The sequence below is a fragment of the Enterobacter sp. Lyrl_3 genome (assembly GCF_051948675.1).
Lineage (GTDB): Bacteria > Pseudomonadota > Gammaproteobacteria > Enterobacterales > Enterobacteriaceae > Enterobacter > Enterobacter cloacae.
In genome coordinates, this window is record NZ_JAYJLI010000010.1 from 113,950 (window position 1) to 157,021 (window position 43,072).

Consider the following 43,072-nt stretch of genomic DNA (forward strand, 5'->3'; position numbering starts at 1 on the left):
GGTTTCCCGCGTGAGCCGCTTCAATTGCCGCATTCAGTGCCAGAATGTTGGTCTGAAACGCGACGCTGTCGATCATGGCCACGATCCCCCGCATCTCTGAGGATCGGTCGACGATCGCCTGCATCGACGCATTGACGGTCGACATCATCTGATCCCCTCCCGCCGCGGCCTGGCGCGCCTCATCCGCCCGCGAGCTGGCAAGCTTCGCATAGCCCGTGTTGCCTTCCACGTGGGTTTCCAGGGTCGCGATATGCGCCGTCACGTCTTCCAGCTCTTTGGCCTGACGCGCCGACTGGTGATACAGCTTTTGATTGCCCTGCGCCAGTGCGCCAATGTTTTCCACCATGGCGGTGGTCGCATCGCTGACCTGGGTCACCAGCTGCTGTAGCCCGTTCTGCATGGTGGCAATACTGTCGCTGAGCTGTGCAATTTCACGGTTAAAACGCATCACGCCAGGAGGGGTCCCGGAGAGATCGCCCGCGGCCAGCCGGTTGATATGCGCAATCAAGCGCCGCAACGGGGTAATCACCCACCGGGACATCCCGAACCAGACGGCAACCGCAATAGCGAGCAACAGAACAGGCGCAAGCAGAAACAGCGTTTGCAGACCGGAGAGCTGCGCAATCAACGACTGACGCCCTTTAAGCGCCTGCTTCTCGCTTGCTTGCTGATAGCGGGCATAGTTGTCATTAAAGTCGGTCTGAAACGCCTGCGCCGGCACGGCAAAAAACGCATCGATGGTGTTGGTTTTCACCAGCCCTTCCGCCTGCTCTTTTATCGCGCCGTAAAAAAGCTGATAGCTGTTCACCAGGGCGTCATCTTTTGGCGGATTAAGCGCCAGCCAGGCATTCCACGCCTGCTGCGAAACGGCCAGCGCCTTTTGCGCGTCGTCCATCAGGCTGTGCCAGCTGCCCTCGGAGCCGGTCTCTTGATCCTGCATAAACCAGACGCCGGAGCGGTTAAGCAGATCGCTTGCGGCCAGCAGGGAAACGCGAGCCAGATCCAGCTTGCTCTGCTGCTGGTACGCCAGCAGGTTTTGCTGCTCGTTGCGTTGCGCTTCCTTAAGGGAGGCATTGAGCAGGAACGACGAGGAGAGTTGCAGGGCGGAAAAGAGGCCGATAATACAAAAGATACCGGTCAGCAGGCCAAACTGGCGGGGAATAATGCGCTGCGCAATACGACGATAAATTTGCGTTAGGTTCATAATTTTCTTCAGTAACAAGACGTTAGACGCGTGCGAGTCTACGAAACGAAAATGACAGAACCATTGCAGAGAAATGACAGAGGCCCTCGTCGTCAGGGCCTCTGTAAGGATGGCGGTTACACTCTGTTCTTCCACACCGTCTGCACGTTACAAAACTCGTGCAAACCAAAGTGGGAAAGCTCACGGCCAAAACCACTTTTCTTCACGCCGCCAAAGGCCACGCGCGCGTCACTGGCGCTAAAGCCATTGATAAACACCCCGCCGCACTCCAGCTCGCGGGCGAATTTTCCGGCCAGCGCTTCGTTGGCGGTAAACACCGTGGCAGAGAGACCAAAGTCGCTGTCGTTGGCAAGCTGCAGGGCATGTTCCGCATCCTTCGCCACCGTAATCGCCGCAACCGGACCAAACAGCTCCTGACGGAAGGCGGTCATTGTCGGGGTGACATGGCTCAGCACGGTTGGCGCGTAATAGTTGCCCTCCCCGCTGATTTTCTCGCCGCCCAGCAGCAGCGTGGCCCCTTCCGCGAGCGTGGCCTGCACCTGCTGATGCAGTTCGTCACGCAGATCGAAACGCGCCATCGGGCCAATATCATTCTCTTCCCGATCCGGTGCTCCCATCTTCAGCGCCGTAACCGCCGCAACAAAACGCCGGGTAAAGTCATCGGCAATACCCTCTTCGATAATAAAGCGCTTTGCCGCCGCGCAAACCTGCCCGGTGTTCTGATAACGTCCCGTGACGGCCGCGCGAACGGCCAGATCCAGATCGGCATCATTCAGCACGATAAACGGATCGGAGCCGCCCAGCTCCAGAACGCATTTTTTCAGCGCCGCTCCCGCCTGAGCCCCTATCGCCGCACCTGCACGCACGCTACCGGTGACGGTTACAGCTGCGATACGACGATCGTTGATCGCCTGGCTCACGCCATCATTGGTGGCATTCACCCAGCCAAAGACGCCTTGCGCAATACCGGCGTCAGCAAAGATTTGCCCAATCAGCGCAGCAGAACCAAGGACGTTCGGTGCGTGTTTGAGCAGATAGCTGTTACCTGCCAGCAGGATCGGCACCGCACCGCGCAGTACCTGCCAGAGCGGGAAGTTCCACGGCATCACCGCAAGAATCGGCCCCAGCGGACGGTATTCAATGACCGCGTTTTTGTTTTCCACCAGCGTGGGCTCCGCACGCAGCATCGCCGGGCCATGTTCCGCATACCAGTCGCACAGACCCGCAGATTTGGCCACTTCCGCCCGCGCCTGCACAATCGGCTTGCCCATTTCCCGGGAGATCATTTGCGCCATCTCTTCCCCACGCTGGCGCAGTGCTGCCCCCAGGTCGCGCAGCTTTTGTGCCCGGTGAGAGACGCTTTCTCCTCGCCACTGGCGAAAACCGGCATCAGCCAGGGTGATTGCCTGTTCGACCTCTTCGGATGTGGCCCAGGGATAGGCGGCCAGCGTCTCGCCTGTCGCCGGGTTAACAGAGAGGGCATGCGTAGCAGATGAATAAGTCATGATGTTCTCCACGTAATATCGGTTGATTGATTGTGGCCCACTCTGCTATTTCTTAAAAATGAATAATACTAACCACCTTATTCACAAATCGAGAATGCTATGGATTTAACTCAGCTTGAAATGTTTAACGCCGTTGCCCTGACCGGCAGCATTACCCAGGCGGCGCAGAAAGTGCATCGCGTTCCGTCTAACCTCACCACCCGCATCCGCCAGCTTGAGGCCGATCTCGGCGTTGAGTTGTTTATCCGGGAGAGCCAGCGTTTGCGCTTATCTCCCGCCGGGCACAACTTTCTGCGCTACAGCAAGCAGATCCTGGCGCTGGTTGACGAGGCGCGCATGGTCGTCGCCGGTGATGAGCCGCAGGGGTTATTTGCCCTTGGCGCCCTGGAGAGCACTGCCGCCGTGCGGATCCCGGAAAGTCTGGCGGCGTTTAACCAGCGCTATCCGCGCATTCAGTTCGCGCTCTCTACCGGCCCGTCCGGAACGATGATTGACGGCGTTCTGGAAGGCACCTTAAGCGCGGCGTTTGTCGACGGGCCACTTTCACACCCGGAGCTGGAAGGCATGCCGGTCTATCGGGAAGAGATGATGCTGGTCACCCCCGCCGGACATGCGGAGGTGACGCGCGCCGCGCAGGTAAGCGGCAGCGACGTCTACGCGTTTCGCGCAAACTGTTCGTATCGACGTCATCTGGAAAGCTGGTTTCACGCAGACCGCGCCACGCCCGGGCGGATCCATGAGATGGAGTCGTATCACGGTATGCTCGCCTGCGTGATTGCAGGGGCGGGTATTGCGCTAATGCCCCGCTCCATGCTGGAGAGCATGCCGGGGCATCATCAGGTAGAGGCGTGGCCGCTGGCGGAGAACTGGCGCTGGCTGACCACCTGGCTGGTGTGGCGTCGTGGGGCGATGACCCGCCAGCTCGAAGCGTTTATAGCGCTGCTAAACGAACGTCGACAACCAGAGCCTTCTCCATAAACAGGCTCAGCGGATCGTCGACATACGGCGCAAACGCCGGACGGCGTTCATATCCGCACTGTTCATACAGGCGAATGGCGGCGTGTTGCTTGATCCCTGTCTCCAGGCGCACGGTGTGGCAGTGACGACTCAGGGCTTCATCCTCAAGGGCAGCAAGCAGCTTCTCGCCCAGATGTTGCCCGCGATGGGTCGGATCGATATAGACCCGTTTCATCTCCCCGGTACCGTCGCCATTAAGCACCACGGCGCCACATCCAACGGCCTGCAGTTGCGGGTCGCGAATGATCATCAGGATAAGCGAGGCTTCAGGCAGCGCAGCCAGATCGAGCAGATGATTGCTTTCAGCGGGATAGAGTTCGCTCTGATAACGGTCAAGCGCCGCGATCAGCTTGAGGATGTCCGGATGACGGGCAGATTCAGAGGTAATGGAATACATGGCAGGCTCCTTGCTTTTTTTGTGAGGCCAGGCTTCAACATAGCGTCTGCCATCTGTTCGGACTTCATAGTTTTAACTTATGTCATGACGCCAGCGTCAGGCGGGTCTCAAGCTGTTCCAGCTGGGTCCGGGCCGCTTCATCCAGCCTGCTGTCGGTGACGATATCCGTCAGGGTGTTCAGGTGCGCCACATTAAACAGCGACCAGGCACCGTATTTAGAGCTGTCTGCCAGCAGCACCCGGCGTTTTGCATTGGCTATTAAATCCCGCTTCAGCGCGGCCTTCTCTTCCGTAGGCGACGTGATACCGCGGGTAATATCCCAGCCATTACAGCTGACGAACGCCACATCAGGCCAGACATTCTGCAACAGCCGACGCCCGTGCTCACCAATACAGGACTGGCTCGAATCATCGATACGGCCGCCAATGATCGTCACTTCAATCTGTTTAAACTCAGAGAGAAACAGCGCAATGTGCAGATCGCTGGTGATGACGCGAAGCGGCAAATGCGTGAGCTGACGCGCGAGTTCAATCATTGTGGTACCGGCGTCCAGCACAATGGCATCCCCCGCTTTCACAAAGCTCGCGGCCGCGCTGGCGATGGCATGTTTTTCTGCCAGGCTGCGCTGCATTTTTTCGGACGTGGTCGGCTGGGAAGGAATAAACCGGTTAAGAGTAACGCCACCGTGGGTTCGGCTGATGACGCCCTCCTGGTCAAGCTTAATCAGGTCGCGGCGGATCGTCGCCGGCGAGGCATCGGTGATCGCCACCAGCTGATCCACCGTGACCAGGTTGTGCCCTTTGAGGTAATCCATTATCTGCTCTAACCGGTTATATCCCTTCATATTATTCCCGTGTAATTTGCATAGCCAACTGAATAGACACCGTCATGCTCTCCGACCTGGCTTTACCGGTCCATGCAATATCGAACGCGGTTCCGTGGTCTGCAGAGGTGCGGATAAACGGCAATCCGGCGGTGATATTCACCCCGTCGTAAAAGCCGAGCAATTTTAGCGGAATATGCCCCTGATCGTGATACATCGCAACGACCATGTCATACATTCCTTCGTGGCATTGCATAAATACCGTATCCGGCGGGCACGGTCCGGTGACGTTGACCCCCTGCGCCTTCATCGCTGCAACGGCCGGGCCAACAATCGTGATCTCTTCATCGCCAAACAGGCCATTTTCTCCCGCATGCGGGTTCACGCCCGCGACCGCAATACGAGGTGCGCTAAAGCCCACCCGTTTCAGGAAGGTATCCGCAATGCCGATGACGGTTTTTACCCGATCCTGATTGAGCGTATCAAGGAATTTACGCAGCGCAATATGGGTCGTGATATGAATGACCTTCAGCCGATCGGTGTACAGCACCATAGCGTAGTCTTTGCTGTGCGTCAGATGGGCCAGCAGCTCGGTATGCCCGGGGTAGTGATGTCCGGCCAGATGCAGCGCTTCTTTATTCAGTGGCGCCGTGGCAACCGCTTTTACGTCCCCCGCCATCGCCAGTTCCGTCGCGCGCTTCACGCAGCGATAGGCTAAATCCCCCGCCTGAGCCTGGACTACGCCGGGCTTCAGGGCATCAGGCTCGGCCAGCGGTTCGTCCAGCACGTTAATCACGTTGGGGGCGAAACGGGCCTCGCTGACCTGCCTGATGATATGGATGTCAGCCTGCCCCACAATCCCATCATCCAGCACCCGCCTGAGCGTGCGGGCACAGCCCACCACGACAACCGGGGCTCCCGTTAATTCGCTCCCGGTGAGGGATTTGATAATGATCTCCGGGCCAATGCCCGCCGGGTCACCCATGGTTACAGCAATAATGTTAGTCACTCAGTCTCTCCTCGATAAAATGCAACACCTCAAGCAGCGTCTCTTCTTTTCCGAAGCCCCCTGCTTTGGTCATTACCGGCTGGTGCCAGGCACAACCCAGAAATTTGCCGTAAGGGACGCATCCTGCGACGCGCCCTGTAATTTCAAATCCTTGCGCATCAAGCGCACTGGCGACGGCCATTGCCACATCGCCGCCTGAGACATACAACGCATCCGGCGGACATGCCGTCAGTGCCTCTCGGGTAATCTCTCCCAGGAAGGCGCAGATCGTTTCACCCAGTTCGGTCCGGGTCATTTGATACTGCGCGCAAAGCCGTTCAACCTGATGTCGCGCCTCATGGTCCGGGCAGGTATGAACGATGCAGTGACGGCCCGCCTTCAGGGCCTGCGTGATACGCATGAGTGCGTTCGCCGTCTCCCCCTTCAGCACATCATTAACATCAATAAATACCGACGAAACCGCAGGCTCTGCAGCGGCCAGCGCAATCTGGCGCTGAGCGATCTCACTCATTGATCCCACCACCGCCAGCAACTGCTGACGCGTCATGGGGGCGAGATGGCGTGCCAGCGCATCACATAACCCGGCCGACCCGACCAGCAGCGGTGTCTGCGGGCAGGTCAGCGCGGCGGCAATAATGGCGTCCAGATCCTCGTCACACTGGGCATCGACGATGAGCCACTCCGTTCCCTGCGCCAGTTCGGCTGCCAGCGTGTTTACCGTTACGGATTGACAACTCACGTCGGTAAACAGGTCAGCAATCGTGGCAGACGGGACGGGCGTTTTCGGATCGCTGGCGAATTCGGTTTCATCCACCGGAATGCCGTTCACCAGACACCTGCCGTGACGTGTGATCCGCCCTGCCGCGGGATACGCTGGCGCCACAATCACCTGCCGTTTGCCGCTTACTGCCTTAAGGACGCCTGTTTCTGCCCCTACATTGCCGCGCAGCGTGGAATCAATCTTTTTGATGAGCCAGTGCGCATCCGCAAGATCCGCCCCCAGTACGGCCACTTTTTCGGCCGCCTCTGCTGCCCGCAGTGCACGGGAATCGGTATTAATGACCAGTGCATCCACCGGCTGGGTAAAGGGGGTGTGGAATGCCACGCTGACCTTCTTACCGCTCAGCGCCAGGCTGACACCCGCATCGTTTGCCCCGGTAAAGTCATCTGCAACGACAACGACGTCTCTGAACAGGTTGTTTTCTTTCATTCCCACTCCGGGCTCGCTTTTCCTGTTAATGATTATATTCAATCATGATTGATTATATGTGAGCAAGATCAAGTTAATCAGTTTGCGAATAAATTATAAATTTAGCCACACGATGACCATGAAGCGTCTTAATTGAGCGAATTTAATCATGGACACAAAGACAGGAGAAAAGCGTGGTAACTCTCAACAGCACCATTATTAGCGGCGCAAATGCGCTCGCCGCCATCAGGCCATTACTCACCGATAACGCGCAGCTCTTGCTGGTTACGGACGGCAACATTGCGCGTCTGGAGGCGGCAAAACAGATCCGTTCAATTCTTGAAGAGGGCAACCGCCGCGTCACGGTGATTGACACGGTGCCGCCTGAACCCTCCCACCACGATGTCAGCCAGTTGCTCGCGGGGTTAAACAGCGGATCGTTTGATGTCGTGGTCGGGATCGGCGGCGGCAGCGTACTGGATGTGGCGAAACTGCTCTCCGTGCTTTGTCACCCGCTGTCACCGGGGCTGGACAGCCTGCTGGCAGGGGTAAAACCGGTGGCACGCATTTCCTCACTTCTGATCCCCGCCACCGCCGGAACCGGGTCAGAAGCCACGCCGAACGCTATCCTGGCGATACCGGAGCAAAACACGAAGGTCGGTATTATCTCTCCGGTCCTGCTGCCCGATTACGTCGCCCTGCTGCCGGAACTGACCACCAGCATGCCCGCGCATATTGCCTCCTCCACCGGAATCGATGCCCTGTGCCATCTTATTGAGTGCTTCACCGCCACGGTCGCCAACCCGGTCAGCGATAACGCGGCGTTGACCGGGCTCGCTAAGCTGCTGAAGAACATCGAAACGGCCTGCGCTGAGCCGGGCAACCTGCTGGCAAAGCTGGAAATGCTGTGGGCCTCTTATTACGGCGGGGTCGCGATTGCGCATGCCGGCACACACCTGGTTCACGCCCTGTCTTATCCGCTTGGCGGGAAATATCACCTGCCGCACGGCGTGGCCAACGCCATTCTTCTGGCGCCCTGCATGAGGGTGGTTCGTCCCCACTGCGTGACAAAATTTGCGCAGGTGTGGGATCTCGTGCCAGGCACGGACAGCAGCCTGTCCGATGACGAAAAATCTCACGCGCTGGTGGAGTACTTTGCCGCGCTGGTTCGTCGGCTCAACCTGCCGGACAACCTTGAGTCCCTGGGCGTGCCGCGCGAAGACATCGCTTCCCTGAGCGATGCCGCCCTGAACGTTAAACGGTTAATGAACAATGCCCCCTGTCAGGTGAATCACGACGAGGTGCAGGCGATTTACCGGACACTGTTTCCTGAACATGCATAGTCAAGGAGTAAGAAATGCGTAACAACATCAAGGGCGTGCTGACGGCCATCGTCACCCCCTTTGACGCGGCAGGCGAACTCAACCTTCCCGGCTTAACGCGGCAGGTCGCCCGGCAGCTGGACGCCGGAAACGGCATTTTTTGCGGCGGAACCAACGGCGAGTTCTTTGTCCTGAACGAAGCGGAAAAAATCGCGGTCACCCGGACCTGTGTGGAAACCGTCGCCGGACGCGCGCCCGTCGTGGCGCATATTGGCGAAATCTCCACCCGCGACACCATCCGGCTGGGAAAACAGATCGCCGCGCTGGGTGTGGATGCGGTTTCCGTCATCACCCCTTACTTCGTGCCGCTGAAACAGTCTGAGCTCATCGCACACTACACCGCCGTCGCTGACGCGCTAACCGTACCGGTCTTTCTGTACAACATTCCGGCGCGGACCGGCAACACCCTTGAGCCCGCCACGGTACGGGCGCTGGCCGAACACCCCAACATTTCAGGTATTAAAGACAGTGCCGGGAGCTATGAAAGCCTGCGCGGTTTCCTCAACGCGGTAAGCGACATTGACGGGTTCGACGTGCTGAACGGACCAGATTCACTGATCCATCAGGGCTTCGTCGAGGGATGTTCAGCCTGTATTTCCGGGCTGGCAAACGTGGCGCCAGCGGCGATCAACGCCATCTGGTCACGCTTTAACGCGGGTGATGTTGAAGGTTCCCGGCAGGCGCAGGAGCGCGTTACCCGGCTCCGCACCGAGCTGTACAGCGTGGCGTTTTCCCCTGCCGCTGTTAAAAAGGCCCTGCAAATCATGGGCGAGGATGTCGGAGAGAGTCGCTATGCCGTGGCGTTTAGCGAGCAGCAGTGCCAACAGATTCGCCAGATAGTGACAACGTCACTTAGCTAAACGGCGTTGGTTTCGTCAATAAGAATACCGGGTACCTGAGGTGCCCAGGATTCACTCGCCCTGAAGAGAGGCAAAGATGAATAATTTTACCGCTGAAGATACCCTGATCATTGTGGGCATAGTCATTGCCTACATCCTGTTCACCACCTGGCTGACCTTCCGGATCCGCAGTAAAAACTCCGGAGACTTTATGGAAGGCTCCCGCGCGATGCCGGCGTTTATTGTCGGGATCCTGCTGATGTCTGAGTATATCGGCGCTAAATCCACCATCGGCACCGCGCAGGCGGCGTTCGAGGACGGGTTTGCTGCGTCATGGTCCGTCATCGGGGCCGCAATTGGTTTCCCGCTTTTTGGCCTGTTGCTGGTAAAACGCATATACAACACCGGGAAAATCACCATCTCGGGTGCGATTGCTGAAAAGTACGGTAACAGCACCAAAAACATTATCTCCCTCATCATGATCTACGCCCTGCTGCTGGTTAATGTGGGGAATTACGTCAGCGGCGCAGCAGCCATTTCTACCGTACTGAAAGTCAATCTGCCCGTTGCCGCTTTCATTACGGCTATCGTCAGTACCTTCTATTTCGCCTTCGGCGGCATGAAAGGCGTGGCGTGGGTAACTGTGCTGCACAGTGCGCTGAAATACTTCGGCATTCTGGCCATCATGGGTTTTGCGTTATCCAAAACCGGCGGTTTCACGCCGATGATCGAAAACATGCCGGACTTCTACTGGACCTGGGATGGCAACATCGGCGCGTCGACCATTTTCGCGTGGCTTATCGGCACCATTGGCTCCATCTTCTGCACCCAGTTTGTGATCCAGGCCATCTCCTCCACTAAAGATGTTAAATCGGCCAAACGCTCCACCTGGGTCGCGTTCTTCTTCTGCCTGCCGATCGCGCTGGCCATTGCGGTGATTGGCGTGGCGGCAAAATACCTGCATCCGGAGATCGACAGCCTGTATGCGATGCCGATTTTCCTGCAGGATATGAACCCGTGGCTGGCCGGTCTGGTCACCACCTCTCTGGTGGCGTCCATCTTCGTCAGCGTCAGTACCGTGGCGCTCGCCATTGCCTCCCTGGTGGTCAAAGATTTCTACGTGCCGATGCGCAACCCGACCCCCGAGCAGGAGTTTAAAGCTACCCGCTGGATCTCCCTGCTGATTGGTTTCCTGCCGCTGATTTTTGTTCTGCTGGTGCCTGAAGTGCTAAAGCTGTCGTTCTTTACCCGCGCCATTCGTCTGTCGATTTCCGTCGTGGCGGTCATCGCGTTCTACGCCCCGTTCTTCCGCAGTACTCGCGGAGCCAATGCTGGGCTGATCGGCGCCTGCGTCGTGACCTCTGTCTGGTATCTGCTGGGCGATCCGTTTGGCATTAACAATATGTACATCGCCCTGCTGACCCCTGCGGTCATCATGGTCATCGACCGTCTCATTCCGGGAAAGGCACAGGGTAAAGCGCCAACCCCCGTTGAAAACAATGGAGTCTGATATGTCTGTAACCGTAACCCGCGACGGGATTATTCGCCCACAACAGGATACGCGCGTGGAGGCGGCCATGCTGCCTTCCGCCTGCCCACAAAACCACGCGGCAAATCTGCTGCCGCTGCCGGATGGTTCGCTGATGTGCGTCTGGTTTGGCGGTACCCAGGAGGGTATTGCGGATATCTCTGTGTGGGGTTCGCGCCTGTCACCGGGAAGCCAGCAGTGGAGTGAGGCAGAAAAACTGTCGGATGATGCCACGCGCTCCGAACAGAACCCGGTTCTGTTCCTGGCACCCGATAACGTGCTGTGGCTGCTGTGGACCGCGCAAATTTCCGGCAACCAGGACACCGCTATTGTGCGCTATCGCCAGTCCCGGGATCTGGGTAAAACCTGGGGGGACATCGCGACCCTGCTCGATAAACCCGGCACCTTTATTCGTCAGCCGATTGTCGTGCTGGAGAACGGGAACTGGCTGCTGCCGGTGTTTTACTGCCGCACCCGGCCGGGTGAGAAATGGGTCGGTAACGATGACATCAGCGCGGTGAAAATCTCCGAAGACGGGGGCAAAACCTGGCGTGATGTCGAGGTGCCGGACAGCCTGGGCTGCGTCCATATGAATATCACCCCGCTGCGCAATGGCACCCTGGTTGCCCTGTTCCGCAGCCGCTGGGCGGATAACATTTATTACAGCCAGTCAACGGACAACGGCGAAAGCTGGTCCGTGCCGGAACCCACGGTATTACCTAACAACAACTCCTCTATCCAGGTGACAACGCTTGCCAGTGGCGAGCTGGCGCTGGTGTTTAACCTCATGAGCGCCGCCGGGGCGCAGGAGCGTCGCGCCTCTCTGTACGATGAAATTGACGATGGCGATGGCCGTAAAGAGCCGGTTGTGACCCACGGTCGAACCGCCTTCTGGGGTGCCCCGCGTGCGCCGATGACCGTCGCCATTTCGCCGGACGGAGGCAAAAGCTGGCCGTGGCAACGGCATCTGGACGAGGGAGACGGCTACTGCATGACTAACAACTCTCTGGAGAAACTGAACCGTGAGTTTTCCTATCCGAGCATTAAGCAGAGCCCGGATGGCAGCCTGCATATCGCCTACACCTACTTTCGTCAGGCCATAAAATACGTGCGGGTGACGCCCGAGTGGGTCAAGGAGTCAGCATGATTATTGGACATCTCGACGCCCTGCCGCTGGCAGGGTTACCGCCGGTGTTGTATGCCCTGCTGTCCCGCCCGGACTGCACGCTGCAGGCGCTTAGCGAACGCGATGACGGCCGCTGGCAGCCGGACAATGCCCCCTGGTTTTGCCAGATTGGTCCGGCGCAGACGCAGCCGCGCGCGGAGCGGCATACAGAGTACCATCATCAGTGGGCGGATATTCAGGTTGTGCTGGCGGGAGAAGAACTCATCTATGCCGGCGCGCGCCCTGTTGGCAAGCCGGATGACGAAGAGCGTAAAGCGGACCTGTTCATTGCCAGCTCATCGGCACACAGTGTCCGGATCCGCCTTGGCGCGGGTGACTTTGTGGTCTTTTCTCCCGGAGAACCACACCAGGCGCTGTGCGCCAGCGGCGCGCCGATGACCGTGCGCAAAGCGGTGTTTAAAGTTCCTCGTTCAATGCTGGAGGTCTGACATGCGTCACGCCGTCGTGACCGGAGCCAGCTCCGGAATTGGTGAGGCCATCGTTAAGCGTTTACTGGCGGAAGGCTGGCAGGTCACCGGACTCAGCCGCCGCGCCGTGATGCCGGATACCCCTGGCTTTACGGGGTTACGCGTGGATATCACCGACCCTGATGCACTGAACAGCGCCCTGCACGCCATCGCGACACCGCAGGCGGTGATCCACGCCGCCGGGATGATGGCCGCCGCCCCACTGGGGCAACTGGAAAGCAGGGTTAGCGCGTCACTGTGGCAACTGCACGTCCAGGCCTGCGAAGCCCTGTTTAACCATTTCGCGCCCGCTATGACCGCCGGTGGACGATTTGTGGCGATTGGCAGCAGAACCTCCCGCGGGGCGGCAGGTCGCTCGCAGTATGTTGCCACCAAGGCGGCGATGACAGGGATGGTCAGAAGCTGGGCGGCGGAACTGGCCCCGCGTGGGATCACCGCAAACGTGGTCGCGCCGGGCGCCACCCAAACGCCGATGCTCAACGCACCGGGGCGAGAAAGCTCACCGCCTACCTGTCCGCCCATCGGCCGTCTTATCACGCCAGAAGAGGTCGCGGGACTGGTGAATTTCTTGCTCAGCGATGAAGCGGCCGCCATCACGGGCCAGGAGATGGTGATATGCGGCGGCGCCTCGCTCAGCTAGCGCAGGAAGATACGCCCTTTCAGATAGAGCGTCGCCTGGCCGCCAATCAGCACACGGTCGCCCTTCAGTTCGCAGCGCAGATCCCCGCCACGGTATGAAACCTGGCGGGCGTTCATCGACGTTTTGCCCAGCTTCTCGCTCCAGTACGGTATCAGCATGCTGTGCGCGGATCCGGTGACCGGGTCTTCCGGTACCCCTTCGCCCGGGCAGAAGAAGCGGCTGACGAAGTCATACTCCTCTCCCGGTGCCGTCACGCAGACCATTTTCCCGAGCGGCGCCATCGCTGCAATATCCGGGGTTAAGGCCTCTACCTGTTGCTGGCTCTCCAGTACCACCATGTAATCCCGTCCGACGCGGACCTCTTTAGCCTGGGCTATCCCCAGCGCGCTGAACAGGCCCGGCGGGGGATTGTCGACCACCTCGGTCGACCAGGCAGGGAAATTGAGCGTCAGCCAGTCGCCGTTGCGTTTCACCGTCAACTCACCCACGAAGCGCGTGGTGAAGGTGATTTCGGTATGCGGATAATCGAGGTATTCGAAAATCACGTGGGAGGCTGCCAGCGTCGCGTGGCCGCAGAGGTTGATTTCATGCAGCGTGGTAAACCAGCGCAGCTCGAACCCGGTGTCGGTGCGTACGAAAAACGCCGTCTCAGACTGGTTATGCTGTTGCGCCATTTTGAGCAGCGTCTCATCCGAAAGCCACTCCTCCAGCGGGCATACCGCCGCTGCATTGCCGCCAAACGCCCTGTCGCTGAAGGCATCCACCAGATAAAAATCAATTTCCTGCATTGTCTTTTCCTCTGTTGTTATAGGTATCTAGCGCAGAAAAACTGTGCCTTTCAAATAGCATGACGCCTGTCCGCTCATCAGCACGCGCGAGCCTTTTAGCTCGCACCGCACGTCGCCGCCCCGCGCGGAAACCTGACGGGCAAACATCGTCGTTTTACCCAATTTTTCGCTCCAGTAAGGAATGAGCATGGTATGTGCAGAGCCGGTCACCGGATCTTCCCAGACGGCAACGCCGGGGGAGAAAAAGCGGCTGACGAAATCGTAATCCCCGTCGCCCCGCGCCGTAACGGCAACCTTATGTTCGCCAGGCGTCATGGCTGAAATTGTCGGTGCGAGTGCTTCAACCTGCTGGCGATCTTCCAGCACCACCACCCATGCGCGGCCTTTGCAGGCTTCAACGTAGCGGCGGATACCGAGCGCCGCGAGCATCTCCGGCGGGGGCGTCTCTTCATGCGTTGGACATGCCGGGAAATCCAGCGTCAGCCACTCCCCCTCCCTGCTCACCGTCAGGCGGCCAGAGGCCGTTTCGAAGTGGATCCGCGAGTCAGGATAGTCCAGCTCATTGAACAGAACGTACGCCGCAGCAAGCGTGGCGTGACCGCAAAGATTAACTTCGGCCAGCGTGGTAAACCAGCGTAGCTCAATGCCCCCTTTCGTACAGACGAAAAATGCGGTTTCCGACTGATTATGCTGTTGCGCCATTTTCAGTAACGTTTCGTCCGGCAGCCACGCCTTGAGCGGGCAAACGGCAGCCGGATTTCCGCCAAATGACACATTGCTAAACGCATCGACCAGATAAAAATCAATCTCCTGCACTGTCTTACCGCCTGTTTTTGTTGGAGTGTTCTTTTATATTCAATGAAAACCCTGCCTCCGGCTACCGCTTTCATAAGGTAAATATTGAGATCTGCATCACATAATGGTTGAGTTTTCGCCGTGCAAGGCTTTAAGATCGTCTCCTCTTCTTTTGCAACGAATCTCCGACATCCCTATGACAACGAACACAGTTTCCCGCAGGGTTGCGTGGCTACGCGTGGTCACGCTGGCTATTGCCGCGTTTATTTTCAACACCACAGAATTTGTTCCGGTTGGGCTGTTGTCTGACATCGCAGAGAGTTTCCAGATGGAAACGGCGCAGGTGGGCATTATGTTGACCATTTACGCCTGGGTGGTGGCGTTGATGTCGCTGCCGTTTATGCTGCTGACCAGCCAGATGGAGCGGCGTAAGCTACTGATCGGGCTGTTTGCGTTGTTTATCGCCAGCCACGTGCTGTCGTTCCTGGCGTGGAATTTTACGGTGCTGGTGTTAAGCCGCGTCGGGATCGCCTTTGCGCATGCCGTTTTCTGGTCGATTACCGCGTCGCTGGCTATCCGGCTGGCACCGGCGGGTAAACGCGCCCAGGCGCTGAGCCTGATTGCCACCGGGACCGCGCTGGCGATGGTGCTGGGCCTGCCGATTGGCCGTATCGTGGGCCAGTACTTCGGCTGGCGTACCACGTTCTTCGCCATTGGCATGGGAGCGCTGGTTACCCTGGTGTGTCTGGTAAAACTGCTGCCGAAGCTGCCAAGCGAACATTCCGGCTCACTGAAAAGCCTGCCGCTGTTGATGCGTCGCCCGGCGCTGCTGAGCATTTATCTGCTTACCGTTATTGTGGTCACCGCCCACTATACGGCTTACAGCTATATCGAGCCGTTCGTTCAGGTGGTGGCCGGCTTTAGCGGCAATTTTGCCACCCTTCTCCTGCTGCTCCTTGGCGGGGCGGGCATTATTGGCAGTATTCTTTTCGGCAAGCTTGGCAATCAGCACGCTTCAGCGCTGGTGAGCAGCGCCATCGGTTTGCTGCTGGCGTGTCTGCTGCTGCTGATGCCCGCCGCGGGCAGTGAAAGCCAGCTGGCGATCCTCAGCCTGTTCTGGGGTGTGGCGATCATGATTATCGGTCTCGGGATGCAGGTGAAAGTGCTGGCCCTCGCGCCGGATGCCACAGACGTGGCGATGTCGCTGTTCTCGGGCATTTTTAACCTGGGAATTGGCGCGGGTGCGCTGGTGGGCAATCAGGTGATTCTGCACGTATCTATGTCGGCGATTGGCTATCTGGGGGCCATTCCGGCGCTGGTGGCGCTTATCTGGTCGGTGTTGATCTTCCGTAAATGGCCGGTGGCGCTGGAGGAACAGGGGCAGCACGGGTGACGTCTGTTTGTGCCGGGTGGCGCTGCGCTTACCCGGCCTACAAACCCGTAATAACGTCAGCCCCGCCACCCGGCAATGACCTCAGTGGTAAGTCTTAATAATCTCCAGCACGCCGTTAATAATAAACTGCACGCCCATACATACCAGCAAGAACCCCATCAGACGGGAAATCGCCTCGATACCGCCTTTGCCGACCCAGCGCATAATTGCCCCGGAACTGCGCAATGATGCCCACACAATAATGCCGATCAGTGCAAATATCAGCGGTGGCGCTACGGTCACGACCCAGTCCGGAAACGTAGTGCCGTCACGTACCGTTGAGGCAGAACTGATGATCATCGCAATGGTACCTGGCCCTGCCGTGCTCGGCATGGCTAGCGGTACAAAGGCGATATTCGCACTCGGTTCGGTCTCCAGCTCTTCGGATTTGCTCTTCGCTTCAGGCGATTCATGCGCTTTTTGCGCCGGAAACAGCATGCGGAAACCGATAAAGGCCACAATCAGCCCCCCGGCGATACGCAGGCCCGGGATGGAGATCCCGAAGGTATTCATCACCAGCTGACCGGCGTAGTAAGCCACCATCATGATGGCGAACACATACACTGAGGCCATCATCGACTGATGATTTCGCTCTGCGCTGTTCATATTCCCTGCCAGCCCGAGGAAAAGCGCTACCGTCGTTAACGGGTTGGCCAACGGCAGTAATACCACCAGCCCAAGACCAATTGCTTTTATCAAATCCAACATAGTGCGTCGTTGTCCTTATCCATGTTTATCACCGCAATTATAGGGTGAAAGTGTGACATTGAGCCATTCACGCAACGTAACGATTATTTTCATAAAGGAACGATAACCCTGCGTTATCTGTATGATTTGAAAGACCTCAACAAAAGTTCATGAAACGTTTTAGCAATTCGTGGCATCCGCAGATCCATTCAGTTGACTTATACTTGCCTGAGCAATAATATCTGCCGTGATTAAACTACTTGCCAGGGCAACCATTGTGAAAAGCACCAGTGATATCTTCAACGACGTTGTTCCGCTGGGTCGTCTTATTCATCTGGTTAATCAGAAAAAAGACCGCCTGCTGAATGACTATCTGTCGCCGCTGGATATCACCGCAACGCAGTTTAAAGTGCTGTGCTCCATTCGCTGCCAGGTGTGTATCACCCCGGTTGAGTTAAAAAAGGTGCTCTCTGTCGATCTGGGCGCGCTGACCCGCATGCTGGATCGTCTCGTCTGTAAAGGATGGATAGAACGAAGCCCTAACCCGAATGACAAGCGCGGCGTCCTGGTGACACTCACCAGCGACGGTGCGGATATGTGTGAACAATGTCATCAATTAGTAGGACAAACACTGCATCAGGAACTAACAAAAAACTTAACGGCAGAGGAAGTGGCAACGCTTGAGCTTTTGCTTAAGAAAATACTGCCGTAAACAGAAAAAGAGGTATGACGATGTCCAGACGCAATACTGACGCTATCACTATTCATAGCATTTTGGACTGGATCGAAGATAACCTGGAATCGCCGCTCTCCCTTGAAAAAGTGTCAGAGCGTTCAGGTTACTCCAAATGGCACCTGCAACGGATGTTTAAAAAAGAGACCGGTCATTCATTAGGTCAATATATTCGCAGCCGCAAGCTGACGGAAATTGCCCAAAAACTGAAAGAAAGCAATGAACCGATCCTTTATCTGGCGGAGCGATACGGGTTTGAATCGCAACAGACCCTGACGCGTACGTTTAAGAACTACTTCGACGTGCCGCCTCATAAGTATCGTATCACCAGCGTGCCGGGTGAATCCCGATACCTTTATCCGCTAAAACATTGTAGTTAATCATCGCCTGTAAAGACGTAACCGAGGAAATCATGAACGTTACCGCCTCCGCCGCCCTCGCCTTGCTGGTGCTCTTTTCCAGCCAGACCTTCGCGGAGCAACCCCCTCGTGCAACGCAGCAAAATAATCATGACACGATGATTTTGCCGTCAGCACATAGCCAGTCCCCTTATGATTTCAACCACATGGGGTCTGGTAGCGACAAATCCGACGAATTAGGCGTGCCTTATTATAATCAGCACGGCTTCTGATTCGTTTTGCCCCGCCGATGCGGGGCTTTTTTCTGCCCTAATTCCGCACTCGCGCCGCCCGACGCACGCGTAAGCCAAACACGTTGATATACAGCCCGGCCATGATCAGCACCGCGCCGAGCAGCTGTAATGCACTCAGCTTTTCGTCCAGCAAAATCGCAGCGCTCGCCAGCCCGACAACCGGCACCAGCAGCGATAACGGCGCCACGCGCCAGGTTTCGTAGCGCCCCAGCAGAGAACCCCAGATCCCGTACCCGATAATGGTGGCGACAAACGCCAGGTAGACCAGTGACAGTATGGTGGTGAGATCGATTTCAACCAGACTCGTCAGCATCACCGCCGGGCCATCAAAAATCAGCGAGGCCACCATAAACGGCACAATCGGGATCAGCGCGCTCCAGACCACCAGCGACATGACCTGCGGGCGTGTTTCATGCTGCATGATCAGCTTGTTGAAAATATTGCCGCAGGCCCAGCTCAGCCCCGCCGCCAGCGTCAGCATAAAGCCCAGTAACGCCACGTGCTGGCCGTTCAGGCTGGCCTCAATCAGCACCAGCACGCCAAACACGGCCAGAGTGATCCCCGCCAGCTGTTTGCCCTGTAAACGCTCGCCAAAAACAAACGCACCAAGAATGATGGTGAAGAACGCCTGCGCCTGCAGCACCAGCGAGGCAAGACCGGCAGGCATACCGAACTTAATGGCGCAGAACAGAAATGCAAACTGGCCAAAGCTGATGGTCAGGCCATAACCCAGCAGCAGCGTTAGCGGGATTTTCGGGCGGGCAACAAAAAACAGTGCCGGGAAGGCGACCAGCATAAAGCGCAAACCGGCCAACATCAGCGGGGGCATGTTATGCAACCCCACTTTGATGACCACAAAATTAAGTCCCCATACGATGACCACCAGCAGTGCCAGCAATCCGTCTTTACGCGTCATACCCTGCCCCTGATTTATTAATAATTTGTTAACACTTCAAGGTAACAGAAAAAAGTGCGTCGCGAGAAGATCATTAATTCTGGCAGGCAGTTGAAGCACTTACGGATAAATTGGGCGCTATACAAGCCTCTTATGTCGTGATACTCCTTTTAGGACACACTATAAAAAAGCATAAGCATTTGTCGGGCAGGAATATGAAACCATCTCTCAGGCGTTCAACCGCAGCGCTGCTGGCATCGTCATTGTTATTAACCATCGGTCGTGGCGCTACGCTGCCGTTTATGACTATTTATCTCACGCGCGTGTTTAACATGAGCGTCGAGAATATTGGTTATGCCCTGACCATTGCCTTGACCATCGGCGTGGTATTCAGCCTGGGGTTTGGCATTCTGGCCGATAAGTTCGATAAAAAGCGCTACATGCTGATCGCGATTGTGGCGTTTATCGCCGGTTTTGTGGCGATCCCGCTGGTCAATAACGTCACGCTGGTGGTGCTGTTCTTTTCGTTAATCAACTGTGCCTATTCTGTTTTCTCGACGGTGCTGAAAGCCTGGTTCTCCGACGTGCTGACCTCCAGTGAAAAAGCCCGCGTTTTTTCGCTGAACTACAGTTTTTTGAACATCGGCTGGACGATCGGGCCGCCTCTTGGCACGTTTCTGGTGATGTACAGCCTGCAGCTGCCGTTCTGGCTGGCCGCGTTCTGTGCCGCCCTGCCGCTGGGGTTTATCCACTTCTTTGTGCAAAAAAGCATTGCGTTAGATACCGCGGAGCAGAAGGCAACGTGGCAGCCGTCGGTTTTGCTGAAAGACCGCGCGCTGTTCTGGTATACGCTCTCTGGCCTGCTCGCGTCATACGTCGGCGGGTCGTTCGCGAGCTGTATTTCGCAGTATGTCCTGGCCGCGCATGCAGACAGTGATTTCGCCGAAAAGGTGGTCGCCGTGGTTCTGCCCGTCAACGCCGCCGTGGTGGTAACGCTGCAGTACGCACTCGGACGCAAAATCTCTGCCAGCAATATTCGCCCGTTGATGACGGCCGCCACCCTGTTTTTTATCGTGGGGTTGGGTGGCTTTATGCTCTCCGGAGAAAACCTGATTTACTGGGGCATCGCCGCCGCCATCTTTACGCTGGGTGAGATTATTTATGCACCGGGTGAATATATGCTGATCGACAACATCGCCCCGCCGGGTATGAAAGCAAGCTACTTCTCCGCTCAGGCGCTGGGCTGGCTCGGCGCGGCGGCCAACCCGATGATCACCGGCATCATCCTGACCCATTTGCCGCACTGGTCGCTGTTTATGATTATGATGGCGGCTATCATCATTGCCTGGCTGATGATCCTGCGTGGAATGAGCGTGAAGCGTGAAGATTGCGTGTCGGGTAGCGCTGCGCTTACCCGACCTACAAAACCCTGATCGCAGGCCGGGTAAGGCGTAGCCGCCACCCGGCAACAGCAACAGCCTAGTGGTGCAGCATCTCCTCCACCACCTGTTCTTTGTACATCTCGTTTGGATAATAGGTCGGCCAGTTATCCATCTCTTTCAGCAGTGCCTCGTGGGAGGTATTGCCCATAAAGATGTGGAAGTGGGATGAGGCTTTTGGCGCAATGGTGTGGTCGCTGAACTGAACAAACTTCGGTGCCTTGCTGCCCGCGTCCTTACACTCAAACAGATAGCGAACACCTTTTTTGCCTGACGCGTAGGTCAGAATTTTGTAGCCGCTGTAATCATACTGACAGCGGCTGACCTCTTTACCTTTGTGGAATTCCATGACGTTATTTTCGATGCCGATAGCCTCCACATCGGTGGCGTACCCCGTGCGGTAATAGGCTTTGATCTCGTCGAACGTTTTATTGTCCTTCTGCGCCTTCTTTCTGAAAACCGGATCCAGCGAGCCATCCAGCAGGAAGGGATAAACGGACTGCCAGGTGCCGTCCCAGTCGGACAGTTTCCGGTCCTTAACATCTTTGTCCGCAAACACGCCGTTTGCCGCCTTTTGCTCCGCTTCGGTCATCTGGTGACCGTGTGAGTGGGCAAACAGCTGGCCGCTGACCAGCAGCGCCCCCAGAGTCATCGCAAATTTTCCAATATGTGCAGCCACAACAGTATCCTCACTCCGTTTTTATAAGAATGAGGATGTTATATTATAACATTTCAGATCGCAACCTGTCCGCGAACGCCCTCCTGCTCCATGTTTTCTCCCCGTCCTCGCTGGATAATGGTGCCGCGAGACATGAGCAGATAGCTATCTGCCAGCGCTGCCGCAAAGTCATAAAACTGCTCCACAAGCAGGATCGCCATGTCCCCCCGGTCTGCAAGCTGGCGGATCACGTGGCCAATCTCTTTGATTACCGAGGGCTGAATGCCTTCGGTAGGTTCATCGAGGATCAGCAGCCGCGGACGGCTCGCCAGGGCGCGACCTATCGCCAGCTGCTGCTGTTGTCCGCCAGAGAGATCGCCTCCGCGTCGATGCTTCATCTCTTTTAATACCGGGAAAAGCTGCCAGATTTCCTCCGGGACATGTTTTGCTTCGCGGGCTGAGAAGCGCGAGAGCCCCATGAGCAGATTCTCTTCCACGGTTAAGCGCGGGAAAATCTCACGTCCCTGCGGTACATACGCCACGCCAGACTGCACCCGCTGGTGCGGCTTGCTGTGGGTGATCTTTTTCCCCTGCCAGATAACCTCACCCGTTTTCGCCGGGATCAGCCCCATCAGACACTTCAGCAGCGTGGTTTTACCCACGCCATTGCGCCCCAGCAGGCAGGTCACTTCGCCGGTGATAGCCTCAAAGCTCACGCCGCGCAGAATATGGCTTCCACCGTAGTATTGATTCAGTTCGTTAACCTGTAACATCAAAGCTCCTTAGCGTCCCAGATAGACTTCAATTACCTGCTCGTTGGCCTGCACCTCGCGAAGCGAGCCTTCTGCCAGCACCTGTCCCTGATGCAGTACGGTCACGCGATCGGCAATGGTTTCAACAAACCCCATGTCATGCTCAACCACCATCAACGAGTGCTTGCCTGCCAGGGTCCGGAAAAGCTCGGCGGTGTACTCGGTCTCCGCGTCCGTCATCCCGGCGGCGGGTTCGTCCAGCAACAGCAGATGCGGATCCTGGACCAGCAGCATTCCGATCTCGAGGAACTGTTTTTGTCCGTGCGAAAGCAGTCCGGCGCGGCGGTCGCGTTCACCGGCGAGCCGCAGCAGGACCAGCATCTCATCAATACGATCGCGCTGTTCGCCGTTGAGTTTGGCCCGCAGGCTTGCCCAGACGGACTTGTCGGTTTTCATGGCAATCTCAAGGTTTTCCCATACCGTCAGCGCCCCAAATACCGTCGGTTTCTGAAACTTGCGGCCAATCCCCTGGCGCGCAATGGCGGCTGGCTCAAGCTGGGTCAGATCTACCGACTGGTCATAAACGGCTTTACCGCTTTTTGGCCGCGTTTTGCCGGTGATCACGTCCATCAGCGTGGTTTTTCCCGCGCCGTTTGGCCCAATCACGCAGCGCAATTCTCCCACGCCGATGTTCAGCGTGAGATCCGTCAGCGCCTGAAACCCATCGAAGTTGACGTTGATCTTATCCAGCTGCAGCACCGGGTCCGTCTGCTCGCGATAGCGATCCCCGGGCAGCTGGCGAGTGAATAATCCTTCTGCTGGCTGCATTATTTCTCTCCCTTACGAAACAGGCCATAGACGCCGCGCGGTAAAAACAGCGTAACCGCAATAAAAATCAGCCCGAGAAACAGCTGCCAGTATTCCGGCATTGCGACGGTGAAGAAACTCTTCGCGCCGTTCACCAGCGCCGCGCCAATGACCGGGCCAACCAGCGTGCCGCGGCCGCCCAGCGCCACCCAGATGGCGGCTTCAATGGAGTTGGTCGGCGACATTTCACCGGGGTTAATAATCCCGACCTGCGGCACATAGAGCGCTCCCGCCAGGCCACACAGCACGGCGGAAAGCGTCCATACCAGCAGTTTAAATCCCTTCGGATCGTAGCCGCAAAACGTCAGGCGGTTTTCAGCGTCGCGCACGGCGGTGAGAATACGGCCAAACTTGCTTCTGGCGAGGGCAAAGCCGATGCCAAGCGTGAGGAGCAGCAACATGACGGTCGCCAGAAACAGCGCGATACGGGTCGTGGTCGCGGTGATGGAGAACCCCAGCAACGTGGTAAAACCGGTAAAACCGTTATTGCCACCAAACCCGGTTTCGTTGCGAAAGAACAGCAACATTCCCGCGTACGTCAGGGCCTGCGTCATGATCGAGAAATAAACCCCTTTGATTTTTGAGCGAAAGGCAAACCAGCCAAACACCAGCGCCAGCAGCCCCGGCACCATCACAATCAGTACCAGCGCCCAGGCAAAGTGCTGGGTTCCCCACCAGAACCACGGCAGTTCGCTCCAGGAGAGAAACGACATAAATGCGGGCAGCCCATCACCCGCGGCCTCGCGCATCAGGTACATCCCCATGGCGTATCCGCCCAGGGCGAAGAAGATCCCGTGGCCCAGCGAGAGCATACCGGCATATCCCCATACCAGATCGAGCGCCACCGCAACGATGGCGTAGCACAGGATTTTGCCGAGCAGCGTCAGCATCCAGGTCGACAGCGCCAGCGGATGGGTGGCGGGCAACATCGCAAAGAACGGCAATATAAGCAAACACGCCACCAGCAGGCTGCCTGCAATCTGCGTTGTGCGTGGCGCTTTTCGCGCCAGTTTTAAGGTAAGTGGCTGGCTCATCAGTCAGTGACCCTCCCTTTCAGCGCAAACAATCCCTGCGGACGTTTCTGAATAAACAGAATAATGGCCACCAGAATGACGATTTTGCCCAGCACGGCCCCCATCTGCGGCTCAAGAATTTTGTTGAAGATCCCAAGGCCAAACGCCGCCGCCACGCTCCCTGCCAATTGTCCAACGCCACCAAGAACCACCACCAGGAAGGAGTCGATAATGTAACCCTGGCCCAGTTCCGGCCCGACGTTGCCCAGCTGGGAGAGCGCCACGCCGCCTAAACCGGCAATGCCGGAGCCCAGACCAAACGCCAGCATATCGACACGTCCGGTCGGCACCCCGCAGCAGGCCGCCATGCTGCGGTTTTGCGTTACCGCACGCACGTTCAGGCCGAGACGGGTTTTATTCAGGACCAGCCAGGTGAAGAACAGCACCATCAGCACAAAGCCCAATACCACAATGCGGTTCCACGGTAGCGTCAGGTTGGCAAACACCTGCACCCCGCCTGACAGCCAGGCCGGGTTTGCCACCTCCAGGTTTTGTGCGCCAAACGTCATGCGTACCAGCTGAATCAGCATCAGGCTGATACCCCAGGTGGCGAGTAATGTCTCCAGCGGACGACCGTAGAGATGGCGGATCACGGTGCGTTCAAGGATCATCCCGATGCCTGCGGTCAGGCAGAAGGCAACAGGCAGCGCGACGACCGGATACAGCGCCAGCCACTGAGGCGTGACGCTGGCCATGATCTGCTGAACCATCCACGTGGCGTACGCCCCAAGCATCAGCATCTCGCCGTGCGCCATGTTGATGACACCCAGCAGCCCATAGGTGATCGCCAGCCCCAGCGCCGCCAGCAGCAGGACCGAGCCCAGCGACAGCCCCATAAACGCCTGCCCGAGGAGATCGCCCCACATCAGACGGTGCTGAATTTGGCTCAGGCTCTCCCCGGCGGCGGCACGCACGCGGGCATCCGGTTCGGTTTGCGTCTGGGTATATGGCATGAGTCGGGATGGCACGTCCGGGTCGTCAGATTGCCCGAGCCGTTCAATAGCCTGAAGACGCACGTCAGCCTGTGGGCTGGCGAGCTGGAGATTAGCCAGCGCCAGCAGCAGCGACTGGCGCGCCACATCGTCCGTTTCACTGCTTACCCGCGTTTGCAGGAGGCCGATCATTTCCGGCTGCGCATCCCGCTGTAACTGGCGCGCGGCGGCACGCCGCTGCGTGACGTTGTCACTGATAAGCTGATGCGTAGCGTTGGCCGTGGCGGCCAGCACCCGCAGACGGTTGGTCAGGCGTACTGCTTTGGTTTGCCCTTCTGCAGCAGGGAAATCTCCCAGCGCCACCATCTCGCCATTGCGTCGCGCAAAGGCATGTTTCTGGCTGTCGGCAAACAGATTTTCGTTTTGCAGCGCCTGCAGTAACGGCAATCTTGCGGCATCCGGCGCGAGAGCCCAGCGGGTCAGCATATCCGCCTGCTGGCTGCGGCTGGCGGCAACAAATTGATCGGCATCCGATGCCTGCGCCATCCCTGGCAGCAGTCCGGTAAGCCATACAATAGCGATCATCATGCGCATGGCGTTCATGACTTTTCTCCCTGCAGTAATGGCTTAGTTGCTGGCGGTCTTCATCGGCTGATCGGGCTTTTTATCATTCCCGGCGATGAACGGGCTCCACGGCTGGGCGCGTACCGGCTCTTCCGTCTGCCAGACCACGTTAAACTGACCGTTACCTTCGATTTCACCGATCATGACCGGCTTATGCAGGTGATGGTTGGTGGCATCCATGGTGAGCGTAAAGCCGGAGGGTGCCTTAAAGGACTGTCCGGCCATGGCCGCGCGCACTTTATCCACGTCGGTGGTGCCTGCTTTCTCTACCGCCTGCGCCCACATGTGGATCCCAACATAGGTGGCTTCCATCGGGTCGTTGGTGACTACGGTATCGGCGTTAGGCAGCTTATGGGCTTTGGCATAGGCTTTATAGTCCGCCACGAAGGCCTGGTTGGTCGGGTTATCAACGGACTCGAAGTAGTTCCACGCGGCCAGGTTGCCGACCAGCGGTTTGGTGTCAATCCCGCGCAGCTCCTCTTCGCCAACGGAGAACGCCACCACCGGGACATCGGTTGCTTTCAGCCCCTGGTTAGCCAGTTCTTTGTAGAACGGGACGTTAGAATCGCCGTTGATGGTGGAGACCACCGCGGTTTTACCGCCTGCGGAGAATTTCTTGATGTTGGCGACGATGGTCTGGTAGTCACTGTGTCCGAACGGGGTGTAGACCTCTTCGATATCTTTGTCTTCCACGCCTTTGGAGTGCAGGAAGGCGCGCAGGATCTTGTTGGTGGTTCGCGGGTAGACATAATCCGTGCCCAACAGGAAGAAGCGTTTAGCGCTACCGCCGTCTTCGCTCATCAGGTACTCCACCGCCGGAATGGCCTGCTGGTTTGGCGCCGCACCGGTATAGAAGACGTTCGGCGACATCTCTTCGCCTTCGTATTGCACCGGATAGAACAGCAGACCGTTCAGTTCCTCAAATACCGGCAGTACGGATTTACGTGACACCGAGGTCCAGCAGCCAAACACCACGGCCACTTTATCCTGGCTCAGCAGCTGACGCGCTTTTTCGGCAAACAGCGGCCAGTTAGAGGCCGGGTCAACCACCACTGGCTCCAGTTTTTTACCCAGCACCCCGCCTTTGGCGTTGATCTCGTCAATCGTCATCAGGGCGACATCTTTCAGCGGCGTTTCTGAGATCGCCATCGTGCCGGAGAGCGAATGCATAATCCCCACTTTGATGGTATCGGCCGCCTGTGCGCCAAAACTCATCCCCATAGCAACGACTGACGCAGACAACGCGAAGGCTTTTAATAATGTACGACGGTGCATATTTTCACTCCTGAAAAAGAACGCTGTGCGAAGACGTCCGTTACGGCATGGACGCGGAAAAATGTCTCAGCGAAACAGGAGCAAAAAGGATGCCAGGATGAATAACGTGCTATTGCAGGATGTGTAACGCGGGATGTAAAGAGAACGACTCAGAATGGTACAGCGCTGCACTTTTATAATGCAGCGCTGTCACAACGGAATTACCAGACTTCGCTGGCGATCTGTGTGACCAGACGCACTTTGTCCCACTGCTGGGCTTCACTCAGGGTGTTGCCCTCTTCGGTGGAGGCAAAACCGCACTGCGGGCTGAGGCAGATCTGCTCTTTTGCCACGTATCTGGCCGCCTCCTCCAGGCGCGCCTTCACCCCTTCAGGGTTTTCCAGCTCACCATTTTTGGTGGTGATCAGCCCAAGTACCACCTGCTGCTTGCCCGGGCGGACAAAGCGCAGCGGTGCGAAATCACCGCTACGGTCATTGTCGTACTCCAGGAAGAAGGCATCGACGTTCACCGTGCCGAACAGCACCTGGGCCACCGGCTCATAGCCGCCTTCGGAAATCCAGGTGGAGCGGAAGTTACCGCGACAGACATGCAGACCGATGGTCAAATCGTCTGGTTTTCCTTCCAGCGCCTTGTTCAGCACGCGTGCATAGGTACGCGCCAGCTCATCGGCATCTTCCCCGCGCTCGCGGATCTGACGACGCTGGTCATCCGAACAGAGGTAGGCCCAGACGGTATCATCCAGTTGCAGATAGCGACAGCCTGCATCATAAAATGCCCGGATGGCGTCGCGCCAGGTGGTGGCCAGATCGTCAAAATAGTCATTCAGATCAGGATAGACCGTCGCATCGATGTCTTTGCGACCGCCACGGAAGTGCAGCACGCTCGGGCTGGGAATGGTCATTTTTGGCTGCGCGTTGCCGCTGATGCTTTTCAGATAGCGGAAGTCTTCCAGCATCGGATGATCGCCAAAGCCCAGCTTGCCGGTGACGCGCACGCCGTGCGCTTTGGTCTGCACGCCGTTGAACTGAATGCCCTGCTGTGAATCGTAACGCTCAACCCCCTGCAGACCATCGAAGAAATCGAAGTGCCACCAGGCGCGACGGAACTCACCGTCGGTGACCACGTGCAGGCCGCAGGCGCACTGCTGTTCGACCACCTGGCGGATCGCGTCATCTTCCACCGCGCGAAGCTGCCCGGCATCAATCTCACCGCGGGCAAACTGCTGGCGAGCCAGTTTGATGGCATCCGGGCGTAAAAAACTGCCGACTACATCGGCGCGGTATGGGGCGTGCTGTCGCTGCATGGAAATCTCCTCTGTCTGCCGGCGATAATTGCCAGCAGTGATAATTCATCTCTTGAATCTTTAGACTTCTGGATGTCTAAATGTCCAAAAAAGATGACATACCTGCTGTATCCCGGCAAACGAGAAAATTTCACGACAGTTGAAATTTATTCATGTTCACAGCACGGCAGCGGTTTCGCTACTGGCGAACGCGTACTGTTCGTCCTTCCAGCCGGTGATGCCGCCAATCATGATTTTCACCGGCAATCCGAGACGCGCCAGCTTCAGCGCGGCTCTGTCCGCGCCGTTACAGTGCGGCCCCGCGCAATACACCACGAACAGCGTATCGGCCGGCCACTGCGCCATGCGCGCCTCGGTGATCTGGCTCCAGGGCATATGTATCGCGCCGGGCACATGACGACGGGCAAACTGCTCAGGTTTCCCGACAACATGCAGCAACACAAAGTCCTGCTCGTTATTCGTCAGCGCATGGTGCACATCGGCACAGTCCGTTTCGACGCTCAGGCGACGCAGAAAATGGGTAACGGCTTCCTGCGGCTCGGCAGCCGGAAATTCAGTAACATAACTCATGATCCTTCCTCATCTTTGGCGTTTGTGTTAACACTACTCTATCCAGAAATTGATCACGTGAATGCGTCCGCTTATGCCAGAAAACAGCAAAAAGATGACAAACTTAAGACAGGTTTCCCGCCCGCTGGTGGTGGTACTGGCCTATGACGGTTTGTGTACCTTTGAATTTGGCGTGGCGGTGGAAATCTTCGGTTTGCCACGTCCCGAGCTGGGCGACGAATGGTATCGTTTTGCGGTGGCGGGCATTGATGACGGTGAGCTTCGGGCAACCGGTGGGATCCGCATCCTGACCGACGGGGGGCTTGATCTGCTGGAATCGGCAGACCTGATCGTTGTGCCGGGCTGGCGAGGGATGGATGCGCCTGTTCCCGCGGCGCTCTGCGAGGCCTTACGCCGGGCCAATGCACGCGGTTGCCAGCTGCTTTCTATCTGTTCCGGGGTGTTTGTTCTGGCCGCGTCGGGTCTGCTGAACGGGCATAAAGCCACCACCCACTGGCGCTATATTGAGGCGCTGAAAGCCCGTTATCCGGCGATCGGCGTGGTCGAGGATGTGTTGTATCAGGATGAAGGCGATATTCTGACCTCTGCAGGAAGCGCGGCAGGCATCGATCTCTGTTTGCACGTGGTGCGACGGGATTACGGTATGGAAACCGCCAACAGCGTCGCGCGCCGTCTGGTGATCCCTCCCCACCGGGATGGCTCCCAGCCGCAGCAGTTGAGTCGCCCGGTGGCACAGCTGCGGGAGAGCCAGCGTCTGGGACAGTTGTTCGACTTCCTGCACAATCACCTGAGCATTTCTCACAGCGTGGATTCGCTGGCGCGTCGCGTCGGCATGAGCCAGCGCACCTTTCTGCGCCGCTTTCAGGCTGCCACAGGCACCACGCCTGCGCGCTGGCTGCTTAATGAACGACTGTTACGGGCGAAAGATTATCTTGAGAGCAGCCGTCTCAGCATCGACAGCATTGCTGAACAAACCGGATTTGGACAGGCAGCGACCCTGCGTCACCATTTCCGCCAGCAGTTCGCGCTTTCCCCTGCCCAGTACCGTAAACAGTTTGCCCGCCCGCCACGCTGATGGCCGGTTCGCAGGCAAAAAAAAACCGCCATAATCTGGCGGTAAATGCTTGCATGGATAGATTTGTATTTTCATGTCTACGTCCCGACACTCCATGCCGGGCAGCGGATCAATAACAACCTAACATGCCTGAACTCAACAAAAGCTAAACAGAGCCATTAACCCGCTTTGGTATTAATTTGCAGGTAGCGCATCAGGCCCTGTTCCGCGCTCTGTTTTGCATCATCGTTAATCGCTTCCAGATAGAATGGACGCGAGACGCCATACGGTGCTTTATCTGCTGAGAAAACAGCAAACTGGAATGTTTTACTTTTCGACGAATTGGTACACCCTAATTCCCAACGCTCGTCATCAATTTGCTTGCTATTACACGCCACGCGTCCGTAGTCGCTGGTTAAATAAGAACCGACCCGAGCTTCCGCTGACTGAATATAATCCGGTTCGCCACTCCAGTTAACGTTCATACCTACAACAGCCCCAACGGCAACCACCAGAAGCGCTATTGACATGACTTTTTTCATTGAATCAGATCCATTCCTTTGTCAGAGAAATCTTATTATATAAGATTAATCCTTAAACCTCTGCCATATTTTGATACCAAATTTTAGGGTATGACAAAGATAATTCTTTTTTAGGAAAAATCTCACTACGCGCAAAATATATCCTGTTCGCGCAACATGACATATTCTTTGCGCTAATTTGAAAATGCCAATAATAACCCTACGAAACTACGTTCATGCTAGCGTGGCATTTTTATTGAAGGGGAAGTCCATGTTCAAAAAGGGGTTAACGCTTATGATGCTGGTCTGCGCCCTGTTTTCCGGCCAGCTGATGGCGGGACACAAAGGCCATGAATATTTGTGGGTTAAGAATGTTGATCATCAACTCCGGCACGAGGCAGACAGTGATGAATTACGCAGCGCAGCGGAGGAATCAGCAGAGGGTTTGCGCGAACATCACCTGTGGCAAAAATCGCGCAAACCGGGTACTCACTTTCGTTAATTAATTACCCTTACGTTTCGGCAGGGTTTTCATCAGTTCGTCGGGGCTCACGGAGGCAACAATACTGCCCGGTGGCGGCATTTTGAAAATATGGTTTTTCATTTTGCCAATAACGTGCATTTCACACGGACGACAATCAAATTTGAGGGTCAGCACCTCGTCGCCATTCACCAGCTGCATTGGCGTAGCTTTCCAGCTCTTAATATTGCCTTTCGCCTGTTTCGGGCAAAGATTAAAGGCAAAACGCAGACAATGTTTGGTGATCATCACCGGCACATCACCCTTCTCTTCGTGCGCCTCATAGGCAGCATCAATTAACTGCACGCCGTGGCGATGATAAAACTCGCGCGCTTTATGGTTATACACGTTCGCCAGGAACGATAAATGCGACTCGGGGTAAACGGGCGCTGGCACGGTTTCCGCCTTACGGCTGCCGCGGGGATAATTCGCCAGTCGCGCGTCATCCAGCATCTCTGCCGTTTCCCGGCGGAACTGGTTCAGCAGACTATTTGGCACGAACAGCGCATCCGGCAGATTTACCGCAACGTTGCGCGCATAGTAAATGGTCTGTCCCAGCTTCGCCACGCCATCCTTCAGGCTGTTGAGGGCTTTTTCTGCATTGTTCGCCACCTCAAACAGACCGTCGAGAGTATGCGTGACGCTGATGCCGTCTTCACAGGTCATGGTCAGGATCAGCTGCTCTTCCCAGCCACCTAACTCGATATCCACCGCAATGCGACGCTCGCTGGAGGTTTTCAGCAGCGCCTGCTGCCAGTTGTGGTCAAGGTTACGGTTCAGCGCGGCGTTAGGTCGTGCTTTATAGAGATCGGCAGGCATCTCGTTTGGCCAGACGCGATAGCGGTTTTCACCGGTCTTTTCCACCGTATTAGCACGGAAGCCCACGACTTCTCGTTTGATCATCACGTTCAGACCATCCCCGTTCGCCAGCGGTTCGGTCACCGACACGTCGAGATAATCTTTGGCGACCTTCAGCACCTCACCCACCGGTAAACCGATAAACTTCGGTGAATCAAACGCGCCAATATCGCCTTTACGGGCATTGACGAAGTAGTCCGTGCTGCCGCGGTGGAAGGTTTTATCCGTCGACGGAATAAAGAAATGCTCGGTGCGACCGGCAGACGCGCGCGCCAGGTCACCGCGATCTTCAATAATGGCGTCCAGCATCTGACGATAATGGGCGGTAATGTTCTTCACGTAGCTCATGTCTTTGTAGCGACCTTCAATCTTGAAGGAACGTACACCGGCATCAATCAGCGCGCCCAGGTTGGCGGTTTGATCGTTGTCCTTCATGGACAGCAGGTGTTTTTCGAAGGCGACCACGCGGCCCTGATCGTCTTTCAGGGTATACGGCAGACGGCAGGCCTGAGAGCAGTCACCGCGGTTGGCGCTGCGGCCAGTCTGCGCGTGGGAGATATTGCACTGCCCGGAATACGCCACGCACAGCGCACCGTGGATAAAGAACTCAATGGTGGCATCCGTCGCCTGGTGAATATCGCGGATTTGATTCAGGTTCAGCTCGCGCGCCAGCACGATCTGGGAAAAGCCCGCATCGGAGAGAAACTTCGCCTTCTCCACGGTGCGAATATCGCACTGGGTACTGGCGTGCAGTTCAATTGGCGGAATATCCAGCTCCAGTACGCCCATGTCCTGAACAATCAGGGCATCCACGCCGGTCTGGTAGAGATCGGTGATCAGACGTTGCGCAGGCTCCAGTTCATCATCATGCAGAATGGTGTTCAGGGTCACGAACACTTTCGCCCCAAAACGGTGGGCGAACGGCACCAGCTCGGCAATATCGCTCAGGCTGTTGCTGGCGTTATGGCGGGCACCGAAGCCAGGACCGCCAATGTAGACGGCATCAGCCCCATGAAGGATCGCTTCACGGGCGATGGCGGCATCGCGGGCCGGGCTTAAAAGTTCAAGATGATGGGATTGCAGGCGCATACTTCGTCGTTATCCGTTATGGTCAAAATGGCGGCTATTGTAGTCAGAAGTATGCATCAGCGAAACAGTTTTGCGAGCCTTTAGCGGGGATAATGAATCAGGGAGTGAAAATGCACCGGTCGGCTGCTGCTGTTGCGGTAGGCATGCGGTTTATCCCCGGCAAAACGCACGCCCTGGTCGGGGTAAAGGGTTCGCCATTCGCCGTCAATTTTCATCTCCAGTTCACCGCTTATCACCACCACGTGTTCAATCACCCCCGCCTCGTGCGGCGTGGATTCACTCAGGGCGCCGGGCGCCAGGGTGATGGAGAAATGATCGAACTTCAGCGTCTCATCCCACGGGAACAGCGGCTTCACCACCATCGCCTGCTGCTGCGGGTCGAACACCGCCTGCCGGTCTGCCTCCGGCGTGATAAACGCCGAGAACGGGATGTTTAGCCCCGTGGCAATTTTCCACAGCGTCGACACCGTTGGGCTGGATTCATTACGCTCGATCTGTCCCAGCATGGCTTTTGACACCCCCGTCTCTTCTGCCAGCTTTGACAGGCTCCAGCCGCGCGCCTGGCGCTGCGTCTTGAGTGTTGTAGCAAGATGTTGTGTGATTTCCATGTTTCCTCCCGAGGGGGTAAGCATACCACTTGTACGCTATAACGCACAGTGCTACCTTATTGCGGACGTTATAACGCACAACGGAGATATTATGCGCCAGTCAGCCCCTCTTTTTCCCGCCATTCTTGCCGGATTTGTTGCCGTTCTGGTCGGTTATGCCAGCTCGGCCGCCATCATCTGGCAGGCTGCTGCCGCGGCAGGCGCCAGCCCACAGCAGATCGCCGGCTGGATGACCGCACTGGGGTTCGGCATGGGGATCAGTACGCTCGCCCTGTCATGGTGGTATAAAGCCCCGGTGCTAACCGCCTGGTCAACCCCCGGCGCGGCGCTACTGGCTACCAGTCTGCACGGGATAACGCTTGCAGAAACCATCGGTATTTTCATTTTCGCCAATGGGCTGATCTTACTGTGCGGCCTGACCGGACTCTTCGCCCGCCTGATGAAACTCATTCCCCATTCGCTTGCCGCCGCGATGCTGGCAGGCGTATTGCTGCGCTTTGGCCTGCAGACGTTCAGTCACCTTGACGGCCATTTTCTGCTGTGCGGCAGCATGATTGCGGCATGGCTGGTCGCCAAAGCGCTGGCGCCACGCTACGCCATTGTGGCGACTCTGATAACAGGGAGCGTGGTGGCCTGGGCGGGCGGTGACGTTGTCACAAATCGACTCACCCTTTCCCTCGTCATGCCACAGTTTATTGCACCGGCGTTTAGCCTCACCAGTCTGGTCAGTATCGGCTTGCCCTTTTTCCTCGTGACCATGGCGTCGCAAAATGCGCCCGGTGTCGCCACGATGAAAGCGTCGGGCTATCCGCTGGCGGTATCTCCGCTGATGATCGCGACCGGCGGGCTGGCGCTGCTGCTTTCGCCTTTCGGCGTCTACTCCATCTGCATTGCAGCCATTACCGCAGCCATTTGCCAGAGCCCGGATGCGCATCCGGATGCCAGTAAACGCTGGCTGGCAGCGATGGCGGCAGGCGGTTTTTACCTGCTGGCGGGCGTATTCGGGGGATCCCTTACCGGGCTGATGGCGGCTCTGCCGCCGAGCTGGATCCAGACGCTGGCAGGCCTGGCGCTGCTGGGCACCATCAGCGGGAGTTTGTATCAGGCATTGCATAACGAAACGGAGCGTGACGCGGCGATTGTCACGTTTCTGATGACCGCCAGCGGCGTGACGCTGCTCGGGATTGGCTCTGCATTCTGGGGGCTGGTGCTGGGAGGCGTGTGCTTCGCCGTTTTATCACGCCTTCGCCGCGCGTAGCTGTGAAGGCGTCATCCCCATCACGCTGCGAAAGCGGTTGCTGAAGTGGCTGGCGGAGTTAAATCCACAGGCGAGTGCAATATCCGTCAGCGGCGTCGCCGTATGCTGCACCAGCGTTTTGGCTTTCTCCATGCGGCGCTGCATCACGTACTGGTGCGGTGCCAGCCCCGTCGACTGACGGAACATGCGGGCAAAATGGTACTCACTGAGCGCGGCCTGCGCCGCCAGTTCAGCCAGCGTGAGCGGCTGAGCAAGGTTCTCTTCGATAAAGGCCAGCACGTTGCGCAGCACAAACGGCGATAGCCCGCCGGTGACCACCGGCAGTTTCCACTGCACATTCGAATAGTTCTGCAGCAGATGGGTCAGCAGCAGCGTCGAGGCCGTGCTGAGCGTCAGCTGGTTGGCTTTTTGCTGCCAGTCACAGCCGAGCAAAAACTGACGATAGAGCGCAGTGATTTTTGCATCGCTGCCAAAGATTTTTTCATCCAGCGTCAACGACAGCGGGCGTTTGTCCCAGATTTTTTCACCCACATCGCGCAGATGGTCATCGGTGCAGTAGAGGTGGACAAACGACAGGTCATCGCGAATATCCCACGTCGATTCACTCTCTTTCGGCATCAGACAAAAACGATCCGGCCCGCCGCCGTTTTTCCAGCCGCCCGGCGTTTTTTGATAGCTCTCATAACCGTCCGCCACGTACAGGCTCAGGGTGTGATGATTGCTTTTTACGGTGATCGTGTCGCGCTTGTTGTACCACGCCGCCAGCTGGATACCGGAATTGAGCGCAACGGTTTCCCGCAGCACGGCGTTCTGTTGGCGGAGCGTTTCAAAGGTATCGTAAGCGTGTGACATAACCGTTAGCGCGTCTGTGAATCAGAATGTCAGTCTAAGAATTGTTGCTTCACGTTGCCAGACCCCGGAACAGAAAAAAGCGCAAGATTTTGCAAGTCCGCCGCAGGACGGTGAAAGCCTGTCAACGCCCTCGTCGCCATACTGTGGGTTTCCGTGGTTTGAGAAGAGAGACAACATGAACGCATTGTTATACGGACTGGTGGTGGTTATCTGGGGAACCACCTGGATTGCAATTTTCCTGCAGCAGGGTCCTGTGGCGGCCCCGGTGTCCATTTTCTGGCGTTTTGCGCTGGCCAGCGCCACGATGATGGTGGTGCTCCTGGCGCTTGGCCGCCTGCGTAAACTGGCGCTGCGGGATCATCTGTTCTGCGTGCTGCAAGGATGCTGCGTGTTTTGCTTCAACTTCTGGTGCTTTTACACGGCAGCGGCGCATATCAATACCGGCCTGGAGTCAGTGATATTTTCCATGGCGGTGCTCTATAACGCCATCAACAGTTTTATTTTCTTCGGACAGCGTCCACCCGCGCGTTTCTGGACAGCGGCCGCCCTGGGTCTGGTGGGGATCATCACCCTCTTCTGGGACGATCTGCTGGCCAGCGGCTGGAGCGTATCGCTGCTGACTGGCATTGGCCTTTCCGCACTCGGGACCTACGGCTTCTCGCTGGGCAACATGATCAGCATGCGGCATCAGCGCAGAGGGCTAGAGACGATGACCACCAACGCGTGGGCGATGCTCTACGGCACGCTGGTGATGGGCTGCATCGCGCTGTTCAGAGGCGACAGCTTCGCGCCGCAATGGACGATGAGCTACATGGGGGCGCTGGTCTATCTGGCCCTGTTTGGCTCGGTGATTGCCTTTGGCGCCTACTTCACCCTGGTCGGACGCATTGGTCCGGGCAAAGCGGCCTACAGTACGCTGCTCTTCCCGCTGGTGGCGCTGTCCATCTCCACGGTGTATGAAGGCTACGTCTGGCACATTAACGGCATTATCGGGTTACTGCTGATTCTGGGCGGGAATATGGTGATGTTTACCAGACCGGAAACCTGGTTCAGACGCCTGCGTACGGCATAAAAAAACGGCCTGCACTTGCAGGCCGTATATGATTATTTCGCTGTTTTATGCACATCAAACATGGTGGCGTCCGTCGCCATGTCATCAACAACCTGCTTCAGCGTCGCGAAGGTCATTGGTGAATTTTCGTTGTTCAGCTCTTTACCTTCACCTTTACGAACAACCTTGATTACCGGTTTGTTCGTCGCCGCATCAATCAACTCACCCTCGAAAAAGAGATGGGTATCCATGGTGCGATGGCCGGTTGCCATCTGCGTACCTGCCACCACCAGCGCAACAGGCACCACTTCATAGAACTGCAGACCTTCTTTCTGCGAGCTCACCCCGGTGATCGCCCCGCGGAAAATCAGGCTGTGTTTGCCCGGCGTCGTCACAATTGGCTTACGTTGGCCAATCGCGGTTTTCATTTTGTTATTGGTGTAATTTAACAGCTCATCAAGCGTACGTTGACCAATCTGGGTGGTCGGTTTAGGTGCCGGATAATAGGTAATCGGCGTCCAGATGATACTGTCGTAATTTGCTTCGTTATAAGAAGGATCGACCCAACGCAGGGTTGGTTTACCCGTTGCGGATGTCGTTTGCTGCAAGCCTGAGTAATCTTTCAAAAAGCCGGAGTATTGTTCAGGCGCGGCGACCTTGGATGAACACCCCGCCAGCGCCAACAGACCAGAAAGCACTGCAACTTTAAAAAAAGTGTGAGTACGCATGATGGTTTTCCATGTTATCTGCAAGTATGCATTTGAAGTTATAGCAAAAGTCAGGCGGGTTTGTTGTGACAAAAAATGATGCCGGGAGCACAATTTGCGAAAAGTCTGCCCGCCATGCGACGGGCAGTGAAAAATCATGGTTTTATATCAACCTGCCAGAAGATATGTTTGCCAAACGGGTCGATTTCGTACCCCGTGACTTCCTTACGAACCGGTTCAAAAATCGTGGAATGGGCGATCATCACCGCGGGCATCTGATCGTGCATCATCTGCTGAGCCTGCTTATACAGCGCCACGCGTTTGTCATGATCGGTTATCGATTTTGCCTCGGCGATGATGTCATCAAACGGCTTGTAGCACCATTTGGCCGAGTTTGAACCGCCGTTCGCCGAGGTGCAGGTAAAGAGCGGACCAAAGAAATTGTCCGGATCGCCGGTCGCCGTAGTCCAGCCCATCAACGCGGCCTGATGCTCGCCGCCCTTCACCCGCTTCAGGTACTCGCCCCATTCGTAGGTGACGATTTTGGTCTGTACTCCCACCTTCGCCCAGTCCGCCTGAATCATCTCCGCCATGCGTTTCGCATTCGGGTTATAGGGGCGCTGCACCGGCATCGCCCATAAATCGATGCTGATACCGTTGGCAAAACCGGCCTCTTTTAACAGCGCTTTGGCTTTTTCGGGATCGTATTCGTAATCCTTCAGCTCGCTGTCGGCCCCCCATACCCCCGGCGGCAGCAGGTTCTTCGCCGCCGTGCCAGTGCCGTGGAACACGGCGTCAATAATGGCTGGTTTGTTGATGGCCATCGCCAGGGCCTGGCGCACTTTCACATTATCCAGCGGAGGCTTCTGGGTATTGAACGCCAGGAAACCGGTATTCAGCCCCGCCTTGCTCATGAGATTGATATCCTTGTTCGCCTTCATTCGCGGCAGATCGGCCGGGTTCGGGAACGGCATCACCTGACATTCGTTTTTCTCGATTTTGGCAAAACGGACCGACGCATCCGGCGTAATGGTAAACACCAGCCGATCCAGCTTCGATTTCCCCTGCCAGTAGTCCGGGAAGGCGGTGAACAGGATGCGGGAGTCTTTCTGATATTGCGCCAGCTTAAAGGGGCCGGTGCCGATGGGCTCCATGTCCACCTTCTCCGGCGTGCCCGCCTTGAGCATCGCGTCGGCATATTCCGCCGAAAGAATGGAGGCAAAATACCACGCCAGATCGGCGACAAATGGCGCTTCCGGGTGCGCCAGGGTAAAGCGCACGGTATGGTCATCCACTTTATCAATCGCGGTGATTAAACTGCCAAACTCCAGACTTTCAAAGTTGGAATAGCTGCCGTTAGAGACGTTATGGTAAGGGTGATTCGCATCCTTCTGGCGCATAAACGAGAAAATCACATCATCGGCATTAAAGTCGCGCGTTGGCGTAAAGGACTTATTACTCTGGAATTTCACCCCTTTGCGCAGATGGAAGGTATAGACCTTGCCGTCTTCGCTCACCTCCCAGCGCTCCGCGAGGCTCGGCACCAGCTCCGTGGTGCCAGGTTTGAAATCGACCAGCCGGTTATAGACCGGCACCGCGCTGGCGTCCACGCTGGTACCCGAGGTATATAACTGAGGATTAAAATTTTCCGGAGACCCTTCGGAGCAATACACCAGCGTTTTCGCGGCTACGGTGGAACTGACCGTGAGCGCGGCGAGTGCCAGGGTTAACGTTGTGAGTTTGCTTTTCATCATTTATTCCTGTCTTTTAATTCGACGGCTAATTAATTCTTTTGCCATTTCATAAATAACATTAAAGTGAGGGAGCAAACACCCGAAAAATAAATAAGGAAGAAAACACTATGGGCTCGCCGCTTTCCAGACAATTAACGCAACGCTTTTTCCGTTATCTCGCCATCACCAGCCAGAGCGATGCAAAAGTCAGCACTCTCCCTTCCACTCCGGGCCAGCATGAGATGGCGCGGGAACTGGCGAAAGAGCTGACACAGCTGGGCTTAGACGACATTGTCATCGACGAATTTGCCACGGTCACCGCGGTAAAAAAAGGCAATGTGCCCGGCGCGCCGCGGATTGGATTTATTACCCATATTGATACCGTTGACGTGGGATTATCACCGGATATTCATCCACAAATATTAACCTTCACTGGTGAAGACCTCTGTCTGAATAAAGAGAAAGAGATCTGGCTTCGCGTCAACGAGCACCCGGAAATTCTGGCCTATCCCGGCGAAGAGATTATTTTCAGCGATGGAACCAGCGTATTAGGCGCAGATAATAAAGCCGCCGTGACCGTGGTGATGACCCTGCTGGAAAACCTGACGTCGGCGCATCAGCATGGGGATATCGTGGTTGCGTTTGTGCCGGATGAGGAGATTGGCCTGAAGGGGGCAAAAGCGCTGGATCTGAAACGCTTCGACGTTGATTTTGCCTGGACGATTGACTGCTGCGAGCTGGGCGAAATTGTCTATGAAAACTTTAACGCGGCGGCGGCAGAAATCCGTTTTACCGGCGTCACCGCGCACCCCATGTCAGCCAAAGGCGTGCTGGTGAACCCGCTACTGATGGCGACGGATTTCATTAACCATTTTGACCGCCAGCAAACCCCGGAGTGCACCGAGGGGCGTGAGGGCTATATCTGGTTCAACGGCATTCAGGCCGGGCAAAACGAGGCCGTACTTAGAGCGAATATCCGCGACTTCGATCAGGCAAGCTTTGCCGCCCGTAAGCAGCAGATTGCCGACGTCGCGGCGCTGATTGCCGCCCGACACCCCACCGCAAAGGTGGAGTACCAGATTGAGGATACCTACAGCAATATCAGCAATGCGATTGGGGAAGATCGCCGGGCCATTGACCTGATGTTTGCGGCAATGGAATCCCTTGGGATCACCCCCAAACCCACCCCGATGCGCGGCGGAACAGACGGCGCGGCGCTTTCAGCCAAAGGGTTGTTAACCCCGAACTTCTTCACCGGCGCGCACAATTTCCACTCACGGTTTGAGTTTCTGCCGCTGTCGTCGTTCGAGGCCTCTTACCACACTGCCCTGCAACTCTGTCTGCTGGCCGCCCGTTAAGCGGGTTTACGTGCCAGCAGGGTCGCGAAGCGCAATTTGATGCGGTTGCCGTTCTCGTCGGTGCGGTGCAGTTCGCCGGGATCTTCGTTGTACTTAAGCAGATCCCAGCCTTCGTAATAGTGGCTCAGTTCGCCGGTTTTGAATGCAAACGGGAAGCCGACGGTACAAGGATAATCCGCAGTATCCATGGCGGCCACAATCAGGTTGTAACCGCCCGGTTTCGTGCAGCGCTGCATATTGGCGATCAAACCAGGGATGGTTTTCGCTTCAAGGAACATCAGCACCACGGTGGAGAGAATGAAATCGTATTCCCCGTCAAAGCTCAGGCTGTTCAGGTCTTTGATCGCCGTCTGCAGATTCGCTATGCCTTCCGCCGCTTTAATGCGTTCGATGTTATCGATGCTCATGGGGTTTTTATCCCACGCCGTCACATCGTAACCGTTAGCGGCCAGATAGAGGCTGTTGCGGCCATTGCCGCAGCCGAGATCGAGCGTTTTACCGGGCTTAACGATCTCTGCGCTGTACAGCACCTCTGAATGGGTACGGGTGAGTCCATATTTCTCGGTGAAGTAGTTTTCGTCGACAGCCATTATTGTTCCTCAGATTGCATAAGCCGTGCTTTCTCAGTGCGCACCAGAAGTTTGCCCTGTATCAGCAGGATGAATGTACGAACCAACAGCATCCCAATGATGAAGTTAGTGAAGATAAAGAGCGGCACGGCAATGGCGTGGAAAAAGCCTGACGCGCTGCTGTACCCCAGATGCAGACCGGTGGTTGCCAGTGCCGACACGCCAAACGAGAAGCTCCAGAACGATGCGTTAAACGGCTGAGACATATACCACGGCAACAGACGCAACATAAACAGCAGTTGCAACAGGCCATAACCGAACAGCATTTTGGCAAAGGTATCGGCTTCCCCGCCGTTGACGCTAATCCAGGCGCTGCAGGCCACCAGCGCCGGGGCCAGTTGAATACCCAGCGACGTACGCAGTGCGGTGGGCAGTTCACCCGCGCTGCGAAGGCGCTGGAGAATAACCGGTTCCAGGCTGAGCCAGGAAAAGACACCTGCGCCGAGGAAGACTAACCCTGCATCGTTAAACCCCAGCGCACCACACGCCATCGCGCTGATAAAATTGTTTGCCACCGTAGGCAGATATAACCCCGGCGTTGTCGCCTCCTGAGGATGGTTACCGCGCCATAGCCCGGCGCTTTGCCAGGCGGAATAGGCAAGCTGCACCACCACGCCCACGGCAAATAACACCAGCGAAACCGGGCGGTACCAGGGGACAAACCCAATGGCAACCAGCATCGTGGTGGCCGGAAAAAGGCTGACAAAGCTGCTCATCACCGGGTGTCGCATTTCCGCCAGCACGCTACGCGGGAAACGCACCGCGCGCGTAATAAACGCCACCGTCAGTAAAAACCAACATACCACCGCAAGGGCAACCAACCCCTCACCCGGCCAGCGCGTAACCGGCCAGAGGGTGCTGGCGTATCGCCAGGCGAACCCCATGCCGATGATGCCAAGGACCATGCCAAAATAACTTGCGGGCAGGTTAAGTACCTGCCGGGTTTCGTCATTTTTATTCATTAATTTTAAAATTTAAAATGTATTTGAAATGCCATTTTAAGGTGTTTCCGCCTCGGATGCCAGCACAACGCAAAGCTGAAAGTTTGCTACGTTTAGTGAAGACGCTTACCAGGGATAACACGATGAAAAAGTATCGGCTCAGCGATGAAACCCGGCTCTGGCACTGGAAAAACGGCGAAACGCCCCACTCGGCTACGTTAAAACAGATTATCGCCACGACAGATTTTAATGACGTCGCCGCCGGGACGAAAGGCGGCTGGATTGAAGATGAACGCGCCTTGTCTCAGGAGGGGAACTGCTGGATCTACGACGAAAACAGCGTGGTCTTCGCCGGTGCGACCGTCTCCGGTAATGCCCGTCTGACCCTGCCGTGCGTCGTCAGCGACCATGCCCATATTAGCGGCAACAGCTGGCTGGACGGGGCAAACGTGAGCCATGGGGCGCGAATAAGTGACAACGTCACCATCCAGAACTCCACCGTACGGGGGGAATGCCATATTTTTGGTGATGCCCGGGTGCTGCATAACAGCATGATTATCGCCGCCAAAGGCTTAACCCCAGACCAGGAGCAGATCCTTAAAATCTACGACAACGCGACCGTCAGCCAGTCGCGCGTGGTGCATCAGGCGCAAATCTACGGCGAGGCCATCGTCAATTATGCGTTTATCGAGCACCGTGCCGAGGTGTTCGACAAGGCCATTCTTGAAGGGAACGATATCAATAACGTCTGGGTCTGCGACTGCGCAAAAGTGTACGGCAACGCGCGCCTGATTGCCGGATTCGACGACGATGCCATCCCTACCGTGCGCTACAGCTCTCAGGTGGCTGAGAATGCGGTGGTGGAAGGCAACTGCGTAATTAAGCACCACGTGCTGATTGGCGGTCAGGCGTGGCTACGCGGGGGGCCGATCATGATTGATGATAAGGTCGTGATTCAGGGGCGGGCGCGGATCAGCGGCGACGTACTGATTGAGCACCACGTTGAAATCACCGACGATGCCGTCATTGAGGCTTTCGACGGCGACAGCATTCATCTGCGCGGCGAAAAAGTAGTTAACGGCGAGAGTCGAATCACCCGCACGCCTCTGCTGGGCGCGCTATAGGGGGAAGATACCGGGATAATTTCGGATTTTGCTGCGGTTATTGCCCCTCACCCCAGCCCTCTCCCAAAGGGCTGAGGGATCCCCAGTAATATGGTCATGTCACCATG

General features: G+C 56.6%; 44 protein-coding genes (1 of these 44 cut by a window edge). 18 read left to right on the top strand and 26 right to left on the bottom strand.

Translation table 11 applies throughout. The annotated features are described in order from the left end of the window. Positions 1–1,204 carry the 5' portion of a methyl-accepting chemotaxis protein gene (locus VF709_RS17545; RefSeq protein ID WP_149896683.1) on the bottom strand. The gene continues 386 nt to the left of window position 1, outside the view, so 1,204 of the gene's 1,590 nt are visible here — the first part of the coding sequence; its start codon is at positions 1,202–1,204; the stop codon falls past the left edge of the window. Positions 1,205–1,320: 116 nt separating this feature from the next. Then, positions 1,321–2,709, bottom strand: a complete 1,389-nt coding sequence (gene sad, locus VF709_RS17550; RefSeq protein WP_193144383.1) for a succinate-semialdehyde dehydrogenase — start codon at positions 2,707–2,709, stop codon at positions 1,321–1,323. Positions 2,710–2,808: 99 nt separating this feature from the next. Here sad and ptrR point away from each other — a divergent pair, with 99 nt between their 5' ends. Next, positions 2,809–3,687 carry a putrescine utilization regulator PtrR gene (ptrR, locus tag VF709_RS17555; protein ID WP_013096613.1) on the top strand — a complete coding sequence of 293 codons (879 nt, stop codon included), beginning with the start codon at positions 2,809–2,811 and terminating at the stop codon, positions 3,685–3,687. Here the strand turns inward: ptrR and VF709_RS17560 are convergent. The 4 genes from VF709_RS17560 to dtnK form a co-directional block, all read right to left on the bottom strand. Continuing rightward, the gene (locus tag VF709_RS17560; RefSeq protein WP_013096614.1) at positions 3,641–4,123 is read right to left on the bottom strand and encodes a GNAT family N-acetyltransferase; all 483 of its coding nucleotides are present in this window, start codon (positions 4,121–4,123) and stop codon (positions 3,641–3,643) included. The two genes, ptrR and VF709_RS17560, sit on opposite strands and share 47 nt — an antisense overlap. 82 nt (positions 4,124–4,205) lie before the next feature. After that, positions 4,206–4,967, bottom strand: coding sequence for a DeoR/GlpR family DNA-binding transcription regulator (locus VF709_RS17565; protein ID WP_029883777.1), 762 nt, complete (start codon positions 4,965–4,967; stop codon positions 4,206–4,208). A 1-nt stretch (position 4,968) separates the two neighbouring features. After that, the gene (locus VF709_RS17570) at positions 4,969–5,955 is read right to left on the bottom strand and encodes a D-threonate 4-phosphate dehydrogenase (RefSeq protein ID WP_040020882.1); all 987 of its coding nucleotides are present in this window, start codon (positions 5,953–5,955) and stop codon (positions 4,969–4,971) included. Continuing rightward, a complete protein-coding gene (gene dtnK / locus VF709_RS17575; protein ID WP_149896681.1) occupies positions 5,948–7,165 on the bottom strand; it encodes a D-threonate kinase in 1,218 nt (405 codons plus the stop codon). Before dtnK ends, VF709_RS17570 begins: the two co-directional genes overlap by 8 nt. Before the next feature lie 173 nt (positions 7,166–7,338). Here dtnK and VF709_RS17580 point away from each other — a divergent pair, with 173 nt between their 5' ends. The 6 genes from VF709_RS17580 (at position 7,339) to VF709_RS17605 (ending at position 13,186) form a co-directional block, all read left to right on the top strand. Next, on the top strand, positions 7,339–8,487 hold the full coding sequence (locus VF709_RS17580; protein ID WP_048972137.1) for an iron-containing alcohol dehydrogenase: 1,149 nt from the start codon (positions 7,339–7,341) through the stop codon (positions 8,485–8,487). A 14-nt stretch (positions 8,488–8,501) separates the two neighbouring features. Next, entirely contained in the window at positions 8,502–9,386 is an 885-nt protein-coding gene (locus VF709_RS17585; RefSeq protein ID WP_149896680.1) for a dihydrodipicolinate synthase family protein, read from the top strand. Positions 9,387–9,462: 76 nt separating this feature from the next. Beyond that, positions 9,463–10,875: a sodium:solute symporter family protein gene (locus tag VF709_RS17590; RefSeq protein WP_013096620.1), complete on the top strand. Its 1,413-nt coding sequence runs from the start codon at positions 9,463–9,465 to the stop codon at positions 10,873–10,875. A 1-nt stretch (position 10,876) separates the two neighbouring features. Continuing rightward, positions 10,877–12,040, top strand: coding sequence for a sialidase family protein (locus VF709_RS17595; RefSeq protein WP_062934450.1), 1,164 nt, complete (start codon positions 10,877–10,879; stop codon positions 12,038–12,040). Further along, a complete protein-coding gene (locus VF709_RS17600; protein ID WP_149896678.1) occupies positions 12,037–12,507 on the top strand; it encodes a YhcH/YjgK/YiaL family protein in 471 nt (156 codons plus the stop codon). Before VF709_RS17595 ends, VF709_RS17600 begins: the two co-directional genes overlap by 4 nt. A gap of 1 nt (position 12,508) precedes the next feature. Next, positions 12,509–13,186, top strand: coding sequence for an SDR family NAD(P)-dependent oxidoreductase (locus VF709_RS17605; RefSeq protein WP_058684677.1), 678 nt, complete (start codon positions 12,509–12,511; stop codon positions 13,184–13,186). Here VF709_RS17605 and VF709_RS17610 read toward each other — a convergent pair. Both VF709_RS17610 and VF709_RS17615 read right to left on the bottom strand, forming a co-directional pair. Next, positions 13,183–13,974 carry a PhzF family phenazine biosynthesis protein gene (locus tag VF709_RS17610; RefSeq protein ID WP_149896677.1) on the bottom strand — a complete coding sequence of 264 codons (792 nt, stop codon included), beginning with the start codon at positions 13,972–13,974 and terminating at the stop codon, positions 13,183–13,185. The genes VF709_RS17605 and VF709_RS17610 overlap by 4 nt on opposite strands. A gap of 27 nt (positions 13,975–14,001) precedes the next feature. Further along, positions 14,002–14,790, bottom strand: coding sequence for a PhzF family phenazine biosynthesis protein (locus tag VF709_RS17615; RefSeq protein WP_149896676.1), 789 nt, complete (start codon positions 14,788–14,790; stop codon positions 14,002–14,004). A gap of 175 nt (positions 14,791–14,965) precedes the next feature. Between VF709_RS17615 and VF709_RS17620 the strand changes: the two genes are divergently transcribed. After that, positions 14,966–16,162 carry a sugar transporter gene (locus VF709_RS17620; RefSeq protein ID WP_029883786.1) on the top strand — a complete coding sequence of 399 codons (1,197 nt, stop codon included), beginning with the start codon at positions 14,966–14,968 and terminating at the stop codon, positions 16,160–16,162. 81 nt (positions 16,163–16,243) lie between these two features. Here VF709_RS17620 and VF709_RS17625 read toward each other — a convergent pair whose 3' ends face one another. Further along, a complete protein-coding gene (locus VF709_RS17625; RefSeq protein WP_013096626.1) occupies positions 16,244–16,909 on the bottom strand; it encodes a MarC family NAAT transporter in 666 nt (221 codons plus the stop codon). Between the two features lie 256 nt (positions 16,910–17,165). On the opposite strand from VF709_RS17625, the gene marR reads away from it, so the two are divergent. Genes marR through marB form a run of 3 tightly spaced genes read left to right on the top strand, consistent with a single transcriptional unit; the run spans position 17,166 to position 18,252 of the window. Beyond that, positions 17,166–17,600 carry a multiple antibiotic resistance transcriptional regulator MarR gene (gene marR / locus VF709_RS17630; RefSeq protein WP_013096627.1) on the top strand — a complete coding sequence of 145 codons (435 nt, stop codon included), beginning with the start codon at positions 17,166–17,168 and terminating at the stop codon, positions 17,598–17,600. Between the two features lie 20 nt (positions 17,601–17,620). After that, positions 17,621–18,001: an MDR efflux pump AcrAB transcriptional activator MarA gene (gene marA / locus VF709_RS17635; protein ID WP_008502237.1), complete on the top strand. Its 381-nt coding sequence runs from the start codon at positions 17,621–17,623 to the stop codon at positions 17,999–18,001. Between the two features lie 32 nt (positions 18,002–18,033). Continuing rightward, positions 18,034–18,252 carry a multiple antibiotic resistance protein MarB gene (marB, locus tag VF709_RS17640; protein ID WP_013096628.1) on the top strand — a complete coding sequence of 73 codons (219 nt, stop codon included), beginning with the start codon at positions 18,034–18,036 and terminating at the stop codon, positions 18,250–18,252. A 37-nt stretch (positions 18,253–18,289) separates the two neighbouring features. On the opposite strand, the gene eamA is transcribed toward marB, so the two are convergent. Further along, positions 18,290–19,189 (bottom strand): O-acetylserine/cysteine exporter, encoded by a 900-nt coding sequence (gene eamA, locus VF709_RS17645; protein ID WP_013096629.1) that lies wholly within the window; start codon positions 19,187–19,189, stop codon positions 18,290–18,292. Between the two features lie 194 nt (positions 19,190–19,383). Between eamA and ydeE the strand changes: the two genes are divergently transcribed. Next, a complete protein-coding gene (gene ydeE, locus VF709_RS17650; RefSeq protein WP_149896675.1) occupies positions 19,384–20,601 on the top strand; it encodes an efflux MFS transporter YdeE in 1,218 nt (405 codons plus the stop codon). Between the two features lie 46 nt (positions 20,602–20,647). Here the strand turns inward: ydeE and zinT are convergent, their stop codons facing one another. The 8 genes from zinT to VF709_RS17690 form a co-directional block, all read right to left on the bottom strand. Continuing rightward, positions 20,648–21,286, bottom strand: coding sequence for a metal-binding protein ZinT (zinT, locus tag VF709_RS17655; RefSeq protein ID WP_013096631.1), 639 nt, complete (start codon positions 21,284–21,286; stop codon positions 20,648–20,650). A gap of 53 nt (positions 21,287–21,339) precedes the next feature. Next, entirely contained in the window at positions 21,340–22,038 is a 699-nt protein-coding gene (gene urtE / locus VF709_RS17660; RefSeq protein ID WP_045294027.1) for an urea ABC transporter ATP-binding subunit UrtE, read from the bottom strand. A 9-nt stretch (positions 22,039–22,047) separates the two neighbouring features. After that, positions 22,048–22,845, bottom strand: a complete 798-nt coding sequence (urtD, locus tag VF709_RS17665) for an urea ABC transporter ATP-binding protein UrtD (RefSeq protein WP_149896674.1) — start codon at positions 22,843–22,845, stop codon at positions 22,048–22,050. Further along, complete coding sequence (gene urtC / locus VF709_RS17670) at positions 22,845–23,918, bottom strand: urea ABC transporter permease subunit UrtC (protein ID WP_062934444.1); 1,074 nt, start codon at positions 23,916–23,918, stop codon at positions 22,845–22,847. The genes urtD and urtC overlap by 1 nt, the downstream gene beginning before the upstream one ends. Next, a complete protein-coding gene (gene urtB / locus VF709_RS17675; RefSeq protein WP_095427388.1) occupies positions 23,918–25,492 on the bottom strand; it encodes an urea ABC transporter permease subunit UrtB in 1,575 nt (524 codons plus the stop codon). The genes urtC and urtB overlap by 1 nt, the downstream gene beginning before the upstream one ends. A 24-nt stretch (positions 25,493–25,516) precedes the next feature. After that, positions 25,517–26,788, bottom strand: coding sequence for an urea ABC transporter substrate-binding protein (gene urtA / locus VF709_RS17680; RefSeq protein WP_013096636.1), 1,272 nt, complete (start codon positions 26,786–26,788; stop codon positions 25,517–25,519). Positions 26,789–26,988: 200 nt separating this feature from the next. Continuing rightward, positions 26,989–28,092 carry a cobalamin-independent methionine synthase II family protein gene (locus tag VF709_RS17685; protein ID WP_020688608.1) on the bottom strand — a complete coding sequence of 368 codons (1,104 nt, stop codon included), beginning with the start codon at positions 28,090–28,092 and terminating at the stop codon, positions 26,989–26,991. Between the two features lie 156 nt (positions 28,093–28,248). After that, positions 28,249–28,662 carry a rhodanese-like domain-containing protein gene (locus VF709_RS17690; RefSeq protein WP_058651339.1) on the bottom strand — a complete coding sequence of 138 codons (414 nt, stop codon included), beginning with the start codon at positions 28,660–28,662 and terminating at the stop codon, positions 28,249–28,251. 73 nt (positions 28,663–28,735) lie between these two features. On the opposite strand from VF709_RS17690, the gene ftrA reads away from it, so the two are divergent. Then, on the top strand, positions 28,736–29,737 hold the full coding sequence (gene ftrA / locus VF709_RS17695; RefSeq protein ID WP_114518866.1) for a transcriptional regulator FtrA: 1,002 nt from the start codon (positions 28,736–28,738) through the stop codon (positions 29,735–29,737). A gap of 158 nt (positions 29,738–29,895) precedes the next feature. On the opposite strand, the gene VF709_RS17700 is transcribed toward ftrA, so the two are convergent. Continuing rightward, complete coding sequence (locus tag VF709_RS17700) at positions 29,896–30,258, bottom strand: hypothetical protein (protein ID WP_148790893.1); 363 nt, start codon at positions 30,256–30,258, stop codon at positions 29,896–29,898. Between the two features lie 250 nt (positions 30,259–30,508). Here VF709_RS17700 and VF709_RS17705 point away from each other — a divergent pair, with 250 nt between their 5' ends. Beyond that, entirely contained in the window at positions 30,509–30,739 is a 231-nt protein-coding gene (locus tag VF709_RS17705; protein WP_013096641.1) for a DUF2554 family protein, read from the top strand. Here the strand turns inward: VF709_RS17705 and VF709_RS17710 are convergent, their stop codons facing one another. After that, positions 30,740–32,704 carry a peptidase U32 family protein gene (locus VF709_RS17710; RefSeq protein WP_149896673.1) on the bottom strand — a complete coding sequence of 655 codons (1,965 nt, stop codon included), beginning with the start codon at positions 32,702–32,704 and terminating at the stop codon, positions 30,740–30,742. Between the two features lie 80 nt (positions 32,705–32,784). Beyond that, on the bottom strand, positions 32,785–33,312 hold the full coding sequence (locus VF709_RS17715) for a helix-turn-helix domain-containing protein (RefSeq protein ID WP_048972155.1): 528 nt from the start codon (positions 33,310–33,312) through the stop codon (positions 32,785–32,787). On the opposite strand from VF709_RS17715, the gene VF709_RS17720 reads away from it, so the two are divergent. Further along, positions 33,311–34,570, top strand: coding sequence for a benzoate/H(+) symporter BenE family transporter (locus tag VF709_RS17720; RefSeq protein WP_072207610.1), 1,260 nt, complete (start codon positions 33,311–33,313; stop codon positions 34,568–34,570). The genes VF709_RS17715 and VF709_RS17720 overlap by 2 nt on opposite strands. Here VF709_RS17720 and VF709_RS17725 read toward each other — a convergent pair. Then, complete coding sequence (locus VF709_RS17725) at positions 34,550–35,422, bottom strand: helix-turn-helix domain-containing protein (protein ID WP_013096645.1); 873 nt, start codon at positions 35,420–35,422, stop codon at positions 34,550–34,552. The genes VF709_RS17720 and VF709_RS17725 overlap by 21 nt on opposite strands. A gap of 175 nt (positions 35,423–35,597) precedes the next feature. Here VF709_RS17725 and VF709_RS17730 point away from each other — a divergent pair, with 175 nt between their 5' ends. Further along, the gene (locus VF709_RS17730) at positions 35,598–36,494 is read left to right on the top strand and encodes a DMT family transporter (RefSeq protein WP_020688599.1); all 897 of its coding nucleotides are present in this window, start codon (positions 35,598–35,600) and stop codon (positions 36,492–36,494) included. 32 nt (positions 36,495–36,526) lie between these two features. Here the strand turns inward: VF709_RS17730 and VF709_RS17735 are convergent, their stop codons facing one another. Both VF709_RS17735 and VF709_RS17740 read right to left on the bottom strand, forming a co-directional pair. Beyond that, on the bottom strand, positions 36,527–37,201 hold the full coding sequence (locus tag VF709_RS17735) for a DUF3313 domain-containing protein (protein ID WP_013096647.1): 675 nt from the start codon (positions 37,199–37,201) through the stop codon (positions 36,527–36,529). Positions 37,202–37,335: 134 nt separating this feature from the next. Beyond that, positions 37,336–38,931 (bottom strand): ABC transporter substrate-binding protein, encoded by a 1,596-nt coding sequence (locus VF709_RS17740; protein ID WP_038419397.1) that lies wholly within the window; start codon positions 38,929–38,931, stop codon positions 37,336–37,338. A 110-nt stretch (positions 38,932–39,041) separates the two neighbouring features. Between VF709_RS17740 and pepT the strand changes: the two genes are divergently transcribed. Continuing rightward, the gene (pepT, locus tag VF709_RS17745) at positions 39,042–40,271 is read left to right on the top strand and encodes a peptidase T (protein ID WP_040020834.1); all 1,230 of its coding nucleotides are present in this window, start codon (positions 39,042–39,044) and stop codon (positions 40,269–40,271) included. Here pepT and tehB read toward each other — a convergent pair. Continuing rightward, positions 40,268–40,861 (bottom strand): tellurite resistance methyltransferase TehB, encoded by a 594-nt coding sequence (tehB, locus tag VF709_RS17750; protein ID WP_013096650.1) that lies wholly within the window; start codon positions 40,859–40,861, stop codon positions 40,268–40,270. The genes pepT and tehB overlap by 4 nt on opposite strands. Next, on the bottom strand, positions 40,861–41,862 hold the full coding sequence (tehA, locus tag VF709_RS17755) for a dicarboxylate transporter/tellurite-resistance protein TehA (protein ID WP_149896672.1): 1,002 nt from the start codon (positions 41,860–41,862) through the stop codon (positions 40,861–40,863). The genes tehB and tehA overlap by 1 nt, the downstream gene beginning before the upstream one ends. 122 nt (positions 41,863–41,984) lie before the next feature. Between tehA and ydcK the strand changes: the two genes are divergently transcribed. Continuing rightward, positions 41,985–42,965: a YdcK family protein gene (gene ydcK, locus VF709_RS17760; protein ID WP_013096652.1), complete on the top strand. Its 981-nt coding sequence runs from the start codon at positions 41,985–41,987 to the stop codon at positions 42,963–42,965. Positions 42,966–43,072 lie beyond the last annotated feature (107 nt).

What these genes read in the sequence shown, in the direction of transcription:
- VF709_RS17685 (WP_020688608.1), bottom strand. Translation starts at nt 28,092, where the DNA reads ATGCAGCGACAGCACGCCCCATACCGCGCCGATGTAGTCGGCAGTTTT.
- VF709_RS17585 (WP_149896680.1), top strand. Translation starts at nt 8,502, where the DNA reads ATGCGTAACAACATCAAGGGCGTGCTGACGGCCATCGTCACCCCCTTT.
- urtE (WP_045294027.1), bottom strand. Translation starts at nt 22,038, where the DNA reads ATGTTACAGGTTAACGAACTGAATCAATACTACGGTGGAAGCCATATT.
- eamA (WP_013096629.1), bottom strand. Translation starts at nt 19,189, where the DNA reads ATGACGCGTAAAGACGGATTGCTGGCACTGCTGGTGGTCATCGTATGG.
- urtD (WP_149896674.1), bottom strand. Translation starts at nt 22,845, where the DNA reads ATGCAGCCAGCAGAAGGATTATTCACTCGCCAGCTGCCCGGGGATCGC.
- tehA (WP_149896672.1), bottom strand. Translation starts at nt 41,862, where the DNA reads ATGAATAAAAATGACGAAACCCGGCAGGTACTTAACCTGCCCGCAAGT.
- VF709_RS17735 (WP_013096647.1), bottom strand. Translation starts at nt 37,201, where the DNA reads ATGCGTACTCACACTTTTTTTAAAGTTGCAGTGCTTTCTGGTCTGTTG.
- VF709_RS17600 (WP_149896678.1), top strand. Translation starts at nt 12,037, where the DNA reads ATGATTATTGGACATCTCGACGCCCTGCCGCTGGCAGGGTTACCGCCG.
- pepT (WP_040020834.1), top strand. Translation starts at nt 39,042, where the DNA reads ATGGGCTCGCCGCTTTCCAGACAATTAACGCAACGCTTTTTCCGTTAT.
- urtC (WP_062934444.1), bottom strand. Translation starts at nt 23,918, where the DNA reads ATGAGCCAGCCACTTACCTTAAAACTGGCGCGAAAAGCGCCACGCACA.
- VF709_RS17625 (WP_013096626.1), bottom strand. Translation starts at nt 16,909, where the DNA reads ATGTTGGATTTGATAAAAGCAATTGGTCTTGGGCTGGTGGTATTACTG.
- ptrR (WP_013096613.1), top strand. Translation starts at nt 2,809, where the DNA reads ATGGATTTAACTCAGCTTGAAATGTTTAACGCCGTTGCCCTGACCGGC.
- marB (WP_013096628.1), top strand. Translation starts at nt 18,034, where the DNA reads ATGAACGTTACCGCCTCCGCCGCCCTCGCCTTGCTGGTGCTCTTTTCC.
- ydeE (WP_149896675.1), top strand. Translation starts at nt 19,384, where the DNA reads ATGAAACCATCTCTCAGGCGTTCAACCGCAGCGCTGCTGGCATCGTCA.
- VF709_RS17740 (WP_038419397.1), bottom strand. Translation starts at nt 38,931, where the DNA reads ATGAAAAGCAAACTCACAACGTTAACCCTGGCACTCGCCGCGCTCACG.
- sad (WP_193144383.1), bottom strand. Translation starts at nt 2,709, where the DNA reads ATGACTTATTCATCTGCTACGCATGCCCTCTCTGTTAACCCGGCGACA.
- ftrA (WP_114518866.1), top strand. Translation starts at nt 28,736, where the DNA reads ATGCCAGAAAACAGCAAAAAGATGACAAACTTAAGACAGGTTTCCCGC.
- dtnK (WP_149896681.1), bottom strand. Translation starts at nt 7,165, where the DNA reads ATGAAAGAAAACAACCTGTTCAGAGACGTCGTTGTCGTTGCAGATGAC.
- VF709_RS17715 (WP_048972155.1), bottom strand. Translation starts at nt 33,312, where the DNA reads ATGGAAATCACACAACATCTTGCTACAACACTCAAGACGCAGCGCCAG.
- VF709_RS17560 (WP_013096614.1), bottom strand. Translation starts at nt 4,123, where the DNA reads ATGTATTCCATTACCTCTGAATCTGCCCGTCATCCGGACATCCTCAAG.
- urtB (WP_095427388.1), bottom strand. Translation starts at nt 25,492, where the DNA reads ATGAACGCCATGCGCATGATGATCGCTATTGTATGGCTTACCGGACTG.
- tehB (WP_013096650.1), bottom strand. Translation starts at nt 40,861, where the DNA reads ATGGCTGTCGACGAAAACTACTTCACCGAGAAATATGGACTCACCCGT.
- ydcK (WP_013096652.1), top strand. Translation starts at nt 41,985, where the DNA reads ATGAAAAAGTATCGGCTCAGCGATGAAACCCGGCTCTGGCACTGGAAA.
- VF709_RS17710 (WP_149896673.1), bottom strand. Translation starts at nt 32,704, where the DNA reads ATGCGCCTGCAATCCCATCATCTTGAACTTTTAAGCCCGGCCCGCGAT.
- VF709_RS17620 (WP_029883786.1), top strand. Translation starts at nt 14,966, where the DNA reads ATGACAACGAACACAGTTTCCCGCAGGGTTGCGTGGCTACGCGTGGTC.
- urtA (WP_013096636.1), bottom strand. Translation starts at nt 26,788, where the DNA reads ATGCACCGTCGTACATTATTAAAAGCCTTCGCGTTGTCTGCGTCAGTC.
- VF709_RS17565 (WP_029883777.1), bottom strand. Translation starts at nt 4,967, where the DNA reads ATGAAGGGATATAACCGGTTAGAGCAGATAATGGATTACCTCAAAGGG.
- VF709_RS17725 (WP_013096645.1), bottom strand. Translation starts at nt 35,422, where the DNA reads ATGTCACACGCTTACGATACCTTTGAAACGCTCCGCCAACAGAACGCC.
- marA (WP_008502237.1), top strand. Translation starts at nt 17,621, where the DNA reads ATGTCCAGACGCAATACTGACGCTATCACTATTCATAGCATTTTGGAC.
- VF709_RS17610 (WP_149896677.1), bottom strand. Translation starts at nt 13,974, where the DNA reads ATGCAGGAAATTGATTTTTATCTGGTGGATGCCTTCAGCGACAGGGCG.
- VF709_RS17590 (WP_013096620.1), top strand. Translation starts at nt 9,463, where the DNA reads ATGAATAATTTTACCGCTGAAGATACCCTGATCATTGTGGGCATAGTC.
- VF709_RS17605 (WP_058684677.1), top strand. Translation starts at nt 12,509, where the DNA reads ATGCGTCACGCCGTCGTGACCGGAGCCAGCTCCGGAATTGGTGAGGCC.
- VF709_RS17690 (WP_058651339.1), bottom strand. Translation starts at nt 28,662, where the DNA reads ATGAGTTATGTTACTGAATTTCCGGCTGCCGAGCCGCAGGAAGCCGTT.
- VF709_RS17730 (WP_020688599.1), top strand. Translation starts at nt 35,598, where the DNA reads ATGAACGCATTGTTATACGGACTGGTGGTGGTTATCTGGGGAACCACC.
- VF709_RS17705 (WP_013096641.1), top strand. Translation starts at nt 30,509, where the DNA reads ATGTTCAAAAAGGGGTTAACGCTTATGATGCTGGTCTGCGCCCTGTTT.
- VF709_RS17595 (WP_062934450.1), top strand. Translation starts at nt 10,877, where the DNA reads ATGTCTGTAACCGTAACCCGCGACGGGATTATTCGCCCACAACAGGAT.
- VF709_RS17700 (WP_148790893.1), bottom strand. Translation starts at nt 30,258, where the DNA reads ATGAAAAAAGTCATGTCAATAGCGCTTCTGGTGGTTGCCGTTGGGGCT.
- VF709_RS17720 (WP_072207610.1), top strand. Translation starts at nt 33,311, where the DNA reads ATGTTTCCTCCCGAGGGGGTAAGCATACCACTTGTACGCTATAACGCA.